Genomic DNA, 56,275 nt, shown 5'->3' on the forward strand with positions numbered 1-56,275 from the left:
CTGGTGCGCTCGGGCCGGCTCGACCTGACGCTCCTGGGCGCGTTCGAAGTGGCCGAAAACGGCGATCTGGCGAACTGGAAAATCCCCGGCAAATTCTCCCCCGGCGCGGGCGGAGCGATCGAGCTGGCGCAAAAGGCGCGGCGCGTGGCGGTGATGACCACCCACACGGACCGCAAAGGCAATCCGAAGCTTTTGAGCCGTTGCACCCTGCCCCTGACCGCCCGAGGCCGCGTGGCGCGGATCTTCACCGATCTGGCGGTGGTCGACGTGACCCTCGAGGGCTTTGTGCTCCGCGAATTGGCAGACGGGGTTTCGGTCAAAGAGGTCAGCGAGGCCACCGGTGCCAAGCTGATCCTCCCCGACACAGATATTCCACGTTTCTGAGGCAATGCACATGGAACAAGAGCTGCAAACCCGCATCCTGCACGCGGTCGATGACCTGTTCGAGCGCGAGATTTCCTTTCTCACCGAGCTGACATCGCACCCCTCGACCCGCGGCAACGAGCAAAGCGCGCAGACCTTCATGACCTCCGAGCTAAAAAGCCGTGGCCTCGAGGTCGATCAATGGCAGATCGATGTCGATGAGATCTCTCACCTGCCCGGCTTCTCTCCGGTGCTTGCCCCCTATGAGGATGCCCAGAACGTCGTCGGCACGCATCGGAGCCGGACCCGAAAGGGCCGCTCGCTGATCCTCAACGGTCATATCGACGTGGTGCCCGCTGGCCCCCTCGACATGTGGGACCGCCCGCCGTTTGAGCCGCATGTGGACAGCGGCTGGCTCTATGGTCGTGGTGGCGGCGATATGAAGGCCGGGCTCGCGTCGAACCTTTTCGCCCTTGAGGCGCTCAAACATCTCGGCCTCGCCCCGGCGGCGGATCTGTTCTACCAATCCGTGGTCGAGGAAGAATGCACCGGCAATGGCGCGCTGGCCTGTCTGGCGCGCGGCTACAGGGCCGATGCGGCACTGATCCCGGAGCCTTTCGCCGAGCAGCTGGTGACCTCGCAGATCGGCGTGATCTGGTTTCAGGTGCATCTGAAAGGCCTGCCGACCCATGTCGCCTATGCCGGCGCCGGCGCCAATGCGATCGAGGCGGCGATCCCGCTCATCGCCGCGCTCCATGAGATGGAGCACCGCTGGAACGCCGCCGAACATCGCCATCCGGATTTCGCCCATCACGACCATGCGCTCAATCTCAATGTCGGCAAGATCCAGGGCGGCGACTGGACCAGTTCCGTGCCGGCCTGGTCCACGCTCGACCTGCGCATGGCGATCTTCCCAGGACAGGATATCGAGGCCGCGAAAGCCGAGATCGAAGCCACGATCCTCGAAGCGGCGCGACAGAATGATTTCCTGAAGAATTCCCTGCCGGAGGTGGTCTATCACGGCTTCCTCGCCGAGGGATACGCGCTCTCCGAGGACAAGAGCAGCACCGCGAAAGCCGCCATCGGCGCGCTTGAGACGGCGCATCTGGCGACGACCGGCGAAGCGCTCGAGACATCGGCGATCACCGCCACCACCGATGCGCGGTTCTTCGGGCTCTATGCCGATACACCGGCGCTGGTCTATGGCCCGCGCGCCGAGGCGATCCACGGGTTCAACGAACGTGTCGAGCTCGAAAGCATCCGCCGCATCACCCAATCCACCGCCCTGTTCATCGCCGACTGGTGCGGTGTCGAAGATATTTAAGGACTTCCCATGACCAAGCGCGACGCCGTCATCGTTTCCACCGCCCGCACGCCCATCGGCAAAGCCTATCGCGGCGCCTTCAACAATCTCGAAGGTCCCGCCATGGCCGCCCATGCCGTCCGCGCCGCCGTCGCCCGCGCCGGGCTTGAAGGTGGCGAGATCGAGGAGGCGGTGTTCGGCTCGGCGCTGACCCAGGGCTCTACCGGCATCAACGTGGCGCGCCATATCGCCATTGCCTCCGGCCTTCCGGACACGGTGGCCGGCGTCACGCTCGACCGGCAATGCGCCTCGGGCCTGAACGCCATCGCCAATGCCGCGCATATGGTGATGGCCGAAGGGGTCGAAGTGGCGCTGGCCGGTGGGCTCGACAGCATCTCACTGGTCCAGAACAATCACTGGAACTCCTATCGCTACAAATCCCCCGGCGTTCCGGACAGCTATTACATGTCGATGATCGAAACGGCCGAAGTGGTGGCCGAGCGCTATGGCGTCAGCCGTGCCGCGCAGGACGCCTACGCGCTGCAAAGCCAGCAACGCACGGCAGCGGCGCAAGGGGCGGGGCTTTTTGCCGATGAGATCGTCCCGGTCGAGGCGGTGAAACTGGTCACCGACAAGGCCACAGGTGAAAGCCATGAGGAGGCGATGACGCTCAGCGCCGATGAATGCAACCGCCCCGGCACTACGCTTGACGGGCTGTCCGGGCTCAAACCGGTGATGGGGCCGGGCAAATGCGTCACGGCGGGCAATTCGAGCCAGCTCTCCGACGGAGCCTCTGCCGCGATCATCATGTCCTCCGAGGAAGCCGCGCGACGCGGCCTCACCCCGCTCGGCGCCTTCCGGGGCTTTGCCGTCGCCGGTGTGGCGCCCGAGGAGATGGGGATCGGCCCGGTGGTGGCGATCCCGCGTCTTCTGGAGCGCGCGGGGCTCACCATCGACGACATCGATCTCTGGGAGATCAACGAGGCTTTTGCCGCGCAACTTCTCTATTGTCGCGACAAGCTCGGCATCCCGGACGAAAAGCTCAACGTCAATGGTGGCGCGATTTCCATCGGCCATCCCTATGGCATGTCGGGGGCGCGCATGGCCGGACATATTTTGCTCGAGGGCAAGCGCCGCGGCGCCCGCTATGGCGTGGTCTCCATGTGCATCGGCGGCGGTCAGGGCGCGGCGGGGCTGTTCGAGATCTTCTGAGCCCTGCCCATAAAGCGCCGCCCCGAACAGCGGCTCAGCAGATCCGCGGCAGCTGTTCGCCCACCAACATATCGACGATGCGCGCGCCACCGAACAGCGTGCGCATGGTCACCAGCGGGCCTTGGCCCTTGGGTTTCGCGCGACCGATGACCACGGCGCCTTGCCCCTCGGGGACGGAGCGCATGGCGGCCAGCGCCGCCTCGGCCTCTTCTTCCGGCACGAAAAGCACCAAAGTGCCCTCATTCGCGAGATAGAGCGGGTCGAGCCCGAGGATCTCGCACATGCCCTTGACCTCGGTGCGCAGCGGCAGGGCGGTTTCCTCGATTTCCACCGCCACATCGGCACTCTCGGCGATCTCGTTAAGGGCCGATGCCAGACCGCCCCGGGTGGCGTCACGGGCGCATCTGAGCCCAGGACAGGCCGCCGCCACGGCGGCCATGAGATGGCCCAGCCCGGCGCAATCGGATTGGATGTCGGTGGAGAGCGCCATATCGCCGCGTGCCGCCAGAATCGCCGCGCCGTGATCGCCCAGCACACCATTGACGATGGCCACGTCTCCCGGCTGCACCGCCTCTGCCCTGAGATCCCGCCCCGGCGGGATCACACCGACACCTGTGGTGGTGACAAACACCTTGTCGGCAGAGCCACGCCCGACCACCTTTGTGTCGCCGGTGACGATCTTGACGCCTGCCTTCTCCGCCTCAACCTTCATCGTCGCGACGATGCGTTTCAACAGCGCGATCTCGGTGCCCTCCTCGATGATGAAGGCCGCCGAAAGCCAGAGCGGCGTGGCTCCACCGACGGCGAGATCGTTGACCGTGCCGCAGATCGCGATCTTGCCGATGTCGCCGCCGGGGAACTCCACCGGATCGACCACGAAACTGTCGGTGGTGAGCGCCAGACGCGCGCCCGGTTCGGTGAGCGCACCGGACATCAGACGGGCCTGATCCTCCATGCTTTCCGGCTCGAAGACCGAGGTAAAGACCTCCTCGATCAGATCGCGCATCGCCCGGCCGCCACCGCCATGGGCGAGCGTCACCTTGTCCCCTCTGAGTGCCATATTCCGTCTTTCTCTTCTGCCCGCCTCGGGCGTTATCGGGTCGTTACTCTGCCGGTTCGGAGGCCACCTCGGAACTCCGGGCGCCACCGTATTGGTAATAGGCGGCACAGGCGCCTTCCGAGCTGACCATCAGCGCGCCGAGCGGCATTTCGGGCGTACAGCCCTTGCCGAATTGCGGGCAACCGGTGGGTTTCAGCCGCCCGGTCATCACCTGACCACAGGCGCAGCCCTCGGGTTCCTCGACCGACCGTTCGCCTGCCGCATAGCCGATGCCGAATTTTTCCTCGGCGTCGAAGGCGCTGTATTTGTCACGGATACGAAGCCCGGATTTGTCGATCTCGCCCAGCCCCCGCCATTCGAACGAGGGGCGCATTTCATAGACATCCTCGATCGCGGCGAGGCTGACCGGGTTGCCATGTTCGGGCACGACGCGGGCATATTGGTTCTCGACCTCGGCACGGCCGTCACGAATTTGCTCCAGAACCATCAGCACGGATTGCAACAGATCGAGCGGCTCGAACCCCGCGACGACGATGGGTTTTCCGTAGTCTTCGGCAATGAAATCATAAGGATGCGTGCCGATCACCATCGACACATGCCCCGGCCCGACAAAACCGTCGAGCATCATATGCGGATCATCCAGCAGCGCCTTGATCGGCGGCGGCACGGTGATGTGATTGCAGAAGACCGAGAAATTGGTGAGATCCTCGCGCGCCGCCTGTTGGATCGACAGCGCGGTCGAAGGCGTCGTGGTCTCGAAACCCAGGCCGAAGAACACCACCTCGCGATCCGGATTGCGCCGCGCCAGTTCGAGCGCGTCCAGCGGGCTGTAGACCATGCGGATATCGGCGCCGTCGGCCTTGGCCTGAAGGAGCGATTTCTTCTGTCCCGGCACCCGCATGGCGTCGCCGAATGTGGTGAAGATCACCTCCGGCCGTTCGGCGATCTCGACGCATTCATCGACGCGCGCCATCGGCAGGACACAGACCGGGCAGCCCGGCCCGTGGATGAACTCGACCCCACCCGGGGTCAGCTTGTCCAAGCCATAGCGAAAGATCGCATGGGTGTGCCCGCCACAGATCTCCATGATATAGACCGGCTTTTCCGCCGTGGCGCCGATCTCGTCGGTGATCTCGGCAATCTTGGCCAGAAGCGCCTTGGCGGCTTTCGGGTCGCGGAATTCCTCGGCGTATTTCATGACTTCCCCCCTTTTATGCGCGCGCTTCAAGTGCTTTGGCGCCTTCGGCCATCGCTTCGAGCGTTTCCTGTGCCTCGCCCAGCCCCTTGAGCGCCTCAAGCGTCGCCGCCGCCTCGTCCTCGTCGATCAGGGCCATGGCAAAGCCGACATGAATGAGCACCCAGGCGCCGATGAGATCATGGATCTCGCCGGTCAGGACCGGGGCGATATTGACCTCGCGGCGCACCCCCGACACATCGGCCAGCGCCATGAGCCGCGCCTCATCGGTGATCTCGATAATCTGTCCCGGGATGCCCAGACACATGGTTATTCCTCCTCTTGGCTGTTCTCTTCGCCGTTCCCCGCGCTCTGTCGCTGCGGTTCGGCGATGCCGTAGCGTTCGATTTTCGCCCGGAGGCCAACGCGGGACAGGCCCAGCTCATTGGCGGCACGGCTCTTGTTCCATTTCAGACGGGTCAGCGTCTCGCGCAGGATGCGCATTTCGATCTGTTCCACCCGGTCCTTGAGCGTGCCGGTGCCGATCAGCACCTGATCCACGGCTGTCTCGCTCTCGCCCGGAACCGCGAGCGGATGCGACGGGGTAGCCTGCAGGATATGGCGCGAAATCAGCTCCGGTCCGAGAAGCACGTCCTGCGAAAAGATCAGCATGCGCACCATCTCGTTTTCCAACTCGCGCAGGTTGCCCGGCCAATCGTAATCCATCAGGAACTGGATCGCATCGTCCGAGAGCCCATGCACCGGCTTGCCATGCTCGGAAGCGGCATCGAACAGGAAGGTCTGCGCCAGGATCGCCAGATCGCCCGGTCGCGCCCGCAAGGGCGGCACGTCGAGCGTGACCTTGGCCAGAGCATAGTAAAGCTCGGCATTGAACCGCCCCTCGGCCACCTCATGGCGCAGATCGCGGTGACAGCCGATCAGCAGCCGTACCTGCGAGCGCATCATCTCATGTGCCCCCAGGGGCCGGAACGCACCATCGCGCACCGCGCGCAGGAGCAGCAGTTGCAGGCGCGGCGACAGATCCGCGATGCCGGAAATATAGAGCGTGCCGCGATCCGCCTTCTGGAACAACCCGGTCTTGTGCCCGCTCAGCCCGGGCACCGCACCACGGCGCGCGCCGAACAGTTCCATTTCCAGGATGTCATCGTCGACGGCGGTGCAATTGATCTCGAAATAGGGCCGGTCGGAGCGCAGGGAGGCGTAATGCATCGCCCGCGCGATCCGGCCCTTTCCCGTGCCCGGCTCGCCGGTGAGGATCACCGGCACGTCGAAAGAGGCAAACTGGCGCGCCTGTTCGATCACCGGGTTCATCGGCGAATTGCCGGCGCGCAGCACGGTCTCGAACCCCATGCCCTCGCGCAGCGCCTTGCGTTGTTCTTCGAGTTTGAGCTCCACCGAGCGCGACAGGTAGCGCATCTCCAGCGACATGCGATCGTGCTCGCGGGTGAGCTGGAACAGATCGGCGGCATTCTTGGCCACCATCATCAGATGTTCGGGATGCCAGGGCTTGGTCAGAAACTGATAGATCCCCGCCTCATTGATCGCCGAGATCATGTCACCGGTCTCGGTATAGCCGGTGATGATGATGCGCACCGTATCGGGCCAGCGCTCGCGCACCTCGGTGAGGAATTCCACCCCGGTCTTGCCCGGCATCCGGTGATCGCAGAAGATCACCTGGACGAATTGCTCCTCCATATGGGCGCGGGCCTCGTCGGCGCCGCGCGCGATCAGGCAATCGAACGCGTCCTCGAGCGCCATGCGCATGGCGGCGAGGCTGTGCTCCTCGTCATCGACGAGAAGGACGGTGGGCAATTGTGCAGTCATGGATGCGGCCATGGGTGCAGTCATCGGTCAGGCCCCGAGCGTCTCGGTGGGAAATGTCTCGGTGGAACGTGTCTCTGTGGGACCTGTCTCTGTGGCGGGCGTTTCGGCGGCCTGCACGCTTTGCTGCTTTGCCTTGAGCCTTTGGTCGAGCCAGTCGAGCCAGTCCTGCATGCCCTCGCCGGTGCGGGCCGAGAGGCGCAGCACCCTGATGCCGGGGTTCACCCGTCTGAGGTTGGCCTCGTAGAGATCGAGATCGACGTCGCAATGCGGCGCCAGGTCCACCTTGTTCAGGAGCGCGATTTCGGAAACGGTGAACATATCCGGGTATTTCAAAGGCTTGTCCTCGCCTTCCGTGACCGACAGGATCGCTACCTTGCAATCCTCGCCAAGATCAAACCCGGCCGGGCACACCAGATTGCCGACATTCTCGATAAAGAGATAAGACGCCGGATCGATCTCCAGATGTTCCATCGCGTGACCGACCATATGGCCGTCGAGGTGACAGCCCTTGCCGGTGTTGACCTGCACAGCCCTTGCCCCCGTCGCGCGGATGCGCTCGGCGTCATTGGCGGTCTGCTGATCGCCCTCGATCACGGCGAGCGGCGCGTCTCCGGCGCGGGCGTTCAGCATCTCGATCGTCTTGCACAGAAGCGTCGTCTTGCCGGAGCCGGGCGAAGACACGAGGTTCACCGCAAAGGCCCCGAGGTTGCCCAGCACCCGGCGATTGCCCTCGGCGTAGCGGTCGTTCTTGGCCAGAATATCGGTCTCCAGCGCGATCAGCCGCTCCTGCGACATGCCCGGCACTTCGGTACCCGCCGGGCCCTGGCCGAAATGCATGTCATCGCCATGATGGTGATGCGAATGCTGATGGTGATGGTGACCATGATCGTGGTCGTGATCGTACTCATGGGGATGATCGTGAGAATGGTCATGCCCGCGAGAATGCCCGTGAGAATGACTGTGAGAGTGGCCGTGCGCATGACCATGCGCCTCCCCCTCAACGCTCGAAGTGCCGCAGCCGCATACCGTACACATCAGGTAACCTCCAAATCCTTGATCCGCATTTCGTCCCCGCCCATCGGCATCAGCTTGCCGCCGCCGCAGAGCGGACAGTCGTCCAGCCGGTGCGCGATCTCCACCTCTTTGGCACAATCGTAACACATCGCACGCCCCGGCAGGTCGATCATCTCAAGCGCCGCGCCCTCGGCCACGGAACCCCGCATCACCACATCAAAGGCAAAGGCCATCGCGGGTTTCTCCACCCCCGCGAACCTGCCGATCTCCAACCGAACCCGCGACACAGACGAAAACCCGTTCGCCAGAGCCGCATCCTCGATCACAGACCGAACCCCTTCGCACAAGGACATCTCATGCATCAGCCTCGCGCTCCGCCCTGTTCCAAGTCCTTGTCCTGAATCAGAGAGTCGCGTTCAATTTCTGCCTCTTGGCCGTTTTCCGCAAGCCCGGCGGTCAAAAGCTGACGGCGCGTGGGGGCGCTGAGCGCTTCTTCCCCCGGCTCTTCGGCGGCTTTCACCGCCTCGGCTTCGGCCTCGGCGGTCAGCGCGTCTTCGCGGGCGGCGCGAATATCGGCGCTGCGATCGGTTTCGGCGCGATGTTCTTCCTGAAACAGCGCCTGCATCACCGCCTGCGCCACTTCGACCGCCTGGGCCTGTGTCTTGAACTCGCCCATGAGCGAGAACAGAGAACAGGCCTTGTAGCCGCCGGTCTGCTCGCGCGCATTGTGGATGAACTCATAGTCGCCCGAGGGAAAAGGCAGCACCTCCTTGTCGCCTGCGGTGAGATGCGACCAATCCTCGCCCTCGCCGGGCAATTGCACCAGATTCATGAACCACGGGCTCAGCAGCACGCCCAGGGGCCGGCCCTCATGTTCGATGAAGCCCACGGCCTGCACATGCAGGAGCTTGTTGACCATCGGCACATCGCGCATTTTCGCGTGCCAGACCTCGGTGAAATCCGCCACCAGCGCTTCGGTCTTGCGCGCCAGACGGGCGGCTTCGAGCATGGCGTCCGATCCAGGGTCCTCGGAGACCAGAAACTGCGCCTTCGGCGCGTCGCAATTGGGGCATTTCCAATCCTCGGGCAGCGCGGTGAAAGGCGTGCCCGGCAGGACCTGGCGGGTGTCGTCGCCCTCGGCGGGATCATAGGGCGTCCAGCAGATCTTGCATTCCATGATCGCCTGATCGGAAATCTTGTCATTGGCGCCCAAGTAAGACCCTTCGAACCCGGTCTGGGTGTTGGCAAAGCTCATCTGATCGCCTCCAGCACTTCGCGGATACGTTCCGAACTGTCGGCGAGATCTTCCTGTGCGGCCAAGGCCACCTCCGGCATGTCGGTGACTTCAAACGTGTCGAGAATGAGCGTGTCCATGGAGTTGAAGAATTGCACCCGCCAGACATGATTGAGCGCGGTTGCACTGACCCGGCAATTGCCATAGCCGCGCGACAGGATGTCGGTCGCCCCCTGCCCCAGCGCCGCGTCCAGCCAGTCGAGATCGGGCTCGGTATGCGGCAGCAGCGTCAGGTTGATGACATGGCTCTCGTCTCCGGGTTTGAACCCTTTCGACTTGTCCTCCAGCTCCACCAGAAGCGGCGGTGCGTTCACAACACCCAAGGGGCGTTCGGCCTTGTGCATCCGGGCCGGGCGGCGCGGCTCGAAAGCGCGATCTTGCGCAAGCTGTGGCACGGCGCCGACTTCGATCACGTCCTCATCTGCGCTCTTCAACAGCCAGACCCCGGCGAAGACGCTTTCCTGCACTGCAACGGCGGGAATGCCATGGATGCGCATGGCGACCTCGCCCTCGCCCATGGTCTCGGCAATGAGGGCGCGGTTTTTCGCGTCCAGCTCCGAGAGATCGAACCGGGCATTGGTGCCGGTTTCGGCGGCATGGGCACAGGCCTGCGACAGGCCCGCCAGAAGCGTCAGCGCCGGGCGCAGATCCTCGCTCAGCTCGACCTCGGGCGAATGCATGGAATAGGTCCGCATGTCCTGCGGCATTTCCATATATTCGAGCTCGCCATCCTCAACCGGCTGCGATCCGGGACCGAAGCCCATGGGCGGCAATTGGAAATTATTGACCATCTCTCGCGCTCCTCACACCTGTTCCGGCACAGCCATCGCAAGGATCTGTGCGAGGCGGTTCATGTAGTCGTCCCAATCGCGAACCTTGGGGATGCCGGCAAGAAAATGCCCGTCACGATAGGTCAGAAGCGACGGGGTCTTGAGCACGCCCGTGGCCTCCCTGAGCGCGGTCTCGATCCCGTCACCGACCACGGCACAGTCGAAACGGCCCTGGAATGCCAGTTTGAGTTCCGGCAGGATCACCGCCACATCTGCGGTCTCGAGATTGCGTTTCGCATCCCCTGGCACGAAGAGCACATGCGCCCCCGGACGGCTGGTGAATTCGGTCACGTCATGCATGCTGTCGAGCTGCGGCCAGCCGAATTCGCTGGTCAGCCTGTCGATCAATGGGTGGCTCATGCGGTGGTCTCCCCTTTGTCCAATGCGGCCTGCAGATGCGGTGGCAATTGCGGGTCTCGCGCCTCGAGATCGGCGAAAGCGTCACCGAGGCCACGCCCCTCCATCAGCGCCTGCAAGCCGCCGAGTGCGTTTTTGATTTTGATGGCTTCGTCTTCCGAGAGCACTTCGCGGGCGGCGCCGAGAAAGGTCAGCACCCATGTGCCCGGCGCCAGAGGCCCGGTGAGCGACAGATCGATCAACCGCTTCTCGGTGCCATCCGTGGCCGTGCCGGCGACGCCTTCGGAAAACAGGATCTGCATCGGGGTGCCGAGACACATGTCAGGCCCCCAGCGGCAGGAAACGGTCGTCGCCGATGCGGCAGGCCTCGTCTTCGGTGGGCCGGCCCTCTTCATAGGCGGAGCGCAGGATCGACGGGTCGGCGAGATCGCGGGTCTCGCTGTGCCCCTCGCGCGCCGCGATGCCGAGCCCCTGCAGTTTTTCGAGCGCCACCGCGATGGCCGGGTCGATCTGAGCCGCCACGATGTCGCGCAGGCCGCCGCCGTAATCCTCGAGCTCCTCGGGCTGACACCCGATCAGGATCAGCCGCTCCGGGCAATGGCCCATCAGCTCGGCGGTGGCCAAAACGTCCTGGAACCCGGTCTGGTGCAGGGACATCTTCTTGGCGCCCATGAAAGACGGCACATCGCCGTCCTCGACGATCTTGAGCGTGCCGGGGGCGAGCCCGTAATCCACCGCATCGAACACCAGCAGCGCGTCGATCTCTTCGAGAAACGGCAGAAGGTACAGCCCCTGTGTGCCGCCATCGAGCAACTTGACCTCGGGGCCAAAGGCATAGCGTTCGGCCAGACGCTCGACACAGCGCACGCCGAACCCCTCATCTGCCCATAGGACATTGCCGATCCCAAGGATCAGAACTTTGGCTGCCATGCGCCCCTCCTCCTTTATCTGTGCGGCCCATCCCCGGATTGCGCCGCATCGACCGTGCGGCTGCAGCAAAACTGGATGGTAAGCTTCCGATCTTTCTTTCCACTGAGAGTAGAGAGAGAGGTTTCGCATCACACGCGTTTTTCGGGATGCAATGGAATACCAACTAGTGCCCTGAAATACATGGGGTTTTCGTCAAAATGTCGCAGCTAGCGCAAACATATATGGAAGGAAGCCTTCCGATAATTTCAGAATTGGAAGGATAAAATACGGAAAAGGCGGGGAGCCCCCGCCTTCTCACTCGATTCTGACACGGTCGCGCGGCCTATTCCGGGCGGTCGTCCTTGAAGGTTCGGGTGCCGGAAATCATCGTCGAGACCATGGATTGACGCGACAGGATGTCTTCGCGGATCGCGGCATAGATGTGGATGATCATGAAGACCAGAATGAACCACATGCCGAGACGATGCACCGAATGCACGATCATCGAATTACCGAACAAGGTCAGGACCCAGCCGGCCACACCGTCGGCAAAGCTGCCCTGGCCTGCGCCTTCGGAATAGAGCGCCCAACCGGTCAGGATCATGAAGGTGAGCCCGAGCGTCATGAAGAAGAACATGGCGGTCTGCGCCAGCGGGTTGTGACCGACGTATTTCTTCGGCTCACGCTCCAGAAACGCATACCATTTCAGCTCGAAAAACACCTCTTTCCACCAGCGCTTGTTCCACACCGGAATGTAGAACAATTGCCGCGCGTGGCTGTTGCCGACAAAGGCCCAGTAGATGCGGCCGAAAAAGCCCACCGTCACGATCATCCCCGCCGCGAAATGCGCGAAGCGGATATAACCGAAGACGAACTGATGCGTGGCCTCAGCGATCTGCATCGAGGGCAGCGGCTTGCCAATGACATAGCCGGTGACGATCAGCACCGTGATCGCCAGCGCATTGACCCAGTGCCAGAGCCGCACCGGCCATTCATAGACGAAAACCGAGGTGCGGGTGCGGATGCTTTCGATATCCGCCGCCGTCGCGTCCCCGGTGAGGCGCGAGGCCTCGAGAGGCTCCGGCATCTCCGGGTTGGGCGTGTGAATGGAGGTCTCGGACATGTCTCATTCCTCCTTGCGGCGCTTGATCCATCCCTTGACGGCTTCGCCCGCCAGCCAGATCACCGCCACCGCCACGCTGGCCATGGCCAGATGCGCCAGCGAATGGCCTTCGGTGCCCGGCAGAACCGCGTGGCCCGGATGGGCCAGCGCCGGTGTTGCGAACAGGATTGCCAATGTCGTGAGTTTTTTCATGATACGCCCTCCTCTCAGCGCACTTTGACCGTGGTCAGCTCGTCGCCATCGGGCGACATCACATGGGTGGAACAGGCCAGACAGGGATCGAAACTGTGCAAGGTGCGCAGGATCTCGACCGGCTCGTCGGGGCGTTCCATCGGCGTGTTCATCAGCGAGGCTTCGAAAGCGCCGATATTGCCCTGACTGTCACGCGGCGAACCGTTCCAGGTGGTCGGGACCACGCATTGGTAATTCTCGATCCGACCATCCTTGATCTTGATCCAATGGCCCAGCGCGCCGCGCGGAGCTTCGGTCATACCAACGCCCTTGGCCTCTTTCGGCCAGGTGCTCGGGTCCCATTTCTCGACATTGGCGGTCGAGCTGTCGCCATTCTTGATGTTGGTCACCAGCTTGTCGAAGAAATGCTTCTGCAACCGGCCACAGTACTCGGACTCGAGTGCACGTGCCGCGGTGCGACCGAGCGTCGAGAACAGCGCCTCGACCGGCAGATCCATGGTCCTGAGCAGGCCGGTGACCTGATCGGTGATCTCCTCGTGACCCTTGGCATAACCGACGATGTAGCGCGCCAGCGGACCGACCTCCATGGCATTGCCGCGCCAGCGCGGCGCCTTGATCCAGCTGTATTTCGCCGCTTCGTCGAGCTCCTTGATGTCGGTCTTGGTGCCTTTGGCGTTCGGACCGAGCTCATACTTGGGTTCCGTCACACCATCCCAGGGGTGCAGCCCCATGCCGGCCTCGCCATAAGTGTACCAGGAGTGATCGACGAATTCCTGCACCTGTTCCGGGTCGCGCGGATCGACATCATGCACGGTCGAGAGATCGCCGTTGATGATGGCGCCACGCGGCAGGTGCAACTGCTCCGGCGAGAAGTCGTTGGCATTCTCCGGGATGTCGCCATAGGCAAGACAGGCCTTGGACGACAACCCGCCGCCATAGAGCCAGTTCTTGTAGAACCCACCGATGGCCACGACATCCGGCAGGTAGACGTTCTTGTTGAACTCGATGCATTTCTCGATGATCGAGGACACCATATTGAGCCGTTCCATGTTGATCGCACCGACGCCGCCGACACCATCGACGTTGATCGGGCACGGCACACCGCCCACCAGCCAGTTCGGATGCGGGTTCTTGCCGCCGAAAATGGTGTGGACCTTGACCACCTCTTTCTGAAGATCGAGCGCCTCGAGATAATGGGTCGTGGCCATGAGATCGGCCTCGGGCGGCAGTTTGTAGGCCGGATTGTCCCAATAGCCGTTCTTGAACAGGCCAAGCTGGCCGCTCTCGACGAATTTCTTCAGGCGGTTTTGCACATCGCGGAAATAGCCCGCGGAGGAGAGCGGGTGCGATGGCGAAACCGCCTGCTGCAGCTCCGACGTGGCTTTCGGATCAGCGCGCAGGGCGTTGACCGGATTCACCCAGTCGAGCGCATGCAGATGATAAAAATGCACGATGTGATCGTGGATCTGCAGGTTGAGCTGCATGATATTGCGGATCGAATTGGCGTTGTCCGGGATGGTGATGCCCAGAGCATCCTCGACCGCACGCACGGAGGTCAGCGCATGGGTGCCGGTGCAGACACCGCAGATGCGCTCGGTAAAGGCCCAGGCATCGCGCGGATCGCGGCCCTTGAGAATGACTTCGAGCCCGCGCCACATGGTGCCGGTGGAGACCGCGTTGCGAATGACGCCATTCTCGTCGACGTTCACTTCGCAGCGCATGTGACCCTCGATCCGGGTCACCGGGTCGACGACGATGCGCCGGCCGGTATTGTCGAGGTCGAAACCGTTGGGGGTCGTGTTCATGGGTTACGCCTCCTCTTTCTTGTCTTGGGTTTTTCTCTGAGCCGCCTTGAGTGCGGAGACGGCGGCATGGGCCGCAACGCCGGCACCGACGACACCCGCGGCAGCCAGACCGACCTTGTCGGCATTGGCCTCGACCCCGAATTGCGTCAGATCGGTCACCCGGTCATAGAAACTGCCCTGATCCCAAAACCCGTCTTCGGAACAGCCGATACAGCCGTGGCCCGACTGGATCGGGAAGGAGACACCCTCGTTCCAGCGCACGGTGGAACAGGCGTTATAGGTGGTCGGGCCCTTGCAGCCCATCTTGTAGAGGCAATAGCCCTTGCGCGCGTTTTCGTCGTCCCAGGTCTCGACGAACTGGCCCGCGTCGAAATGCGGACGGCGATAGCATTTGTCGTGGATGCGCTGGGAATAGAACATCGCCGGGCGGCCCTGACGATCGAGCTCCGGCAGGCGATCGAAGGTCAGCATATAGGTGATCACCCCGGTCATGACTTCGGCGATCGGCGGACAGCCCGGCACTTTGATGATCGGTTTGTCGGTGATCACCTTATGGACCGGCGTGGCCCGTGTCGGGTTGGGCTTTGCGGCCTGCACACAGCCGTAAGAGGCACAGGCGCCCCAGCTGATGATCGCCTTGGCGTGTTCGGCCGCGTGTTTGAGCTGTTCGACGAACGGCTTGCCGCCGATGATACAGAACATCCCGTCTTCGTTGAGAGGCGGGTTGCCCTCGACCGCGAGGATGTAATTGCCCTTGTATTTCTCTATCGTGTCCTGAAGCGCAGCTTCGGCCTGATGCCCGGCGGCAGCCATCAGCGTGTCGTCGTAATCGAGGCTGATCATCGACAGCACCACGTCTTTCGCCAGCGGATGCGCAGAACGAATGAAACTCTCGGAACAACAGGTGCACTCGAGCCCGTGGACCCAGATCACCGGCGTGCGCGGCTTGGTCTCCATCGCATGGGCAATCTTCGGCACGAAAGAAGGCGACAGCCCCAGCGCCGCCGCCGTCAGCGAACAATATTTCATGAAGCTCCGGCGGGTGATCCCCTGCCGGCGCATGACATCGTAGAATGTCTCGATCTGACCGTCACTCTGGCCCAAGGTGCGTTCCTCCCTGTTTGGTCTTCGGATTGCCGCGAATGCCATCGCATACAATCGCTCAAGCCTATCCAAACAGGCCGAACGCCCGCCGCCAAACCCAAGCACGAAAAACGTAACTTCGAAATTTCGACGTCTTTTCAGAGATCTAAACCGGGGGCGCGCAAAATGCCCGGTGAGTGGCTAACCGGCTTTCATCGCAACCGGTCAAAGGCTTTTCACCCTTTGCCTCGGCGCTCACAAATGCCGCGCGGCGGCAATCAGCGCCTGCCCGAGCGCCAGCCCGCCGTCATTGGCGGGGGTCTTGGTGTGGGTGAGGATGGGGGTGTTTCCCAGATGCCAAGCCATAAGCTGCAACAGCAACGCATTCTGGAAACACCCGCCAGAGAGAACAACAGCCTGCGCCTCTCCGGCCTCAACCAACCGCCGCGCCTCCTGCGCGAAGCCGAGGCTCAGCCCCGCATGTGCCATCCATGCTAACCGATCCAGTGACTGTCCGTGTTGTCGCAGACCCTGCAACTCCGCAAACATCGGCGCCGGGTCCAGCTCCCCGTCCCGCAGAGGCAAACTAAATCCGACCCCCATGTCGGGGGCTTGCGTTGCCATCGCCTCCAACCGCATCGCCGCTTCGCCTTCGAAACTCTGGCCATCGGCGCAAACCCCGAGGCAGGCGGCAACCGCATCGAACAGCCGCCCGGCGCTCGACGACATCGGGCAATTCATGCCCTTCTCCACCGCCCTGCGCGCCATCGCCAGCGGCTTGTCCGCGAAAAGCTCATCGGCCCACTCCGACAGGCCGGCCTGATCCAATCGCGCCAGCGCATTGCGCCACGGCTCTTTCGCGGCCCTGTCGCCACCGATCAGCGGCGCGGGTTTGAGCCAGGCCTTGCGGGTGAACCCGCGATAATCGCCCAAAAGCACCTCGCCGCCCCAGACCGTACCGTCCGTGCCAAGCCCGAGCCCGTCGAGCACTATGCCAGCGACCTTGCCCCCCTCCAGAGGCCAGAGATTCTCACCGAGACAGGCGGCCAGATGGGCGTGGTGGTGCTGCACCTCTTCGACCCTCTGCCCTTCCTTCTCAGCGCGCGCATAGGCGTGGAGCGTGGCGCGGAATTCCGGGTGCAGGTCGCAGGCGATCAGCTCCGGATGGTGATCGAACAGGGCGGCATAATCCGCATCAGCCTTCAGAAACGCCTCATAGGTCAGCGCCTCGTCCAATTCGCCGAGGTGATGGCCCAGGAGCGCCTGCCCGTCTTTCAACAGGCAAATCGCGCCTTTCATCTGGCCGCCATAGGCCACGACCTGCGGCGCCTCCTCGAACCCCTTGGGCAATGGCAGCGTGCCCGGCACCCGGCCCCGCGCCCGGCGCAGCACCATCGGGCCGTGTTCCGTGATCCGTTCGACCGAGTCATCGAGCCGCCGGGCGATCTCGCGATCATGCATCAGGAAGGCGTCGGCAAAGCCCGCAAGCTTGTCGCGCGCTTCGGCGTTGCCGATCACCTGCGGCTCGCCCGACAGATTGCCGGAGGTCATCACCAACGGGCCGCCCATGGCGTCGATCAACAGGTGGTGCAGCGGTGTATAGGGCAACATCCAGCCCAGCGTCGCCTGCCCCGGCGCGATGCCATGGGGCTTGGCGCCCACAGGACGGTGCATCTCCAGAAGCACGATCGGCGCGGCGGGGTCCTCGAGCAGGGCTTGCTCCTCCTCCGAGACCGCGCACCAGTGCCGGATCGTCTCGAGCGTGCCCATCAGGGCAAAGGGTTTCGCCGGCCGGTGCTTGCGCCTCCTGAGCAGGGCCACGGCCTCGGCGTTCAGCGCGTCACAGGCAAGGTGGAACCCGCCCAGCCCCTTGATCGCGACGATTTCGCCCGCGCGCAGGCGCTTTGCCGTCTCAGAGATCGGATCGCCTTCTGTTGCGGGCTCCAACCAGAGCTTCGGGCCGCACTCCGGACAGGCAATCGGCTGGGCATGAAACCGGCGATCCTCCGGGTCCTCGTATTCCGCGCGGCAGGCCGGGCACATCTCGAACGGCGCCATGGTGGTCTTGGGCCGGTCATAGGGCAGATCGGTGACGATGGTGAACCGCGGGCCGCAATGGGTGCAATTGGTGAAAGCGTAGCCATGACGGCGCATGTTCGCATCCCGAACTTCGTTCAGGCAATGATCGCATGTTGCGGCATCCGGGGTAACGCGCGTGCGCGCAGCGCCGTCTTTCGAGGCGATTATGTCGAATGTCTTCGGGGTTTTCGCCCGCTCACCGGCAATTTCGCAAAGCTCCACCGCGTCGATCCGCGCCAGCGGCGGCAATTCTGCACGAAGACGGCGCTCGAATATGTCGGTAAAACCCTCACTGCCATCAAAGAGCTGGATCAGCACCCCCTCGGCATCGTTGCGCACGGTGCCGGTGAGCCCCATGTCGCGCGCCAGATGCCAGACGAAGGGGCGAAACCCGACGCCCTGCACCTGACCGCGCACGCGGATCTCGACGCCTTTGTTCCCCTCTGCCCCCTTCTCCGCCCCCACGTCAGTGCACCGTACAGACCATGCAGGGGTCGAAGGAGCGCACGATATGCTGAACCGCGATGGGCGTGTCTTCACCCGGTTGTACCGGCGCGCCGACCAGCGCCGCTTCCACCGGTCCCGGGATGTTGCTCCGGTCGCGCGGCGAGAAATTCCAGGTTGTCGGCGCGATGATCTGGTACGAGGTGATCTCACCCCTTTCGACGCGGAACCAATGGCCAAGCGCACCACGTGCCGCCTCGACCAGCCCGACGCCCTCGCCGTCCTGTGGCAATTTCACATGGCGCATGAAAGGCTCGCGCGGGTCGATCTCGGCCAGCAGCCGTTCCATCTCCACCTGGGTGCGGGCCAGCTCCAACAGCCGACCGGCGACGCGGGCGCGCACCGATCCCTCCTTTGACAGCGCCAGAGCGAGCGGATGACCGTCGATCGCCTGCCGCGCCAGCGCCCCGGTTTCGAAACTTTCGCCCCGCAATCGCGGCGCCTTGCACCAACTATAGGCGTCCTCGCGCATATCCTCATCCGGCAGGGTCTGCCCATGGAGCGGATGGGCATCGGGGCCAAGCATCCAGGAATGCGACAGGTCCTCGATGATTCCGGCGGGTTCCAACTCACCGGCGGTGCCGTCGCGCAGAATGCCGGGGACAAAGCGCCGTCCCTCAGGGGTCGGGTAGGCGCCAAAGGAGAGGTAGCGATGCTCGCCGACGCCAGAGGTCTGTAACATCAAATTATCGGAAATTTCTAAGAACAAACCGAAATCACCGGTTTGCCACCCGTTCAATTGTTCGATTTGTGTAAGTTCTAACAGGACCTCCAGAGGCGCACCGATGACCACCTCTTCGAGATAGGCGCGAAAGGCGGCAAGATCGGCGCCGATGCGCACCTTGTCACGGGCGGTGGGCGCGCGGGTCACCCCACCCGGTTGAATGGCCAGCGTATGCGGCCATTTCCCGCCCAGAAGCCCGACGATATGCAAAAGCTGCGCCCGCGCCTCCGTCGCGCGTTTGAGGGCGCTGCCGTGCACAGCAGTGAACCGTTCTACCGTGCGTCCATGCCATGGCCGGTCGGCATAGATCGGGCGGGCAAAGTCGGGCATGAAGAACAGGTTGAAATGCATCAGATGGTCGGAAACATTTTCGACCATATGCAGGAGCTGGGCGACCCGGCTGCCATTCGGGATCATTTCGGCACCGGCAAGATCGGCCAAGGCCAGTGCGGCCGCCATGGATTGGCTGATCGAACAGATGCCACAGATCCGCGGCGTGAGGGTCAGCGCATCCATCGGCCCCTTGCCGCGCAACATGCTCTCGAAGCCGCGAAACATCGGCGAATTGGCATAGGCGGCTGTCACCCTGCCCTCGGCCACCTCGAGCCGGATTTCAAGATCGCCCTCGACCCGGTTGAACGGGCCGACGAGCAGGGTCGTCGTGTCTGTCATGCGATCAGTCATGTTTGCGGCTCTTCACGCTCGGGGGGACGATGACCCGGTCGGCCACGGCATTCTCGGCGACCCGACGCGGGGTCGCACGTTTCGACAGAGAGGCCAGCGCCATGAACCAGGCCTTCGGCATATCGGTCGGCAGGCCCACCGGGATGCCGGCGAATTTCGGCGTCTCGGTAAAGCCGTGACCGGGTTCTTCGAACTCGGGCGCGGTGCAATTGATACAGGGGTAGCCGGCGCGGGTACAGCTGCCCTCGCCGTTCCACAGCCGGATGTTGCAATCGCCAACGGCCTGGGTGCCGATACAGCCCAAGTGCTCCATCATGCAGCCCATCTGCGACAGTTCCTCGGCCGAGGCCTTGTATTCGTAGAACTCGTTCTTGGTGCAGGCATGATGCACGAGATTGTCGGCAAAGAACCGCGGCCTTGCGTATTGGTCGAGATCCTCGGGACCGAGCGCGCCCGCGGCCAGCAGCATCAGCGTCTCGGTGACCCAGTCGGGATGCACCGGACAGCCGGAAATATTGATCACCGGCAGGCCCGCCTTGTCGCGAAAGGTTGCGGGCAGCACAGCCCCCGCGTGGCTGCCCTCATATTGCAGACCGGCGGCATCCGACGGGTTGTCGCCGGCCGAGGTCACCCCGCCATAGGTGGCGCAGGTGCCGACGGCCACGACATGGCGCGCCAGAGGGGCGAGGCTTTCGACCCAGTCGAGCATGGAGCGCCCGGTGCCCGCCAGCATATGATAGCGCCCGGTGCCCCTCGGCCCGCGGGCGATCGCACCTTCGACACAGAGGATGTCGAGCTGCTGTTCACCGGCTTCGATGGCATCGAGCAGGCGACGCACTTCGGCCCCTGTCGCCTCGGACAGCGAGGGATGCCAGAGAAACTCGAGCCCCGCGCCGTGGAACAGGTCGATGAGCGACGGGCTTTCGGCGCAGAGAAGCGACATGGTGCAGCCGCCGCAGCCCGCCGATTGCAACCAGAGAATATTCACCCATTCCCTCCCAGTTTCGGGGCCTGTCTCGGAGCCCGTTTCAGCGACAGGCGAAAACAGGCGCCCTCGGCCTGATCCGGCAGATAGGTGAGCGCGCCGCCATGTTCCTCGGCGATCTTGTAAGAGATCGACAGGCCGAGCCCCGTGCCCTTGCCGACATCCTTGGTCGAGAAGAACGGATCGAAAATGGCCGCCTGCAGCTCTTCCGACACGCCCGGCCCGTTGTCGCAGACATCGAGCAGGGCGAAATCGCCCTCATAGCGCAGGGTGATGCGGATTTCCGGTGCCGCAACCCCGGTCATGGCGTCGGCGGCGTTCTGGACCAGGTTCATCACCACCTGTTGCACATGGCCGACCCGGCCCAGCGCGACACAGGGGTCTTCGCCCTCGACGGTGATTTTCATATCGCGTTTCTGGCCGCGCCGGACCCAATCGGCGCCGATCTTGGCGGTTTGCGTCAGATCGAAGGGCGCCACTTCACCAGAGCCATCCGCGGAGAGACGCCGCAGGTCCTCGACAATGTCGCGCACCCGCTCGGCGCCGTCATGCGCGCCCTCGATCGCGCTACGCAGGTTCTTGAGGTCGCGGTCGAGCCGCAGGCTCTCGCGCAGCGCGATCAGCTCATCCCGGCTGGCGCCGCCCTGCACCTGTTCGAAATAGGCCTCGAACCGGTCGAGATATTTCTGCAGGCTGTGGGTATTGGCATAGACGAAGGAAATCGGGTTGTTCAGCTCATGCGCCACGCCCGCCAGAAGCCGGCCGAGCGAGGCGAGTTTCTCGGTGCGCACCAATTGCGTCTGCGCCTGTTTCAGCTCGTCGAGGCTGCGTTCCAGCTCGCGATACGCCCGGCGCAGCTCGCCCAGAGGCCGCCCGGTCAGGATGATGCCGGAGACCCGTTTGCGCTTGTCGAGACGCGGCGCGAGCCGGATATCGACCGGGCTGGCGCCATCCACGGTCTGCAGATCGAGCTCAAGCCGGGTCTCGCCGCGCAGTTTGATCACAGCATCGATCGCCGCCAGCATGCGGTCCCGCATCTCGCCCTCGAAGAACTGATCGACGGGATGGCCGATCAAAGCCGCCTTGTCGCGCCCCAGAGCGGCGCAAAACGACTGGCTGACATCGGCGATGACGCCATCCTTGTCGGTGACCACGAGATAATCCGAGATCGACGCCATGATCGAGCCGAGAAAGCCGCGCAGGCTCACCAGCTCGGTGTTGCGCGCTTCCAATTGTTCCTGATAATCGACCAGCTCGGCATAGGTCTTGTCCACGGCATCGAGCACGTCCACCCAGGCGGTGTCGTCGAGCTCCGGCCGCGTGCCGCTCCCCAGGCTCCCAGGCAAGTCTATCACGGGATCACCATCCTTGGTCATTACCCGCTCAGCCTATGCCAAGGACCGGAGTTTGGAAAGGGTTGGCAACATCTGCGACACCGGTCTTCCGGCTGCCGCGAGGTTCACTCTCTCGTGTCATTCCAAGGGCTTGACTCTTCTGCCCGCGCCCGCCCTGATCGGCGCAACAACAGGAGTTATCATGTCCGACACCACCGCCGCCAAATTCACCGGAAAATTCGATCAGGAACTCGAGGCCCGCCTCACCCGCTACGCCGCGATTGACAGCCAGAGCGACGCGAACTCTCCGACGGCGCCCAGCACCGAGATCCAATACGACATGCTGCGGCTGTTGGAAAAGGAACTCACCGAGATGGGCGCCGCCGACGTCGAGATCACCGAGTATGGCGTGGTGCTGGCGACCATTCCAGGCAACACCGAAGGACCGACCGTCGGGCTTCTCGCTCATGTCGACACTGCGCCGCAATTCAACGCCACGGGCGTGAAACCACGGGTAATCAAGGGCTATAACGGCGGCGAGATCACATTCCCCGACAATCCGGATCTGGTGCTCTCACCCGAGGAATTCCCCTATCTGGCCGAAAAGCAGGGCCATGACATCGTCACCGCCTCGGGCACCACATTGCTGGGCGCCGATGACAAGGCGGGCGTGGCGATCATCATGAGTGCTGCCCGCCATCTGTTGCAGAACCCCGAGATCCCGCACGGGCCGATCCGCGTCGCGTTCACCCCGGATGAGGAGATCGGACGCGGGGTTGGCGAGGCCCTGCCCAAGGATCTCGGTGTGGATTTCGCCTATACGTTCGACGGCGGCGAAGTGGGCGAGATCACCTATGAGACCTTCTCGGCGGACGGAGCCGAGATCACCGTCTCCGGCGTGTCGATCCATCCGGGCAATGCCAAGGAGAAACTGGTCAACGCCATCCACCTCGCCTCGAAGATCATTCAGACCCTGCCGCAGGCCACGATGACACCGGAGACCACCGATGAGCGCGACGGGTTCATCCATGCCACCGATATGGTCGGCGGCTCGTCCGAGATGAAAATCACTCTCATCCTGCGCGATTTCGAGCGCGAGGGTCTGGAACAGAAGGGCGAGATCGTGCGTCAGGTCTGTGCCGCCGTCGCCGCCACCGAGCCGCGCGCCACAATCTCCTGCGAGATCAAACCGCAATATCGCAATATGCGCTATTGGCTCGAGGACGACATGACGCCGGTGGATCTCGCCCGCGACGCGTTGAAAAGCCTCGGGATCGAACCGAACTCGGTGCCGATCCGCGGCGGCACGGATGGCTCGCGCCTGACCGAAATGGGCGTGCCCTGCCCCAACCTGTTCACCGGCATGCAGAACCTGCACGGGCCGCAGGAATGGATTTCGGTGCAGGACATGGCGGTCGCGACAGAATTCTGTCTGGCGCTGATCGAGCGGGCGGCGAAGGGGTAAGCGGGCAAGGTTGCTTTGCGGGACGGAGGGGGCTCTCGAGCGCAGTGTCCTGTTGGCGCGAAACAAGGCGAAGCCGTCGCGCCTGCGCTTGCCCGTCCCGGCGGGCAAGCGCAATATCACTCGTGCGCAAGAGATTGAACTTTCACGGGGAGGCGAACATAAAGTGACGACCACATCGGTCGGAGCGCTCACCCACGGGCCAGCGCAGGCGCTCTGTCCCAACGTCAGAAAAGGGCTCTTTCCCGCCTCAGCTCCGCGCCTTGGTGATCCGCTCTGCCACCGTATCCATCGCCGTCACGATCGCATCGCGCCCCCCCTCTTCGCAGAACACCCGGAACATCTGTTCGTTGAGCCCGCCGGGGGTCGAATGGCCCTCGCGCAGCGCGGCAAAGCTCAGATCGGAGCCCTCCGCCGTGCGCGCCAGTGCAGCAAAGACATTGGCGAGAAAGCTGCGCGCCTCGGTCTCCGTGCCGCCCTGCGCCACGATCCAGCTGGCAACGATGTCCTGAAAGCCAAAATAGGTCCCCATCATCGAGCCGGGCACGGTATAGGCGTCGAATTCCTGGAGGCTTTGGGTGACGATCACCCCGCCCAGGGCCTCGAAAATCGCCTCCATCCGCTCGGACTGCCCGGAAAGAACCGTGATGCCCGCAAGTTCGGCCACCGGCGGCAGCGGCACTGCGCGGGTGATCAGGGCCACCTCGCCGCCCCAAGCGGTGATCTTTTCCACCGGCAGGGTGGCGATCAGGCTGCAGATCTCCTGGTCCGGGCGGAACGCGAGCTGAGAGAGCACCTGTTGTGCCACCTGCGGCAGCACCGCGAGAAACAAGAGATCGCTCTGATCGACGATCGTCTGATTGTCATTCACGACCCGCACCATCTCGTAGCGCTCGGACAGCGCCGTCGAGATCGCCTGGCTGCGCGTGGAAACCACGATCTCCTCGACCCCCAGCCGTTCTGCGATGCCGCTTTTCATCATGCCGGTGATCACCGCTTCGGAAATCACCCCTGTGCCAATAAAGCCGATCTTCATGCCCTACCCTCGCGTGTCTGCTGTCTCAGCCCAAGGGGGTAGCGCGGCCTCGGCACGATCTCAAGCCGTGCCGAGGGTTTCGCCCTGCACAGGGGGTGAGAGGCACTGAGGCAAGCGCGATCAATCGTCGGCGACGCAGAGCTGGCGCTGCGTGCCCAGCCCTTCGATCCCCAGCTCGACCACATCGCCCGCCTTCAGATAGCGCGGCGGCTTCATCCCCATGCCGACGCCCGGCGGCGTGCCGGTGGAGATGATATCGCCGGGCTCAAGCGTGAAGAAATGCGACAGATACGAAATCAGGAACGGCACCTTGTAGACCATGGTGGCCGTGCTGCCGCTCTGCATCCTTGTGCCGTTGACATCGAGCCACATCGGCAGCGCGTCAATGTCGCCCAACTCGTCCGGCGTCACCAGCCACGGCCCGGTCGGCCCGAAATTGTCACAGGATTTGCCCTTGACCCATTGGCCGGACCGCTCGGTCTGAAAGGCGCGCTCCGAGACATCATTGGCGAGACAGAAGCCCGCCACATGCTCCATCGCCTCCGCTTCGGAGACATATTTCGCCGGCCTGCCGATCACCACCGCCAGTTCGACTTCCCAATCGGTCTTCTCGGCGCCGCGCGGGATGAGGATCGGATCGTTGGGGCCGCAGATGGCCGAGGTGTATTTCGCAAAGATCAGCGGCTCGGGCGGCACATCCATGCCGCTTTCCTCGGCGTGATCGGCATAGTTGAGCCCGATGCAGATGAATTTTCCGATCTGCCCGACACAGGCGCCGAGACGCGGCTCTCCCGCAACGAGCGGCAGGCTCTCCGGATCGATGCCTTTCAGCGCTTCAAGCCGGCTCAGCATCTCGCCGCCGATATCCGGCACATGGCCCGACAGATCCCGCAAATTGCCGTCCCCATCGACCAAAGCGGGCTTTTCCGCCCCGCGGTCCCCATAACGTGCGAATTTCATCTGGCTCTCTCCTCCCGAATGACGCCCATCGGCCCTGCGCCGCCCTCCATGACTGGCGCGGGTCACCGACCCGGCCGTCATAACAGGATTTGCGGCACAGTTCAGGTCTCGATTATCGCAAAGGGCTTACTCGGCGGCCTGAACGCTGTCCTGCTTTGCCTTGAGCCTTTGGTCGAGCCAGTCGAGCCAGTCCTGCATGCCCTCACCGGTGCGGGCCGAGAGGCGCAGCACCGTGATGCCGGGGGTCACCCGTCTGAGGTTCGCCTCATAGAGATCGAGATCGACGTCGCAATGCGGCGCCAGATCGACCTTGTTCAGGAGCGCGATCTCGGAAACGGTGAACATATCCGGGTATTTCAGAGGCTTGTCCTCGCCCTCCGTCACCGACAGGATCGCCACCTTGCAATCCTCGCCCAAGTCAAACCCCGCCGGGCACACCAGATTGCCGACATTTTCAATGAACAGATAGGACGCCGGATCGATCTCCAGATGTTCCATCGCGTGACCGACCATATGGCCGTCGAGGTGACAGCCCTTGCCGGTGTTGACCTGCACGGCCCTTGCCCCCGTCGCCCGAATGCGCTCGGCGTCATTGGCGGTCTGCTGATCGCCCTCGATCACGGCGAGCGGCGTGTCTCCGGCGCGGGCGTTCAGCATCTCGATGGTCTTGCACAGAAGCGTCGTCTTGCCGGAGCCGGGCGAAGACACGAGGTTCACCGCAAAGGCGCCGAGCCTGCCCAGCACCCGGCGATTGCCCTCGGCGTAGCGGTCGTTCTTGGCCAGGATATCGGTCTCCAGCGCGATCAGCCGCTCCTGCGACATGCCCGGCACTTCGGTGCCCGCCGGGCCCTGGCCGAAATGCATGTCATCGCCATGGTGGTGATGCGCGTGATGATGGTGATGACCATGATCGTGATCGTGGAAATGCCCGTGCTCATGGGGATGATCGTGGGAATGGTCATGCCCGTGAGAATGCCCGTGAGAATGACTGTGAGAGGGGCCGTGTTCATGACCATGCGCATGCCCCTCAACGCTCGAAGTGCCGCAGCCGCATACCGTACACATCAGGTAACCTCCAAATCCTTGATCCGCATTTCGTCACCGCCCATCGGCATCAGCTTGCCGCCGCCGCAAATGGGACAATTGTCCAGCCGGTTCTCGATCTCCACCTCCTTGGCACAATCGTAGCACATCGCACGCCCCGGCAGGTCGATCATCTCAAGCGCCGCGCCCTCGGCCACGGAACCCCGCATCACCACGTCAAAGGCAAAGGCCATCGCGGGTTTCTCCACCCCCGCGAACCTGCCGATCTCGAGCCGCACCCGCGACACAGACGAAAACCCGTTCGCCAAAGCCGCCTCCTCGATCACCGACCGAACCCCTTCGCACAATGACATCTCATGCATTGCGCAGTCCTCCGAGCGCCCCGCCGCGCAGCTCGACCACGGTGCAGGGATCGAGAATATCGATCACCACCTGCGCCAGATGATGTTTGGCGGGCGGCAGGCTGGCGAGGCTTTGTTCCATGATCCCGCCCGGCGCCATCAGATGATCGGTCGGCGTGGTGCGGGTAAACTCCGCGACCTGCCCGTCGGCAATCGCGGCTTTGACCACATAGCTGCCACGCGAGGCCGGCACCATGGCGGTGCCATCGGCGAGCCGCGTCGGTGCTGGCGCCTCGCCCTTGAGACAGGCGGCAAGATCGAGCATCCGCGCCGTGGCGCGCCAGAGCGGCCCGCGGCCCTTGCGCGCCTCGACCACCTGCATCAGCGGATGGTCGAGATGGCGCCCGGCGGTGGAATTCTCACACGCCCTGCGGGACATGAGCTCTCCGGGCGCCGGCGCGGGGAGATCCGCGATGGCTTCGCCCGCCTCAAATGCCTCGTCCAAGGCTTTGAACAGCGGCGCAAATCCGTCATCCCCCGAGAGAAATTCTTCGAATTCTGTGTCACTCGCGGGCATCACCTCCGGCAAGAGCGCCGCGGCGCCCTGCGCCACCGGCAGAGGCTCTATCCCGAGCCCCCGCGGCACGATGATGCCGAGCCGCATCAGGTGATCGCGGGCGAAATCGGCACAAAGCGCGTGTTGCACATCACCGGCCAGAGGCAGATCGAGCGCCAGACGCACCGCCGCCTCCTGCGCCGAACGGCACAGGTTGAACAGCCGCGGCACGAGCATCGCCACCTCTTCGACCGGCTTGCCGATCACCAATTGTGCGATCGGCAGGTCCGGGGCGATCACGGCGTGGAGCCGCTCCGCCCCGGCAGTGTTCATGGGATCATCACGCATGGTGCTTCAAAATCCGGGCCGGTTCAGGCCACTTTGCTCATCGCCGCGAAACTCTTGATGAACGGCCCGGCCATGCGCGGGTCCTTGATCATGGCGCTGTAGTCCCCGACGGCAAACTTGAGCTTGCCGGTGGTGTAGGCCACGCCCAGAGTCATCATGTTCGGCGGTTTCTTCATCCAGGTGTCCCAATTGGCCGCGGGCATGCGGATGTCCCAATTCAGCTCCTGGCCGTCGAAAGCCCCCGAGGACACGGCCTTGCCGTTTTCCACGACGAGCAGCCCCTTAGGGGCATCATCACCGGCATAGCCATAGGCGATGTTCGAACTGAACCCGATGTCAGCGAGCGCGCCGCTCAGTTGCGGGTCAGCATTCCAGGCTTCGGCAAAGCCTTCCATCCATTCCGGGGAGAAAAGTTCACTCATTGCAATGCTCCAATATTCTGAACCACTTACACTGTAGTCCTTAGGTTTCACGACACCTTGATCTGAACCCGTTCTTCGCCATCCGGGTCCATCACATGGACGGCACAGGCAAGGCAGGGATCGAAACTGTGGATCGTGCGCAGAATCTCCAGCGGCTGATCGGGGTCGGCCATGACATGATCGTCCTCGAGCGCCGCCTCATAGGCGCCTGACTGGCCTTTCTCGTCACGCGGACCGGCGTTCCAGGTCGAGGGCACCACCGCCTGATAATTGGCGATCTTGCCATCCTCGATGACGATCCAGTGACCCAGGCCCCCGCGCGGCGCTTCCATATAGCCCACGCCCTGCGCCTTTTTCGGCCAGGTGGAGGGCTCCCAGAGCGTGTCGTTGAAGGTCTTGGTGTCGCCGGATTTGATATTGGCGATGAGCGCGTCGTACCACTCCTGCATCGCATCGACGATGACCTTGGTCTCGAGCGTTCGAGCGGCGACGCGGCCCAAGGTCGAATAGAGCCCCTCGACCGGCAGATCGAGCGTCCTGAGCGCGCCGTTGACCAGATCCCTGGTCTGATCATGGCCGGAGGCATACATCATCAAGACGCGCGCCAGCGGGCCGACCTCGACCGCGTGACCTTTCCAGCGCGGCGACTTGATCCAGCTGTAGGCGCCTTCGACGTCGAGCTGGGTATAGGGCGGTTCGGGCCCGTCGTAATTCAGCTCGGTCTCACCGGCATAGGGATGCAGACCTTTGTCCTTGCCGTCTTGGTAGTTGTACCAGCTATGGGCGACATATTCCTCGATCTGATCCGGCGCGTTCAGGTCGATGTCATGAATGGTCGAGAGATCGCGATTGAGGATCACCCCGGCGGGCACGAGATTGCCTTCCGGACCGCCCATGCCGGTGGCGGGAAAATCGCCATAGGTCATGAAATTGCCCAGCCCCTCACCCTTGGTCGCCCAGTCCTTGTAGAACGAGCCGATGGCGAGCGTGTCGGGCAGATAGACATTGTCGACGAAATCGCGAGCCAGTTTGATGATATTCGCGACCTGTTGCAGCTTCTCGGCGTTGATCGCGCTGTCGGAGTTGAGATCGATTGGCGAGGGCACGCCGCCGACCACGAAATTCGGATGCGGGTTCTTGCCGCCGAAGATCGCGTGAAGTTTGGCGACTTCGCGCTGCCATTTCAACGCTTCGAGATAATGCGCCACCGCCATGAGATTGGCCTCGGGCGGCAATTTGTACCCCGGGTGGCCCCAATAGCCATTGGCGAAGATGCCGATCTGGCCGGTCTCGACAAAACTTTTGAGCTGGGCTTTGACATCGGCGAAATAGCCGGGCGAGGACTGCGGGTGTTTCGAGATCGATTGCGCCAGTTCCGAGGTGGCTTTCGGATCGGCATCGAGCGCCGAGACCACATCCACCCAATCGAGCGCGTGCAGGTGATAGAAATGCATCACATGATCATGCACATATTGCGCCGCGATCATCAGGTTGCGGATCAATTGCGCATTGGGCGGGATCGGGTAGTCGAGCGCATCTTCCACGGCCCGGATCGAGGCCATGCCATGCACCAGCGTGCAGACGCCACAGATCCGCTGGGCAAAGGCCCAGGCGTCGCGCGGATCGCGGCCCTTGAGGATGATCTCGATGCCGCGCACCGAGGTGCCGGAGGAATAGGCCTGGGCGATCCGGTTGCCCTCCATCTGTGCTTCGATGCGCAGATGCCCTTCGATCCGTGTGATCGGATCGACAACGATACGTTCGCTCATGCCCTATCTCCCTCGGCTTTGTCTTTTTGCGGCAGATGCGCCGCGATGATGGCGGCCAGACTTTCGACCGGCATGCTGTCGCCCGCTTTCACCTTGCCCACTTCGAAATTCATCCGACACGAGCCGCAGGACACCACGAGTTCCTCGGCACCGGTGGCCTCGATCTCGCCCATCTTGATGCGATAGCCGACGCGTTTGAGCTTGTCGGCCGAAGGCAGGAGGAAGTTCCCCGCCCCGCCGCCACAGCAGAAATTATACTGCTTGTTGGACTCGGTCTCGTGCAGATCGTAGCCGCAGGCCTTGAGAATGGCGCGCGGTTCGTCGAACACGCCGCCCCAGCGCCCGACCTTGCACGGGTCGTGCAGCGCGATCGGCGTCGGGTGGTCTTTCTTTTCGAGCTTCAGGCGCCCGTCCATGACGGCGCGACCGAAATATTCGGACACGGTCATCACCTCGAATTTCACATCCCGGCCCACGGCCTCGGCGGCGCCAAAGCGCAGCGCCGGATAGGAATGGCCGCATTCCGGCACGATGACGGTCTTGACCCCGAGTTCCTCGATCGCCGCAGTGCTGTCCTTGGTCAGCTTCTTCTTGGTGGCGTCATAGCCCGAGAGCGAGCCGAAATTGGCGCCCTCATAGCCCGGGGTCTTCGAGGCCAGGGTGAAATCCACCCCCATGTGATGCAGGGTCTCGATGGCGCCGCCGGTGGCATCGGCAAACAGGTGGATGTCGAGACCGGAGGTCATCAACAGCACATCGGCGCCCTTCTTGTCGATCGGGATCTCGAAGCCGAGTTTTTGTTCGATGTCCTGAATGCGGAAATTGAACAGGTCCTCGTCGGCGCCGAATATCGTCCCGTCGGCCTCCTGCCCGTCGCGCATATAGCGCAGCTCGGCGGGCGCCAGACCCGCCGCCGCCATGGCGGAGCGATTGAGCGCGACCATGTCACCGATGTTGATCGCCGAGGGGCAGACCATATTGCAGCGGCCGCACATGGTGCAGCTGTCATAGACCAGTTCCACCTGATCGCGCAGATCGTCGGCGGTGATGTCCGGCGTCAGGAACTTATTGAGCCAGCTCATCGGGCTGAGTTCGCGCTTGTAGACCTTTTTCAGCAGATCCAGCTTGTGGATCGGCGTGTATTTCGGGTCTTCCGTACCGAGGAAGAACTGACAGGCCTGGGCGCAGGCGCCGCAATGAACGCAAGCGTCCAGTTGCACGGCGACATTGTTGTCGATGCCCTTGAGAAAGACCTCCTTGGCCCGCTCGACACGTTCCTCGTCGGTCATTTCCGGGGCCGGCTCGGCCAGTTCGCCGATCGAGGCCGCCATGCCATAGAACATGGCAAAGGCTTCTTCGCGTTCTTGTTTGGTGATGACTTCGGTCATGCTTCAACCCCCCGACGCCAGAATTTCACTCCCAGAATGTAACGGGACGGGAGCACGGTGATGACATGGAACAGTTTCGAGAACGGGAACCATACGAGCAAAAGCGCGACCGAGAGGAAGTGCAACGCCAGAAGCGTCTCATAGGCCAGTGCCGGAATATGGGTGAAGGTGGCAAAGCCCGTGACGAAAGGCAGAAGCGTCACGATCACGCTCGAATAGTCGTTGAAATTGGAGATGTAGCGCAGCATCGGGTTGGTCATCCGCCGCACCAGCAGGATCAGCAGGATGCCCAGGGTCACAGCCGCGACGGGCAGCACCACCGCATTCGGCAACGCCGGCCAGGAAAAGCCGAAGACGCCCTTGAAGAACAGCACATGGACCTGGAAGAAGAACAGGGTCAGCACGAAACCGACATGCCAGACCCAGCCCAGCAGGAACTGGAAACCGACGCGCTTGGCAAAGACCTTGGGCAACAGAAAGCGCGAGAACATGGTTTTCACACCCGCACCGGCGAGCCCGCTTTTGCGGTCTTTCGACAGCGGTCTGGAGCGCAGCATCAGCAAAAGCCCGACGGTGCGCCAGAGCATGCCGATGACGAAAATCACAGCGGCCCATTGCAGCGCCGGGCCACGCGCGAAATCAAGCAGGCTCATTGGCTCTCCTCCTCTGCCTTTGCTTCGGCCTTGGTCGGCGTCCACGCTTTCGCGGGCGCGGATTTGATCTTTTTCTGGCGGGCGCGCGCCGCGACACCGGCGGCGGCACCGACACCGACACCGACCGCACCGGCGAGCGCCACGGTCCCGGCATTGAGACGCGTGCTGGTCGACAGCGGGCTGTAGAAACTGCCGGCATCCCAGAAATTCGGTTCGGAGCAGCCGAGACAGCCATGGCCGGATTCGATCGGGAAGGATGTCCCCTCGTTCCATTTCAACACCGCGCAGGCGTTGTAGGTGGTCGGGCCCTTGCAACCGAGCTTGTAGAGGCACCAGCCCTTTTTCGCGCCTTCGTCGTCGAAGCTTTCGGCGAACTGGCCGCGCTCGTAGAAGGGCCGGCGATAACAGCGGTCGTGGATGTTCTGACCGTAGAACACCATCGGCCGGTTAAGATGATCGAGCTCCGGCAAGCTGCCGAAGGCGAGATAATGCGCCAGGACCGAGGTCATCACCGCCGGGATCGGCGGGCAGCCGGGAATATTGACGATCGGCTTGTCCTTGACCACATCGGAGACGGAGACCGCGCCGGTGGGGTTCGGATTGGCATAGGGGATGCCGCCGAAGGAGGAACATGTGCCGATGGAGATCACCGCCGCGGCACCTTCGGCAACGCGTTTGAGCGTCTCGATATTGCTTTCGCCCGCCGTGGTGGAATAGCCCATGTTGCCGGTCGGGATCGAGCCATCGACGAGCACCAGGTAATTGCCCCAGTTCTCTTTCATCGCGATCTCGCGCGCTTCTTCGGCCTGATGACCGGCGGCGGCCTGCAACGTGTGGTGATAATCGAGCGAGATGGTCTCGAAGATCATGCTCTCGATCGACGGGCTGGCCGAGCGGGTCAGCGACTCGGTACAGCCGGTGCATTCCTGAAACGACAGCCAGATCACCGAGGGGCGACGCTGCGCCTCGAGCGCCGCGGCGATGCGCGGGGCCATGGCGGGCGGCAGGGCCAGAAGCGAGGCGGTGGTCGCGCAATATCTGAGGAAGGCACGCCGTGACACGCCACGCGCCTGCATGCGTTCCCCTAAGGTGAGTTCTTTTCGGGTCATAGGGCCTCCTCCTCGCTGGACAGTTCCAATCTGGCTTTGAGACGGGTGAGAGCGCGCTGCATGTCGGGTCTTTGCGACAGCAGGATCTCCGGAATGACGGTAATCTCGATATAACGGGCGAGGACCATGTCCCCGCTGGCGTCGGAGGCGGCGCGATGGGTGACGCGCCAGACCCCGGCAAAACCGGTCTCGATGATCTCGGAGGGGCCGCCCGCATCGAGGCTCACCCTGACCTCGCCCTCGCCCAATGCGCGGTCGAATTCCTCGGTCTCGGCCTTGGTCATCGGAATGCCGCTCAGATCGAGCGTGGTCGGCTCACCTGTGTCGATCAGGCGCTGGAGGGCATGGCGGATCTCATTGAGGAGCAACACGACATTGCCGGTCTCGGGAAGATCGGGCTCCGGGGCCGCCTCGGCGCCCTGCCCCGGCTTCGGCATGAAGTCTTTCAGCTCAAGCCCGTCATTGAATCTATCATCGGACTTGCCGCCGAACTTGCCACCAAATTTGTCGCCAGATTTACCATTCACATCGCTCATGCCTCGACCTCCTCGGATGTGGCGATCCAGCCACTGACCACGCCATGCGCGATCTCGACGGCTTTCGGCAGGGCCGCCGCCACGGCGGGGCTCAACTCGAGCCCCCAGCCGATCTCGGCGGGTTCGATGGCCACGAGCGCGCGGCGCCTTGGCAGATCGCCGGTCATCCGCGCCATGTCCAGAAGATCGGTGAGCCCGACCTCATGCACGGTGAGCTTGCCGGAGCGGACGAAGTCGTCCATGTCCTGCCCCTCAAGGAGTTGCACAGCACCGGGTTCGGCCTTCAGCCGCGCCGCATCGAAGACAATCAACGCATCCGCCGCGCCGATCTCGTCGGCCAGGGTAAAGGACAGCGTGCCGGCATCCAGGAAACGCACCCCCGGCAGATCGCCGTGCAGCCGTTCGAACAGCGCCAGCGCGCCTGGCCCGGCGGCCTCATCGGTCAACAACGTGTTGCCAACGCCCATGACGAGAATAGTCACAGCTTCGTCGCGTTGGTCTGTCTGAGGGTCAGCCTTTTGCAAAGCCCGTCTCCTCCTCCTGTCGCATCAACATGTTACGATGTTTTAGGACATTCCCAAAGCGGGTCTTTGCGCTATGACAATTTTGCCAAGCCGCACAAAAGTTTGGAGCGAATTCAAACAATTAGAACATATTTTCAACAGCAACCCGTTGAAAAACAATACATTCTTTTTAATGAATTTTTCTATGCGTTTTGGGTGCCGCGCCGCAGCGCACCCGACAATCTGAAAAGTGTCCTTCCAGACTTCCATCAGTCCGGAAATTCTTCTTCCACTCTTTCATTCTCGCACAGGGACTATGACGCCAGCCAGAGCGCGTCCGGGAGACCAAGTGCGATTCTTACCCCGTTCCCGAACCGCAAAGCCGCGTCACGTAACGGCCTCCTGAGGGGCGTCAGCTTTCGCCCGAGACCGGCGGGCGCGGCGGCACGCGATCGACGAGATCGGAGAACAGATGATCCACATCGGTCTCTCCGGCCCGCACCATATCGAGCGCCTTCAATGCGTCCCGGATCTGGCCTGCATCCGCTTCGGAAATCTTTTCCCGGGCGATGCCGAGGTGAACGGTGACCCAATCGCCCGGCTCGGCCTCGGCAAGAAAGGTCATGTCGACACGATGCTGCTGCCCGTCGCGATCACAGATGGCGACATGCGCCCCGGGCTTGGAAAGGATTTTCATCGGGTAGGACAGGCACATGGCGCGCTCCTTGGATCAGACGGCGCGAGCATAGGCGAGTCGCGCGGCGGCACATTGATCTAATCCCGATCCGCACCGCGACGCAAACCCGCCCTTTCCAAGAGAGGAGCGTCAGGCGAACTCCGGACGCTCCCGTTTCATCTTGCGCACCATGGCGTCGAACAGCAGCGTGGCGAAGGCGGAATTGTCCTTGAGCCGCTGTGCATCGGCGGCGCATTTCGCCTTGATCGCCTCCGGCAGCGCGACATTCGGGCCGGGGATGGCGGCGGCGGCGCATTGGATCTCGGCGGCGCGCTGCACGGTCCACAACAGGAAGAAGGTCAGCGGAATATCCGCCTCACAGACCGCGATGCCGTGGTTGCGGAGCACGAGGACATGTTTGTCGCCGAGGCTCTCGAGCATCCGGTCGCGTTCCTCGTCATAGATGGTGATGCCTTCGAAGTCGTGATAGCCGACCCGGCCATAGAGCTGCGCGCCGTTGAAATTGTTATGATCGATCGCCGCCTCTTTCATCACGATGGCCGAGATCGGCGTGGTGTGGGTATGGGCGATACAGCCGACATCCGGACGGTGTTCGTGGATCACCCCATGCAGCGCAAACCCGGCCGGATTGGGCTTGTAAGGGCTCTCGCGCAAGAGCTTGCCATCGACCCCCACGACCAGAAGATTCTCCGGCGTCACCTCGTCGTAATGCAGCCCCATCGGGTTCACCAGATAGGCATGCTCTTCGCCGGGAAGGCGCACGGAGATGTGGTTGAAGATCAGCTCGGTCCAGCCGAGATAGCTCACCAGATGGTAGAAATCCGCCAGTTGTACCCGCAGCTCGGCTTCACTCATGCCCGCCATGGGGCTCGTTTCGGTTGTCTGTGCGATCGCGGCCGATGTGTTCATCATCTCACCCTGTTGTTGGCTGTATTTCGGAGTATATGCGGTGCCCTTTTGGGTCTATTTACAGTAATTTTCATGCATTATTCCCTCCCGTCAAGCACGAACAGGAATAAATCACAAAGGAGAGTTGCGATTTATGCGAAAGCGCCACTACAGTAATCTTACCGCTTCAAACACAGGCAGCCACAGACTGGCAGGACCAAACTGGCAGCAACAGACTGGCAGGCGCAAAGACGCACATCGCCCCTGCTCCGCCTGCAATTCCGACCAGAAAGATATCAAGAGCTCATGACCGACATCCAGACCGCCCCCCAGACCATCGCCGCCCTCACCCGCCGGATCGAAAATCTCGAAGCCGCGAACGCGGTGCGCAACGTTCAGATGCGCTACATGTTCCTCTGCGACACGCCACTGCCGGAGTACGGCGTCAAGGACGACGCCGAGCGTATCGACCGGATCATGGAGCTGTTCGCGGAAGAGGCCGTCTGGGAAGGCGTCGGCGAATATTACGACGGTCAGTTCGGCCGCGCCGAGGGCAAGGCGGCGGTGCGCAAGCATTTCGAAGGCTTCTGGGGCGGCAAACAGGACCCGGCGCTCATTCTCAACTGTCACTATGTGACCTCGGAACAGATCCACGTCGCCGAGGACGGCCAGACCGCCACCGGCCAATGGGTGCATATGCAGCCCTGGCTGTTCTCCGATGGCAAGGCGCTCCTGCGGTCTTCGCGGCTCTTCAACGCCTTCAGGAAATGCGAGGACGGTGCCTGGCGCTACACGAGAAATCGCACCGAGAATGTCTTCGTCGCGCCGCTGCCCGCCACCTGGGCCTCGGATTACCCGTCGAAATCCGTGCTGATGAAGCCCTGAGGGATCAGGCCCCGGCCATACGCACGGTCTGGAGGCGCGCCAGCGCCTTCGACACGGCCTCCGGCGGCACCGGCAACTCGGTTGCCCGGTCCAACTCGTCGATCAGCCGCGCCAGAAGCGGCATATCGCCCCCCTCGCGCCGCGCCATTTCCAACGGCGCGCGACAGATCGCATCCAGCTCCAAAGGCCTGCCAGCGCGGGCGTCCTGCAACATCGAGGTCGGGAAATCCCCGGCATCGATGAACAGATCGACCAGCCAGTCGTTGGACGGCAGCGCGTAGCCCTGGGTCCCGGCCCAGAGCCGGAATTCATCGGCCAGAGCGGTGGCGATCTCACGCAGCTCTGCGGTTTCACCGACCTCTCTGAGCGTCGCACCAGTGAGCGCGGTCAGCGGATTGGTGGCGAGATTGGCGATCAGCTTCACCAGCACTTTCTCGCGAACATCGGCGCTCAATTCGCTGCGCACCCCGCCCGCCTCCAGACAGGCGATCAGCCGGGAGAGCGCAGCCTCGTTCCCCCCGTCGCAGATCGGGCCAAGGCCGAGCGTCGGGGTATTGGACGAGATCGCCCGGCCATGATCGTCCATGCGCACGGTCATCAGCATCACCGCGCCGAGGATCTGCGCCGGCGACAAGATCGCGGCCAGTTCGCCTCGCGGATCGAGATAGGGCAGATGGCCGATCTCTCCGGGCTTGGCGTAGAACCAGAACGGCATGCCATTGGCCAGGGGGATCACCAGCGTCTCCGGGCCAATCGCGGCCTTGTTGGTCGCAACCGCTGCGGCGAGCCCTTGCGCTTTCACACAGATGAACAGCGCATCGACCGGGCGCTCCAGGATCTCACAGGCCGCGATCCGCGCCTCGATCACATCGCCACGGTCGTCGAGCTTCACCCCGGCCTCGCGCACCGCCTCGAGCCGTGCGCCGCGCGCGACAAGACAAACCTCGGCGCCGGAGCGTGACAGCAGTGCGGCCAGTGCCGTGCCAATATTGCCGGCACCGATGATGCCGATTTTCAGATCTTCAAAAGACATAGAACTCTCTTTCTCAGGTCAGCAAAAGCACCAGCGAAGGCACCAGCGTCAGCAGGCCCACCCGCAGCACATCCATCACCACGAAAGGCCCGAGCCCCTTGAAGATCGTGCCAAGACGGACATCCGGCACCACCGAGCGCAGCACGAAGGCGTTCATCCCGACGGGCGGGGTGATATAGGAAATCTCGGTCACCATGACGACGAAGATGCCGAACCAGATCAGGTCGATGCCCTGCGCCGCCGCGATCGGGTAGAACACCGGCACGGTGAGCATGATCATCGACAGGCTCTCCAACACACAGCCCAGCACCAGGTAGATCACCAGGATCACCAGGATGAAGCTTAGCCGGCTGTCGCCGAAGAGCGCGAGAAAAGCCTGAATGTCGCGGGTCATGCCGGACATGTTGACGTAATTGGTGAAGGTCAGCGCGCCAAACAGGATGAAGAACATCATCGCCGTGGTCTTCATCGTGTCATAGAGCACGATGAGCATGGAATTGAGCGAGAATTTGCGCTGCAGGATGACGAGCAAGAGCGCGCCCCCGGCCCCCATGCCGGCGCTTTCCGTGGGGGTGAAGACCCCGAGGTAAATCCCGCCCATGACGAAGGTGAACAGCGCCAGCGCGCCGGCCGTGCCCTTGAGCGCGCGGAACCGGTCGATGAGCGGCAGTTTTTCCTCCACCGGCAGGTCGATCTTGCCGAGTTTCAAGGTGATCCGCACGGCGATGGCATAGCCGATGATGCCAATCACCCCGGGGATGATGCCGGCGAGGAACAGCTTGCCGATATCCTGCTGGGTCATGATGCCGTAGAACACGAGGATGACCGAGGGCGGAATGAGAATGCCCAGGGTGCCCCCCGCCGCAATCGAGGCGGTGGAGAGCTGATCCGGGTAGCCGAACCGCCGCATCGAGGGCAGCGCGATCCGGGTCATCGTCGCCGCCGTCGCCATCGAGGAGCCGCAGACCGAGGAAAACGCGCCGCAGGCGATCACGGTCGCGGTCGCCAGCCCGCCCTTGCGATGCCGCAGCCAAGCATAGGCGGAATTGTAGAGCTCGTTGGCCACGCCCGATTGCACCACGAAATTCCCCATCATCAGGAACAGCGGCAGAACCGAAAGCGAGTAGTCCCGGCCATTGTCGAAAAACGCCGATCCGAGCAGCGAAAGCGCCGGGGTCCAGCCAATGATCGAGGCGACGCCGACGAGGCCGACACCGGCCAGCGAGAAAGAAATCGGCACGCCCAGAAGCAGCAGAACGCCGAGAATTGCCATGCCAACGGGCCAATGTTCCATTGCTCAGATCCTTCAGACAGTATGGCGCGCCACGAGGCGCTTGAGCGGCAGAAAAGCGGTGATCAACCCGCCCAGAGCGGCGCAGATGGCGCAGAAATAGCCCAGCGGCGCAATCGGAATGGCGAGATTGGTGGTCGAGCCGCCATAGCCGCCGATCTGTGCCGCATAGATCCAGAGCCGCCAGCTCACCACGAGAAGCACACCGCCGCTGAACAGCCCGGCAAGCGCCAGCCGATAAGGCTGGATGAAGCTGGGCATCTTGTCGGTCACCAGATCGACGGTGACGTGATCCTCTTTCAGCGACACGGCGCCGAGACCGAGAAAAATCGTCGCGCAGAGCAGCACTTCGGTCAGTTCCGCCGCGCCCTTGATCGGGGAATTGAACAGGTAGCGGCCGATGACGTCACAGACCGTGAGCCCCATCATCGCCGTGAGCATGACGCCGCCAAGCGCGGCCAGCGCCACGCCCGCCGGGCCGAGAAGCTTGCCCGGAGGCAGCTCTTTGCGAGCCGCCTCCTGTTGCTTTTCATCCATGAGAACAGGCTGTCTCATTCTCCGCTCTCGAGTTTGGCGATCTCGTCGCGCAGCATCTGATAGGCGGCGGGGCCATCGACACCGGTCTCGGAGACCTGGGCAATCTTGGCGTCGATCACCGGCTGCAACGCGCTCTGCCAGCTTGCCATCTGCGCCTCGGTGGCGGGGGTGACAGTAATCTCGCCCTCCATGGCGGCGAGCCCCTTGGCATCCACGTCATCCCACATCTGCCCGGCCATGCGCGACAGGGCCTCGCCGGTGACGCTGTCGATCGCCGCCTGCTGTTCCGGCGTCAGGCTGTCGAACTTGGCCTTGTTCATCACGATGTAGAACGAGGTGTTGTAGAGCCCGCCGGGGACCGAGACACCGACATCGAGCTGCGGGATCAGCTTGAAGAAGTTCACGGACTCGTAGGGGAAGAGGATACCGTCGGCAACGCCCTGAGACAGCAGCTCATAGGCCTTCGACGACGGGCCTTCGACCGGCACGGCGCCAAGGGTCGACGCGACCTCATGGACGATGCCGCCACCGACACGGAGCTTCTTGCCGTCGAGCAGATCGGGAGCCGTCGCATCGCCGTCCTTCAGAAAGATCTCGCCCGGACCATGGGTGAAGACCGCGAGCACTTTGACGCCGTCATATTCGCCGGCCTGTTTCAGCATCGAATCCCAGACCCGCCAGTAGGCGACCGAGGTCACCTCGGCGCTGTCACCGATGAACGGGATCTCGGCGATATTCGTGGTCTTGAACCGGCCCGGGTTATAGCCCTGGACGCCAAAGGTGATATCGGCCACGCCATTCACCGCGAAGTCGAAATGCGCGCCCGGCGGTCCAAGCGGCGCCGGCAGGATATTGGCGACAACCTCACCACCGGTGGCCTCCTTGATCTGTTCCGTCATCGGTACGATCACGTCGGAGACGAGCGGGTGCGAGGGCGGCAGCCAGTTCGCCACGGTGATCGTGGTTTCGGCCTGTGCCAGACCGGAGCAGAGTGCGAATGCCGCCGTCAGCCCGGCGGTCTTTTTAAGTTTCACGTTCATTTTCATATTCCCTGTTGGAACTCGTTGGTGGTATGACGCCTTGGACGAGCGTTTCTATTGTTGCGGGATATCTGAGACAAACGCCAGATATCAAATCCGTTTTTATGAATGTTGCCGCGTGGAGGACGACCGGACGCGGGCAGTTTGGGAGGAATGACATGTCCGAAGACATCCCACAGAATGACAAGGACGCGCCGGAGCATTTTCGTGATACCTGGCCCTATTTCTGGATCAACCGGGTCAATGCCTATTACACCCGCGCGCTCGAGAAACGCCTGAAACCGATCGGGGTGGATGCGCCGCGCTGGCGGGTTCTGATGTCGCTCTACGGTCAGAATTACATGTCGGTCTCCGAGATCGCGGAATTTTCCACCGTCAAACTGAACACCACGACCAAGATCGTGCAACGGCTGATCACCGACGGCCTGGTCGAGACCCGGGTCCGTCCGACCGATGGCCGGGTGACCGAGGTCTGCCTGACCGAGGCCGGCGACGCGCTGCGCGCAAAGGCGCTGGTCGAGGTGGAACGCATTCGCGATGAAAGTTTCTTCAACACCACGCCCGCCGAATTGCAGACCGTCAACGAGATCCTCGCCAAGATCAGCACGGATCTGGCACGGATGATCTGACCGCCTGAGATTTGGGCGCCGGCGCTGTTTCATCAGGCTTGCTCCGCATTCAGGTGATGATAGTCGCGACTGAACCACACCAGCCCGTGGCGGGCTTCTTCGGAGAGCCGCACGGCGACGACCTGGCAGAAGAACACCGAATGCGTCCCCTCCTCGTGGCGACCGGTGATGCGGCAATCGAAAGCGACATTGGCATCCGCCAGCATCGGTGAGCCGGTCCTGGCCGTATCCCAGTCGCCAAAGGCAAAGCGGTCGACGCCCTCGACATAGCGGGCGAAATGCGCCGAGAGCGCCTGATGCTCGGAGGCCAGGACATTGACCGCCAGAACACCGTTTTCGACAAACCTATCATGCGCATAGGCGGACTTGTTGATGCAGGTGATCAAGGTCGGCGGCGCATCGGTGACGGAACAGACCGCCGAGGCGGTGATCCCGTGTCGGCCCGCCGGGCCATCGGTGGTGATCAGGTTCACCGCCGCGCCAAGCCGACTCATGCCTTCGCGAAAATCGCGCTGGGTTTGCGTCAGTTCAACCATGGCTCAGATCTCCAGCACCAGTTTCGGCCCCTTGGCCCGGGAACAACAGGCACAGATCACGTCGCCGTCTTCGCGTTCCTCGTCGGTGAGGAACTGGTCGCGGTGATCGATCTCGCCCTCGAGCACATCGGTGAGGCAGGTGCCACAGACGCCCTCTTCGCATTTCACCTCGATCTTGATGCCCGCGCGCGCCAACGCCTTGGCGATCGTATCATCGGGACCGACCGTGATGGTCACGCCGCTCTCGGCGCATTCCACCTCGAATGTGTCGCCGGTCACGTCGACATCGGCGGAGAAATATTCGCGATGCACATTGGCGGAGGCATGCCCCGCCGCCTCGGCCGTGTCGATCACCCAATCCATAAAGCCCTGCGGGCCACAGACATAGAGATGGGTGCCGGCACCCGGCGCGGGCAGATCGCGTGTGAGATCGAGCTTTTGATCCGCGTCCTTGTCATCGAAGTGGAACACCACCCTGTCGGCGAAACCGCAGCCGTTGAGCTCGTCCAGGAACGCCGTCACCTCTTCCGAACGGGTGCAGTAATGCAGGGTGAAGTCCTTGCCCAGAGCATCCAGGCGCTTGGCCATGGCGATCATCGGCGTGATGCCGATGCCACCGCCCAAGAGCACGGTCGTTTCCGCCGTCTCGTCGAGCGGGAAGTGATTGCGCGGGCCTTCGACGGTGAAGATCGCACCTTCGGCGGCCGTCTCATGTACCTTGAGCGAACCGCCGCGACTTTGCGGGTCTTTCAGCACACCGATCTCGTAAAACCCGGTTTCCGACGGATCGGAGCAGAGCGAATATTGCCGCCAGAGATCGAGCTCCGGCAGGTAGAGATCGAGATGCGCCCCGGCCTCGAAACCGATGATGTCCCCGCCTTCGACCGGTGCAAACCGGATGCGGGAAATATCGCCGCGATCATCTATGCGGGACAAGACCCTGAGCTGTTGTGCATTAGTCATGCTCATCATTACCTCACGTAGAGCCCGCCATTGGCATCCCAGCAGGCGCCATTGACGAAACCGGCCTCGGGACTGGCGAGCATCACCACCATCCGGGCGACGAAATCCGGATCGCCGAATTGGCCGACCGGGATGTTCTTCAGGAACGCTTCGACATTGTCACCAACCACATCACGCACCATCGGCGTGTCCATCGGACCGGGTGCCACGGCGTTGCAGGTGATGCCGAAGGGCGCGAGATCGCGGGCGAAGACCTTGGTCAGGGTCAGGATCGCGCCCTTGGAGGCCGCATAATGCGCGCCCGTGGCGGTGCCGCCATTCTGCCCCGCGAGCGAGGCCATGTTGACGATCCGGCCATAGCCCCGCTCTTTGAAATGCCGGGCAAAGATCTGGCTGCCGGCGAAAGTGCCGCCAGCATTGGTCGCCATGATCTCGTTGAACGTGGCGGGATCGATCTCCATCAGCGGCTGCACCATGGTGCGGGCGGCATTGTTCACCAGCACCTCGACGGAACCATAGCGCTCGATACATTTGTCGAGCACCTCCTGAAAATCTTCGGGCTTCGAAACATCGAGCGTCGCGGTCACCGCGGTCTCGCCGGCGAGATCGAGCGCGGAGGCCAAGGCCTTGCCCTCCTCGCCCGGGTTGATGTCGGCAATCACCACGCGGTAGCCGGCCTTGTGCAGCGCGCGCACGACAGAGGCACCGAAGCCACGGGCCCCGCCCGTGACGACGGCGGTTTGGATCTTCTCAGGCAAAGGGGCCACCATCAGAACAAATAGCTGAACGAGTTCAGCATCCCGTCGGAATTCAGAAGACGGATCACCTTCTGTTGCAGCTTGAAGCCCGCGTCGGTGATCTTGAGGATATATTCGACATTGCCCGCCCAGATGCGCTGGCGACCGAATTTGTCTTCGACCAGATGCTCTGCACAGGAGACTGTGACCAGATCGCCCTCGGCGGCCTCGATGCGAAACCGCGACAGGGTGCGAACGGTCTGGGCCGGCGGCGCAGAGGAGATCGAGAAGCCCTGATGAAACCGGCCGATCCGGTCGCGTCGCATCTTGTCATTGTCATAGCACAGGTTGACGGCGTTCTTGTAATCCACCGTGTCGCCGATGGGCATGATATAGAGCCCCTCGGCCACCCACAGGTCGAGCCAGTCGTCATACTCCTTGAGATCGAGCATGGCGCTTTCGGCCCAGATGAATTCGGTGACATCGGCCAGCATGGATTTGGCGTCGATCTTGCTCATCTCGGTCATTGCGACATCATCCTTTTCCACATTTGATAGGCGGCGCGCATGCCGGTCTCGGCAGAGATATGGCCGCGCGGACCGTCGGGGCCGGCGTCTTCGTCGACCATGCCGCGATTGACCAGGATCTTGAGATCCGGCCCGCCCTTGGTGCCGCGCTGGATGCGTTCCCAGACCTCCGCGTCATCGGGAGAGCCGAAGCCCATCGGGCCCTGAAAATGTTCGTGCAGACGGATCCGTGCCTGATTGGCGACATCCGGTCCGCCATCCATGCCGATGGCGATGTGGCGGATATCGGTCTGCTCGACCGAGATCGGCGTGAGCACCCGGAAGAAGGCCAGTGAGAAGGACACATTCGGGAAGAGGTTCAGGTTGAACCCGGCCCCGCCGACGGCGCGGACGATCTTTTTCACCTGATCTTCCGGGTAGCCCTCGGCGCGGATCTCCTCGGCCAGCTCGGCAAAGCGCTCCGGGATCGGCGCATCGAGATCCTTATCGAGATCTTCAAGCTCCGGGATCATCATCATGATCGAATGGCCATTGCCCAAGTCCTCGACCCAGCCCTTGCCCTTGTCGAGAAAGTCGAACATCTCCTCGGTGGCGCCATCGAGCGTCTGCATGAAGCTCTTGTGCACGATCGGGAAATGATAGGCGTCGGTGGTGTTCTCGAGCTGCACCTTCCAGTTCATCGGCACGGTGAACTGATGCTCGCCCAGAACCTTCACCGGGAAGCCGCCGCCCTGTTTCATGAACAGGTCGATATAGCGACAGACCGCCTCGCCGAGGAAGTCCTCGAGCGGTTCGATATCTTCCTTGAACGTGGCAAAGACCATGCCGTTGTAAGATTCCGTGCGCAGCTTGAGCAGGCCATGTTGGGCCTTGTCGAAATCGTCGCCATATTGCTCCGGATAGGGCAGCGCCCGCAGGCTACCGTCGAGCCCGTAGCCCCAGCCGTGATAGGGGCATTGGAAGGACGAGGTCTTGCCCTTTTTCACTTCGCAGACGGTGGCGGCCCGGTGGCGGCAGCGGTTGACCATGCAATGGATCTTGCCCTTGCGGTCGCGCACCACGATCACCGGTTCGAGCCCGACCTGGCTCAGCTTGAACGATCCCTTGTCGGGAAATTCGCTCTCATGCGCGATCCAGACCCAGGTGTTCTTGAAAATCTTCTCCATCTCTTCGGAGAAGAGCTCCGGGTCCTCGTACATGGAGGTGGCGACCAAGGCGTTCTCGCTATCATAGAGCGCGTCGAGATCGCTGAACTTTGGCATATCGAGCGACATGTCAGCTCCTTTCATCGGGCTCGCCTCTCGGGCGGAGCCGCATCAGTTCACAGTTGCGGGATTTCGAGGGCACGGCCCATGCGCGCCTCGACCGTCATGTATTTCCACAGCCGGTCATTGCCCTCGCCCACCACGATGGTGCGCAACAGGTTGCAGGCGGCCTTGACCGCATCGCGGCTCGGAAAATCGGCCATGATGTACCAGGTGTAGGGAAAGCCCACCGAGGCGCCGACAAAGGTCTGATCGTCATCGAATGTGCCGACGATCTCGACACCTTCCATCTGGTCGATCGAGGCCATCAGCTCCTGCGTGGCTTTCCAGACCGGGCCGATCTGATCGAACGGCAGGCTGAAGAACGCCGCGTGGTTGTTGAAACACAGAAGGGTTCGGATCGGTTGGGTCTCGCTCATGTCTTTGCTCCGCTTTGGGGGATGTCTGGGGGGGGAATGTCTGGTTCAGATCTGGTTTGGCTCCAGGATAGCCCGGCGCCACCCCGTCATGGGTATCCCGGCATTGTCGGCTGATCGAAGAAGGCCGCACCCGCCGCCGACCATGTGCCCTCGCCCATAAAGGCGTGTTGCGCGACACAGGCGGCATCCACCATGCAGCGCCCGAGCGTGTGGCCGGTGGCCATGACGCCGGAACCGCCGATGACAAAGGCCAGCCGGGCCGCCTCCGCGCCGTCACGCGCCGCCTTGGTGGCGACGAGCCGCAGGCGCACTTTCATGTCGGGGGAAACATCGCCGGTGGTTTTCAACTCCTCCCAGGCGGCTTCGATCGTGTCGTAGAAGGCCGCGCGCGCGCCCATCAACAGGCCCTCGGCCCTGGCGAATTCGCTTTGCACATAGGGGCGTGCGCCGGGGTTCGGGGCGCCGGTGATCGAGGCACGTTTGCGGGCATCCTCCACGAGAAAGTCCAGCGCCTCCCGTGCTGCACCGAGCGCGACCACGGCCAGCACCTGCGCCGCCAGCGCCATCGCCGGGAAACGGAAGATCGCATCGTCCATGGTCGGCTTGCCACCTCGGATGAAGGTCCATTCGGGGTCGACCACGACATCTTCAACCACGGCGTCATGCGACCCTGTGGCGGACAGGCCGATGGTGTCCCACACCTCGTCCACCGTCACCTTGTCACGCGGCAGCACGGCAACGCGCGGCAGCGGCGTGTCATCGCCCTCGACCTTGATGCCGGTGCCGACAAGCGACGCCCCCATGATGCCGGAACACCAGGGCCAGCGGCCGTTGACCTTGAACCCGCCGTCGACCTTTTCGGCCTTTTGCGGCGGAAACATTGCGCCGGCAAACACCGTGTCCGGGTCCTGACCATAGATCGCGGCATAGGTATTCGGCGGCAGAGCGGCAAGATAGGTGGCGGAAACACCGAAGGAGGCGACCCAGCCGGTGGAGGCATCGGCGGCGGAAATGTCTTCGATCAGCCGACAGAAATCCGCAGGCGACAGCTCGTCGCCGCCGAAACGCGCCGGCACGAAGGCGCGATAGGCGCCGATGCGCTGAAGCTTTTCGACCATGTCGAGCGGCACATGCCGCAGGCTGGTGAATTCGGCGCGACGGCGGCGGATCTCTTCGAGAACGGCGAGATAGCCGGCATCATCGGCCTGCTCGAAAGCCAGTTTGGAAAGATAGGTCATTGGGTGCGGTCCTTTGACTGAAACAGCGGAATGCAGGACGTGATCCAGCGCGCGATGGCGCAGAGTTTCGCGTCCTCGCCCTTGCGGCCGACGATCTGCAACCCGATGGGCAGACCGGCATTGTTGCGCGCGGGCAATGTGAGAGCGGGGTGACCCGAGAGGTTGAAGGGCCTCTGATAGCGGGTGAGCGAAAGCACGTTTTGCGGGTCTTTCGCCGCATCGAGTGTCGGCGGCACCATGGGCAACGAGGGCGTGACCAGCGCATCATAACGGCTGAGCAGCGCATCGACCTCGGCGGTGAAACGGGTGCGGATCTCTTCCGCCTCGGCCAGCTGTGCTGCGCTCACCGTCTGCGCCTTGGCGAGACGGGCGGCGATGTCAGGGCCAAAAGGCGCGCCGCGATCAAGCATCGGCCCGAATTCCTGCGCCATCTCATGCGACATGACGACCATGCCGGCGTCAAAGGCTGCCTCGAATGAGGGCAGCAGCTCATAGGGCATATCAGGATAGGCATCCATCAGCGCATAGACCAGCGGATCGCCGACCTCGGGCGCCACGCCTTCGGATTTGATCCGCCCGAGCTTGGGCGCGTGGATTAGGGTCTCGGCCTGGAAGCTCGGATCGATCGCCGCCATGCCCCGGGTCAGCATTTCCATGTCGCGGGCGAGAATGCCCGGGCAATCGAGCGAACTGTGGCGCGGGGTCAGGCCCTTGCGGCTCACCCGTCCGAATGTGGGTTTGATGCCGAAGACGCCGCAACAGGTGGCGGGCTGACGGATCGAGCCGCCGGTGTCGGTCCCCACCGCGAAATCGCAGAGCCCGGCGGCCACGGCGACCGCGGAGCCCGAGGACGAGCCGCCCGGAATACGGTCCGGCCAGATCGGATTGACCGGCGTGCCGGTGAAACCATTCACCCCGGTCATGCCGAAAGCAAGCTCATGCATATTGGCCTTGCCCACGATCTTGCAACCTGCGTCGAGCAGTGCCCCGACGATCTCTGCATGCTCGGTTGCCGGGACAGCCCCGGCGAAAGCCGCTGAGCCACAGCCGGTGACGGTGCCCGTGATATCGATGCAATCTTTGACGGCCACACGTGGTCCATCGCCCCCGAGGTCGAGGGCCTGAACCAGCGCGGCGTTGCGGCTGGCAGGTGCGTTCATGGTCTTTCCCTGTTGTCCCGCCCGTCAGAGGATCTGTTCAGGCGAGCTGTCGTTCGTTGCGACTATTTACAGTAACTTTCACGTAAAATTCTCCCCCGTCAAGGAAAAAGAAAACCGAACCCTGCACTATTTGCGCAAGGCGTAAATTTCCTGATCCGGGAATGATTTAGGGTAACTTTACCGCAAATTTTCCCGGCATGCCCCGAGAAAGCGCGCGGAAAAAATATGCAGTTTCGGATTTCAGGCGCCCTCAAAGTGAGTCGCACGGAGAGTCATCCCGCGCAGACAAATCGAGGCAGCGCGCCCGGCGGCGCATGCCAGCGGGATGAGAAATTCCGAGTGGGTCACGGCCGGTCCGCAAAGTGGCGCGACCGGGGGTGCCTCTCTGATCTGACGCAATAGTTCAGTTCAGCGCAGCTCCGATCGGAGCGGAGCGGAGCGGCTCAGATGACCATGCAGACGGTCTTGTTCTCGAGATAATTGTCGAGCCCCTGTGCGCCGTTTTCGACGCCCCAGCCGGAGGTTTTCATGCCGCCTTTCGGCAATTCCGGCGAGAAATAGCTGTGGCAATTGACCCAGACCGTGCCCGCGCGCACCGCCGCCGAGAGCCGATGCGCCGAGGACAGGCTTTCGGTCCAGACCGACGCGGCAAGCCCGTATTCCGTGTCATTGGCCATGGCGATCACCTCATCGGCGTGATCGAACGGCGTCAGCGTGGTGACGGGGCCGAAGATCTCTTCGCGCATCAGCGCCATATCGGGCGTCACATGCGCCAGAACCGTCGGGCGGTAGAAGGCCGGATGCTCCGCATTGCCCTGCCCGCCCGCGAGAACCTCGGCGCCCTCTTGGCGCCCGGCCTCGACCATCCCCGCCACCCGCGCGGCATGGGCCGGGTTGATCAGCGGCCCGAGATCGCTCCCCGGGGCGAGCCCGTGCCCCAGACGCAGCGCGCCCGCGGCCTTGGCAAAGCCCTCGGCGAAAGCGTCATAGATTTTGCGATGCACATAGACCCGCGAGGCGGCGACACAAACCTGACCGGAATTGCCGAAGATCCCCCGCGCCACCCCCGGCACGGCCAAGGCAAGATCGGCATCCTCCAGGACGATCGCCGGGGATTTGCCGCCAAGCTCCAGGGTCAGCTTCTTGAGATTGCCCTGGGCCGATCCCAAAAGGTGCCGCCCGATCTCGGTCGAACCGGTAAAGGCGACTTTCGCCACGCCCGAATGGGTGCCGAGCGCCTCGCCCACCTCGTGTCCGAAGCCGGTCAAAAGATTGACGACCCCGGCAGGTACCCCGGCCTCTTCGAGCAACTCGCAAAGGCGCACAGCGGTCAACGAGGTCTCTTCCGCCGGTTTCAGGATCACCGTACAGCCCGCGCAAAGCGCCGGCGCCAGTTTCATCGCCGCCATCAGCAGCGGCGAATTCCACGGCACGATGGCCGCGACCACACCGACGGGTTCGCGCCTTGTGTAGGCCATCACCTGTTTGCCCTCGGGCGCATAACCGATTGAGGGGGTAATGGTCTGGCCGCCCAACTTGGTGGCATAGCCCACGTAATAGCGAAACTGCGCAATCGCGCCGTTCAGCTCGCCAAACCGCGCCGTGGCATAGGTCTTGCCCTGATCGAGACATTCGAGCTCGGCCAGCTCATCGGCATGGGCCTCGATCAGATCAGCGATCCGCCACAGGAGCGCCTGACGCGCTGCCGGCAGCATCTGCGCCCAGTCCGGCGCGGAAAGCGCGCGAGTGGCCGCCGCCACCGCCTCATCGGCCTCATCCTGACCGGCGCGCGACAGCCGCGTCAGCAAGCCCCCCGTGGCCGGGTCATGGCTGTCGAAAGTCTCTGACAACACGCGCCAGTCGCCCCCGATCCAGACCGGCTGCACCGCGCGCGCGAGAAAGGCTTTCGCGCCTTCGGTCTTGAGGGCGGGGGCGGTCACGGTGATCGTCATGTCGTTTCGTCCTTGAGCATCTTCCGCGCCAGTCTGGCCCCGCGCAGGATGGAATGATAGCCGGTACAGCGGCAAATATTGCCTTCGAGCGCCTCCTCGAGGCCCGCATCCGAGGGCGCAGGATCGCGCGACAGCAACCCGGTGAGGCTCATCATCACCCCCGGGGCGCAATAGCCGCATTGGAACCCGTTCTCGATTTCCATGGCGCGGATCAGCACGGCGCCAGCAGCCAGCGTGCCGATCCCCTCGATGGTGGTGATCTCCGAGCCCTCGATCTGCCAGCCCATCAAGAGACAGGCATTCATCGGCGCGCCATCGCAAAGCACGGTACAGGCACCACAGCGGCCGATCTCGCAACCGGCTTTGGTGCCGGTGGCGCCAATATTCTCGCGCAGCGTGGCGAGCAGCATCGCATCGGGCGCAATTTCGGCGGGCTGACCGTTGAGTGTGAACCGGATCATCGCGCCGCCTCCATCAGATCGAGGATCATCTCCGGCGGGAAAGGCGTCACCACGGGCCAGCGCCCGATCGCATCGGCCACGGCATTGGCGATCGCCGGGGTCACCGCGCCGATGCCCAGCTCCCCCGCGCCGCGCGGCCCGAACGGATCGCCGGGGTCGAGCCCCTCATGCGCCGTCACCCGCATGGTCCCCGGCACATCGCGCACACCCGGCATCATGTAAGTGTCGAAGTTCTTTGCCACCGGCCGGCCCTTCACCATCGGCATGTCTTCGGTCAGGGTGAACCCCACACCCTGCACCAGCCCGCCCTCCATCTGGCCGAGATAGGAGGCCATGTCGATCACCGGACCCGCCGCCGTGTGCATCTCGAGATCGAGGATGCGCAGCGCACCGGTGATCCGGTTGACCGCGACCCGGGCCAGGGTGGCGCCAAAGGCAAAGATGAACCGGGCATTGCCCTTGAAATAGTCGGATTTCGGGAAGGCGTAATGCGCCTGTACCGGGGCGATCTCGCCCAGTTCGGCAAAACTCAGGACCGGCTTGGGCTGATTGAGGCGCGCCTCGCCGATGCCCCCCGGTACGATGGCAAGCTCTTCGATCGGGCGGTGCAACAGCTCGGAAGCGCGTTCCAGCAGGGCGGCGGTGAACCCCGGGGCGGTCTCCTCCACCCCGCGCCAGACCACATAGCCGCCGCGCGAGGCGGTGGTCGAACCGCTGTCCGGCGCGCGCTTCGTGTCTCCGAAAATCGCCGAAACATCGTCGCGGCCACAGCCGAGCCGGGTCGAAATGGCAGCGTGCAGCGAGGCCACCATGCCCTGGCCGATCTCATCGAGACCGCAGCGGGCCTCGATCTTGCCGCCCTTGAGCGCCAGCGCGAAATCCGCCTCGTCCTCGGGGATCGTGCCCAGACCATTGCCCTGGTAATTCAGCGCCATGCCGACGCCCGCGATCTCCTCCGGCCCAATCTCCTCCGACCTCATCTCCTCTGCCCCGAACTCCTTTGGCCCGAACTCCTTTGGCCCGGTCTCGCCCCCCCGCCACAGGGGCGAGGCGCCAGCTGCGTCGAGCATCTCAATGAGCCGCTCCGAGGGGGCGACTTTCTGGCCCAGAACACCCGGACTGCCGGGCCTGCGCAGGTTCAGCCGCCGCATCGCAATCGGGTCGAGCCCGACCTTCTCGGCCAGACGGTCGATCTGGCATTCAATGGCGAAAGTCATCTGATTGGCGCCGAAGCCGCGAAACGCGCCACCGATGCCATTGTTGGTATAGGCCAGCCGCCCGCGGGCGTGGAAATTGCCAACCTCATAGGGGCCGACCACATGTTCCATCGCGGTTTCCAGAACCCCGGGCGAAAGCGAGGCATAGGCGCCGCTGTCCGAGAGCACCTCGACCTCCTGTGCCACGATCCGGCCTCGGGCATCGCAGCCGGTCTTCATCCTGAGCCACATCGGATTGCGTTTGATCCCGGCCTCGACGCTTTCCGCCCGCGACAGGTGCAGCCGGACCGGACGGCCGGATTTCTGCGCCAGAAGCGCCAGCGCCGGTTGCACCGTCAGCTCATCCTTGCCGCCGAAAGCGCCGCCGGTGGGGGACGTGATCACCCGCAGCTTGTCCTCAGGCAGGGCCAAGATGCGCGAGAGCTGCATCCGGTCGCGCGCGCCATGCTGGCCACCGACACAAACCACCAGCCCCTCGCCCTCGGGTGCGGCCCAGCCGCCTTCGGTCTCCATGAACCCGTGCATCTGGCGCGGGGTCACGTAAGTGTCTTCGACGACATGCACCGCCTCGGCCCAGCCCGCCGCGAGATCGCCCTTGTCGTGGATCACCTCGGTGACGAGGTTGCCGCGCTCATGCACGGCGGGCGACTCCTCCGCGAGCGCAGCCTCGACAGAGGTCACGACCGGCAGGTCTTCATAAATCACCTCGATCAGTGCAAGCGCCCGCGCCGCCGTCTCGGCATCGACGGCGGCGACGGCGGCCACCGGATCACCGGTATAGCGCACCTTGTCGGCACAGAGCGCCGGCTGGTCCTGAAACAGGATGCCGAACCCATTGAGCCCCTTGATGTCACGATGGGTGACCACGGCCGCAACACCGTCGAGCGCCTCGGCTTTGGCCGTGTCGATCGAGAGAATGCGGGCATGCGGCCGCCCGGCGCGCAGGATACGGCCCACCAGCATGTCGGGGGAACGTCTGTCGGTCAGATAGGTGAGCTCGCCGCGGATTTTCGCCGGCATGTCGGGCCGGGTGTGCCAGCGCGCCCCGCCGTCGGCGCGGGACAGTTCGGTCAGCTCTGGCGGTATCGTCGCCTTCGGGCGCGACACCGGGCGGATCGCATGACGTTCCGGCAGACCAAAGAGCCCGGCGCTCAGCGCCGCAGCGGCGACGCGTTTGCGGTAGCGCGCGGACCGGAAGGCACAATCCGGAGCGGAGATTGCCTGTTCGAGACGCTCTCGCAGGATATCGCGATCGACAGCCTCGGGCGTCTGACCGATCAGCCAGTCCTCGACCGTCTGCAAGCGTTGCGGCGGGGTGGCGCCACCACCGACGGCCAGCCGTACAGCGGTGATCTTGCCCCGCTCCAGCGTCATCGCCCCGGCGGAGGCGATGATCGAGGCGGTAAACGCCTGTCTGAGGCCAATCTTGCGCCATGTCTGCCGCGCCAGAGGGCGCAGGGTGAGATAGAGAACGATCCCTTTCGGCTCCGCGAGATAGTCGAGGATATTCACCTCGCCCTCGCGGGTCTCGACAGTGGCGTCGAGCGCGATCAGCGCCGGGATCAGACAGCCCTTGCCCCAGGCGAGATTGCCGCCCAATGTGGCCAGCCGCCGGATATTGGGCGCGGCGACATCGCGGCAGGCTTCGGAGAGGAGTGGCAGGCCAGCCTGGCGGATCTCCTCGAGCGGCGTCCCGGCGCCGATGCACAGCCCGTCGATCTCGCGATAGATCCCCATCGGCAGAAGATGACCGATCCGCACGTAATGCGCGGGCGCCACCGCGCCTTGGGAAAATTCGAGCTGAAAGCCGGAGCCGCCGGCGACCGGCACACCGCCCCCGGCGATCAGCGCCTCGGCCTCCGCAAGTGTCTCGGGGCGCGAGATCCTCATGCCGCCTCCGGCGTGGTGGTGCCGAAGGTAAGGCCCTTCTGCTTGAGCCATCGGCGGTAGGCGACCGAGGAACTGTCGGCCCGGGTCGGGATCTCGGCACGTGCCTCGAGCGGCAACAAGAGCGGGCGCTGGTTTTCGACGATGATCCGATCCTGCAGGAAGATCACCTGTTCAAAGCGCAAAAGCTGGGTCTGGGTGGCCTGCTGATCGGTCAGGTACATGACCGGGATGGCGCGCACGAGATCCTCTTCGATCGGATGGATGAACAGCGCAATCGCATCCTCCACCCCTTCCCGGTCGGGCACGACGCGGTAGAGCATGACCACAAAGGGCGACGGCACCCGGTAAGTGAGCTGGGCAAATTCACCATCGGGGCGGGTACTGGTCATCTGCGGCTGAAAGAATTTGCAGTTGGTGGCCCAGACCTCGTCCACCTCATGGCGGATTTCGGATTTGTAGCCCAGGACCTCGGTATGCGGTTCCGAGCCGAGAATATCGGTGTGGACAAAGGGGAAATGCGCCATATCGAGGAAATTCTCGACCACGCGCAGGCCGGAGGCCCGCATTTTCACCCAGCCGCAGGGCACGAAACGCCGGGTCGCATCTTCGCTCTCGGCAATGTCGAAAATCTCCTTGTTCGGCGTACCGAGCGTGGTCCAGAGCACCCCGAATTTCTCCCGCACCGGCAGGGCGACACCGTTGCGGGTGACGCATTTGCCCGGCCCCACGGTGATCGGATGGCCCAAGAGCTTGGTCTCTTCGGCCCGGGTGAGATCGGTGAGACTCGCTACCGCGTACCAGTCATTGAGTGCCACGGGATCCTGCGTTCCGGTCATTGATCGCTCCTTTCGCGTGCTTCACGCCTCAATCGGTCCACTCAATCGGTCCATTGCGCCGTGCCGCCGCCATTGGCATCGAGCCAGGTCTGACGGCGGGCGAAATGCCCGGGCGCGAGCCGGGTGACCCGCTCGATGATCTCGCCCATGTCGCCGGTGACCAGACGGCCCTCATCGACACAGATCTCGCCATTGACCATGGTCATGCGCACATCGCCGCCGCGCACGGCATGGACCAGATTGTGCTGCAGGTTGAACCAGCGCCCATCGGGGAAAAACGGCGTCATCCGCGGGCTCTTGCCGTCCACGGCGATGATATCGGCCTTTTTGCCCACCTCCAGCGATCCGGTGATGGCGTCGAGCCCAACCGCCTTGGCGCCCAGAGAGGTGGCCATTTCCAGAACCGACCAGCTGTCCATCGCCGCCGCGTCCAGCTCGCGCAGCTTGCCCTTGAGCGAGGCGGTTTTCATCTCTTCGAACATGTCGAAATTGTTGTTTTCCTTCTCGCCATCGGTGCCAATCCCCACGGGTACACCGGCGGCGAGCATTTCCTTGATCGGGGCGATGCCGGAAGCGAGTTTCATGTTCGACACCGGGTTATGGGCGACCGAGACATTGTAATCGGCGATCATCTCCACCTCTTCGGGCGAGAACCAGACCGCATGCGCGAACATCGCCAGCGGCGTCTCGAAGAAGCCGAGATCGCGGAACACCTCCATCGGTCTCTTGCCATAGCGCGTATCGAACTCCGCCAGTTCGATCTCCGCCTCGGAACAATGGGTGTGAAAGGGCACGCCGTGCTTTTTCGACAGGTCGATGGCGCGCTGCTGTCCCGCCGCGTCGGCGTAGAACAGATGCTCGAGCCCGACCCAGACATTGACCCGGCCCTGCGCCTTGCCATGCCAGCGTTCGATCAGCCCCTCGTTCATGTCGAGCCTGTCGAAATAATCATATTCCGGATGTTCGCCGACGTAAGGCACGGCGATCAGCCGGTTGCCCAATACATCGGCAGCCCGCGCCGAGCCGTCCATATAGCGCCACATATCGACCACGGTGGTGGTGCCGGAAAGCAGGCTCTCGGCATAGGCGAGATAGCTTGCGGCCTCGGCCTCTTCCGGCAGGAGCACCCGGTGCATCGGGTTGATATGCTGGGTCAGCCAGTCCCAGACCGGCAGGTGCTCGGCGGTGCCGCGCAGAAAGCCGGAATGGGCATGGGCGTTGATCAGCCCGGGCATCAGCACGGCGCGTCCGAAATCCTTGACCGGCACATCCGGATGGGCGGCGATCACCTCCGCCTTTGGCCCGATCATCGCGATCTCGTCGCCCTTGACCAGAATGGCCCCGTCGCAGAGGGTCTCGCGCTCCGGATTCATGGTCACGATGGCTTCGGCGCTCAGGATCAAATCGCTCATGCATCCTCCAGGATGAATTGGGCCGCCCGCTCGCCGATCATGGTGACCGGCGCATGGGTGTGACAGGCGGGAATTTCGGGAATGACGGAGGCATCCGCGACCCAGAGGCCGCGAATGCCTTTGACGCCCAACCTCGGGGACACGGGGGCGTCATCATCGGCACCCATCTGGACGGTGCCGCAACAGTGGAAGAAGGTCGAGCACGACCGCCGCACGAAGGTCTCGATGTCATCAGTGCTCCGCGGCGCGATATGGTCCTTGAAAAACGGCTGAAACCCGTCGGAGCCGACCATCTCCATCAGGAATTCGACCCCTTGGATCAGTGCTGTCAGGTCGCGCGGATCGGACAGGAGATTGGGCTGAATGTCGAGCGCTGCGGCCGGATCGGCCGAGGTGAGACGGATCTCTCCTCGGGAATGGGACCGCATCACGCCGAGACCGATGGCAAAGACATCGTCGCCCTCAAGATCGTACTGCTCCCAGAGCGCGGGCACCGCGGAACGGCCCTGAACCGGAAAGGCCAGCAGATCGGCCTGCGGCAGCTCAGCTTTGGATTTCCAGATCGTCAGCGTACCACCGCCATTGCCCTTCATCGGACCCAAGGGGGTGGAAGCCCGGAAATTCAGCGCCCGGAGCAAAGGGTGGTCCTGAAGGTTCTGGC

The 56,275-nt window shown here is 63.2% G+C and carries 56 protein-coding genes and 1 pseudogene (2 of these 57 only partly in view); 6 read left to right on the top strand and 51 right to left on the bottom strand.

What is annotated here, in order from left to right; all coding sequences use genetic code 11:
* The 3 genes in view from BM151_RS06680 to BM151_RS06690 are tightly spaced (at most 10 nt apart) and all read left to right on the top strand, a layout consistent with a single transcriptional unit that may run on beyond the window.
* A protein-coding gene (locus tag BM151_RS06680; protein ID WP_218151332.1) for a 3-oxoacid CoA-transferase subunit B crosses the window boundary here: on the top strand, positions 1–384 show its 3' portion. Its footprint begins 267 nt before the window's first position; 384 of the gene's 651 nt are visible here — the last part of the coding sequence; its start codon lies beyond the left edge, outside the window; the stop codon is at positions 382–384.
* Between the two features lie 10 nt (positions 385–394).
* Complete coding sequence (locus tag BM151_RS06685) at positions 395–1,687, top strand: ArgE/DapE family deacylase (RefSeq protein WP_090059385.1); 1,293 nt, start codon at positions 395–397, stop codon at positions 1,685–1,687.
* A gap of 9 nt (positions 1,688–1,696) precedes the next feature.
* The gene (locus BM151_RS06690) at positions 1,697–2,878 is read left to right on the top strand and encodes an acetyl-CoA C-acyltransferase (protein ID WP_090059387.1); all 1,182 of its coding nucleotides are present in this window, start codon (positions 1,697–1,699) and stop codon (positions 2,876–2,878) included.
* Between the two features lie 34 nt (positions 2,879–2,912).
* Here BM151_RS06690 and hypE read toward each other — a convergent pair whose 3' ends face one another.
* The 19 genes and pseudogenes from hypE to BM151_RS06790 all read right to left on the bottom strand — a co-directional run bounded on the left by hypE (position 2,913) and on the right by BM151_RS06790 (position 21,916).
* Entirely contained in the window at positions 2,913–3,938 is a 1,026-nt protein-coding gene (gene hypE, locus BM151_RS06695; RefSeq protein ID WP_090059388.1) for a hydrogenase expression/formation protein HypE, read from the bottom strand.
* A gap of 43 nt (positions 3,939–3,981) precedes the next feature.
* Positions 3,982–5,136, bottom strand: coding sequence for a hydrogenase formation protein HypD (hypD, locus tag BM151_RS06700; RefSeq protein WP_090059390.1), 1,155 nt, complete (start codon positions 5,134–5,136; stop codon positions 3,982–3,984).
* A gap of 13 nt (positions 5,137–5,149) precedes the next feature.
* The gene (hypC, locus tag BM151_RS06705) at positions 5,150–5,440 is read right to left on the bottom strand and encodes a HypC/HybG/HupF family hydrogenase formation chaperone (RefSeq protein ID WP_090059392.1); all 291 of its coding nucleotides are present in this window, start codon (positions 5,438–5,440) and stop codon (positions 5,150–5,152) included.
* A 2-nt stretch (positions 5,441–5,442) separates the two neighbouring features.
* Positions 5,443–6,957: a sigma-54-dependent transcriptional regulator gene (locus BM151_RS06710; protein WP_090060094.1), complete on the bottom strand. Its 1,515-nt coding sequence runs from the start codon at positions 6,955–6,957 to the stop codon at positions 5,443–5,445.
* A gap of 126 nt (positions 6,958–7,083) precedes the next feature.
* Positions 7,084–7,992 (bottom strand): annotated as a pseudogene (gene hypB, locus BM151_RS06715) (hydrogenase nickel incorporation protein HypB); the annotation flags it as partial.
* Positions 7,992–8,333 (bottom strand): hydrogenase maturation nickel metallochaperone HypA, encoded by a 342-nt coding sequence (gene hypA, locus BM151_RS06725; protein WP_090059396.1) that lies wholly within the window; start codon positions 8,331–8,333, stop codon positions 7,992–7,994. The pseudogene hypB (BM151_RS06715) and the gene hypA (BM151_RS06725), both read right to left, overlap by 1 nt.
* A complete protein-coding gene (gene hybE / locus BM151_RS06730) occupies positions 8,333–9,226 on the bottom strand; it encodes a [NiFe]-hydrogenase assembly chaperone HybE (protein WP_090059397.1) in 894 nt (297 codons plus the stop codon). The genes hypA (BM151_RS06725) and hybE overlap by 1 nt, the downstream gene beginning before the upstream one ends.
* Positions 9,223–10,056 carry a hydrogenase expression/formation protein gene (locus BM151_RS06735; RefSeq protein WP_090059399.1) on the bottom strand — a complete coding sequence of 278 codons (834 nt, stop codon included), beginning with the start codon at positions 10,054–10,056 and terminating at the stop codon, positions 9,223–9,225. The genes hybE and BM151_RS06735 overlap by 4 nt, the downstream gene beginning before the upstream one ends.
* 12 nt (positions 10,057–10,068) lie before the next feature.
* The gene (locus tag BM151_RS06740) at positions 10,069–10,455 is read right to left on the bottom strand and encodes a thioredoxin domain-containing protein (protein WP_090059400.1); all 387 of its coding nucleotides are present in this window, start codon (positions 10,453–10,455) and stop codon (positions 10,069–10,071) included.
* Positions 10,452–10,772 carry a HypC/HybG/HupF family hydrogenase formation chaperone gene (locus tag BM151_RS06745; RefSeq protein WP_090059402.1) on the bottom strand — a complete coding sequence of 107 codons (321 nt, stop codon included), beginning with the start codon at positions 10,770–10,772 and terminating at the stop codon, positions 10,452–10,454. The genes BM151_RS06740 and BM151_RS06745 overlap by 4 nt, the downstream gene beginning before the upstream one ends.
* Before the next feature lies 1 nt (position 10,773).
* Positions 10,774–11,382, bottom strand: coding sequence for a HyaD/HybD family hydrogenase maturation endopeptidase (locus BM151_RS06750; RefSeq protein ID WP_090059403.1), 609 nt, complete (start codon positions 11,380–11,382; stop codon positions 10,774–10,776).
* A gap of 322 nt (positions 11,383–11,704) precedes the next feature.
* On the bottom strand, positions 11,705–12,484 hold the full coding sequence (gene cybH / locus BM151_RS06755) for a Ni/Fe-hydrogenase, b-type cytochrome subunit (RefSeq protein ID WP_090059405.1): 780 nt from the start codon (positions 12,482–12,484) through the stop codon (positions 11,705–11,707).
* 3 nt (positions 12,485–12,487) lie between these two features.
* Positions 12,488–12,676, bottom strand: coding sequence for a hypothetical protein (locus tag BM151_RS06760; RefSeq protein ID WP_090059406.1), 189 nt, complete (start codon positions 12,674–12,676; stop codon positions 12,488–12,490).
* A gap of 14 nt (positions 12,677–12,690) precedes the next feature.
* A complete protein-coding gene (locus BM151_RS06765) occupies positions 12,691–14,481 on the bottom strand; it encodes a nickel-dependent hydrogenase large subunit (RefSeq protein WP_090059407.1) in 1,791 nt (596 codons plus the stop codon).
* A 3-nt stretch (positions 14,482–14,484) separates the two neighbouring features.
* On the bottom strand, positions 14,485–15,585 hold the full coding sequence (locus tag BM151_RS06770) for a hydrogenase small subunit (protein ID WP_281245291.1): 1,101 nt from the start codon (positions 15,583–15,585) through the stop codon (positions 14,485–14,487).
* A gap of 234 nt (positions 15,586–15,819) precedes the next feature.
* A complete protein-coding gene (gene hypF / locus BM151_RS06775; RefSeq protein ID WP_245781130.1) occupies positions 15,820–18,108 on the bottom strand; it encodes a carbamoyltransferase HypF in 2,289 nt (762 codons plus the stop codon).
* Position 18,109: 1 nt separating this feature from the next.
* Entirely contained in the window at positions 18,110–19,555 is a 1,446-nt protein-coding gene (locus tag BM151_RS06780) for a nickel-dependent hydrogenase large subunit (protein ID WP_090059409.1), read from the bottom strand.
* On the bottom strand, positions 19,548–20,543 hold the full coding sequence (locus BM151_RS06785; protein ID WP_090059411.1) for an NADH-quinone oxidoreductase subunit B family protein: 996 nt from the start codon (positions 20,541–20,543) through the stop codon (positions 19,548–19,550). The genes BM151_RS06780 and BM151_RS06785 overlap by 8 nt, the downstream gene beginning before the upstream one ends.
* Positions 20,540–21,916 (bottom strand): sensor histidine kinase, encoded by a 1,377-nt coding sequence (locus tag BM151_RS06790; RefSeq protein ID WP_090059412.1) that lies wholly within the window; start codon positions 21,914–21,916, stop codon positions 20,540–20,542. Before BM151_RS06790 ends, BM151_RS06785 begins: the two co-directional genes overlap by 4 nt.
* A 160-nt stretch (positions 21,917–22,076) precedes the next feature.
* On the opposite strand from BM151_RS06790, the gene pepT reads away from it, so the two are divergent.
* Positions 22,077–23,339, top strand: coding sequence for a peptidase T (gene pepT / locus BM151_RS06795; RefSeq protein ID WP_090059414.1), 1,263 nt, complete (start codon positions 22,077–22,079; stop codon positions 23,337–23,339).
* 247 nt (positions 23,340–23,586) lie between these two features.
* Here pepT and BM151_RS06800 read toward each other — a convergent pair whose 3' ends face one another.
* The 14 genes from BM151_RS06800 to BM151_RS06870 form a co-directional block, all read right to left on the bottom strand.
* On the bottom strand, positions 23,587–24,372 hold the full coding sequence (locus tag BM151_RS06800) for a pyrroline-5-carboxylate reductase (protein WP_090059415.1): 786 nt from the start codon (positions 24,370–24,372) through the stop codon (positions 23,587–23,589).
* A gap of 120 nt (positions 24,373–24,492) precedes the next feature.
* Entirely contained in the window at positions 24,493–25,332 is an 840-nt protein-coding gene (locus BM151_RS06805) for a fumarylacetoacetate hydrolase family protein (RefSeq protein WP_090059417.1), read from the bottom strand.
* Positions 25,333–25,458: 126 nt separating this feature from the next.
* Positions 25,459–26,397, bottom strand: coding sequence for a hydrogenase nickel incorporation protein HypB (gene hypB / locus BM151_RS06810; protein WP_090059418.1), 939 nt, complete (start codon positions 26,395–26,397; stop codon positions 25,459–25,461).
* Positions 26,397–26,738 (bottom strand): hydrogenase maturation nickel metallochaperone HypA, encoded by a 342-nt coding sequence (gene hypA / locus BM151_RS06815; RefSeq protein WP_090059420.1) that lies wholly within the window; start codon positions 26,736–26,738, stop codon positions 26,397–26,399. The genes hypB (BM151_RS06810) and hypA (BM151_RS06815) overlap by 1 nt, the downstream gene beginning before the upstream one ends.
* A complete protein-coding gene (locus BM151_RS06820) occupies positions 26,731–27,621 on the bottom strand; it encodes a hypothetical protein (RefSeq protein ID WP_090059421.1) in 891 nt (296 codons plus the stop codon). The genes hypA (BM151_RS06815) and BM151_RS06820 overlap by 8 nt, the downstream gene beginning before the upstream one ends.
* Before the next feature lie 23 nt (positions 27,622–27,644).
* Positions 27,645–28,043, bottom strand: a complete 399-nt coding sequence (locus BM151_RS06825; protein ID WP_090059423.1) for an SCP-2 sterol transfer family protein — start codon at positions 28,041–28,043, stop codon at positions 27,645–27,647.
* 47 nt (positions 28,044–28,090) lie between these two features.
* Complete coding sequence (locus BM151_RS06830; RefSeq protein ID WP_090059425.1) at positions 28,091–29,812, bottom strand: nickel-dependent hydrogenase large subunit; 1,722 nt, start codon at positions 29,810–29,812, stop codon at positions 28,091–28,093.
* Complete coding sequence (locus BM151_RS06835) at positions 29,809–31,200, bottom strand: (Fe-S)-binding protein (RefSeq protein WP_090059427.1); 1,392 nt, start codon at positions 31,198–31,200, stop codon at positions 29,809–29,811. The genes BM151_RS06830 and BM151_RS06835 overlap by 4 nt, the downstream gene beginning before the upstream one ends.
* Positions 31,197–31,853, bottom strand: a complete 657-nt coding sequence (locus tag BM151_RS06840; protein ID WP_090059428.1) for a hypothetical protein — start codon at positions 31,851–31,853, stop codon at positions 31,197–31,199. The genes BM151_RS06835 and BM151_RS06840 overlap by 4 nt, the downstream gene beginning before the upstream one ends.
* A complete protein-coding gene (locus tag BM151_RS06845) occupies positions 31,850–32,962 on the bottom strand; it encodes a hydrogenase small subunit (protein ID WP_090059430.1) in 1,113 nt (370 codons plus the stop codon). Before BM151_RS06845 ends, BM151_RS06840 begins: the two co-directional genes overlap by 4 nt.
* Entirely contained in the window at positions 32,959–33,498 is a 540-nt protein-coding gene (locus BM151_RS06850) for a hydrogenase expression/formation protein (RefSeq protein WP_218151333.1), read from the bottom strand. The genes BM151_RS06845 and BM151_RS06850 overlap by 4 nt, the downstream gene beginning before the upstream one ends.
* On the bottom strand, positions 33,495–33,980 hold the full coding sequence (locus BM151_RS06855) for a HyaD/HybD family hydrogenase maturation endopeptidase (protein WP_218151334.1): 486 nt from the start codon (positions 33,978–33,980) through the stop codon (positions 33,495–33,497). The genes BM151_RS06850 and BM151_RS06855 overlap by 4 nt, the downstream gene beginning before the upstream one ends.
* Positions 33,981–34,413: 433 nt before the next feature.
* Complete coding sequence (locus tag BM151_RS06865) at positions 34,414–34,716, bottom strand: HypC/HybG/HupF family hydrogenase formation chaperone (RefSeq protein ID WP_090059435.1); 303 nt, start codon at positions 34,714–34,716, stop codon at positions 34,414–34,416.
* 111 nt (positions 34,717–34,827) lie between these two features.
* On the bottom strand, positions 34,828–35,562 hold the full coding sequence (locus tag BM151_RS06870) for a class II aldolase/adducin family protein (protein ID WP_090060101.1): 735 nt from the start codon (positions 35,560–35,562) through the stop codon (positions 34,828–34,830).
* A gap of 330 nt (positions 35,563–35,892) precedes the next feature.
* Here BM151_RS06870 and BM151_RS06875 point away from each other — a divergent pair, with 330 nt between their 5' ends.
* On the top strand, positions 35,893–36,471 hold the full coding sequence (locus BM151_RS06875; RefSeq protein WP_090059436.1) for a nuclear transport factor 2 family protein: 579 nt from the start codon (positions 35,893–35,895) through the stop codon (positions 36,469–36,471).
* 4 nt (positions 36,472–36,475) lie between these two features.
* Here the strand turns inward: BM151_RS06875 and BM151_RS06880 are convergent, their stop codons facing one another.
* From BM151_RS06880 to BM151_RS06895, 4 genes are read right to left on the bottom strand one after another with little or no spacing between them, the layout of a single operon-like run.
* Positions 36,476–37,504 carry a ketopantoate reductase family protein gene (locus BM151_RS06880; RefSeq protein WP_090059438.1) on the bottom strand — a complete coding sequence of 343 codons (1,029 nt, stop codon included), beginning with the start codon at positions 37,502–37,504 and terminating at the stop codon, positions 36,476–36,478.
* Positions 37,505–37,517: 13 nt separating this feature from the next.
* A complete protein-coding gene (locus BM151_RS06885; RefSeq protein WP_090059439.1) occupies positions 37,518–38,798 on the bottom strand; it encodes a TRAP transporter large permease in 1,281 nt (426 codons plus the stop codon).
* A gap of 12 nt (positions 38,799–38,810) precedes the next feature.
* Entirely contained in the window at positions 38,811–39,350 is a 540-nt protein-coding gene (locus BM151_RS06890; RefSeq protein ID WP_245781132.1) for a TRAP transporter small permease, read from the bottom strand.
* Entirely contained in the window at positions 39,347–40,372 is a 1,026-nt protein-coding gene (locus tag BM151_RS06895) for a TRAP transporter substrate-binding protein (RefSeq protein ID WP_090059442.1), read from the bottom strand. Before BM151_RS06895 ends, BM151_RS06890 begins: the two co-directional genes overlap by 4 nt.
* Before the next feature lie 158 nt (positions 40,373–40,530).
* On the opposite strand from BM151_RS06895, the gene BM151_RS06900 reads away from it, so the two are divergent.
* Positions 40,531–41,001 carry a MarR family winged helix-turn-helix transcriptional regulator gene (locus BM151_RS06900; RefSeq protein ID WP_090059444.1) on the top strand — a complete coding sequence of 157 codons (471 nt, stop codon included), beginning with the start codon at positions 40,531–40,533 and terminating at the stop codon, positions 40,999–41,001.
* 32 nt (positions 41,002–41,033) lie between these two features.
* Here BM151_RS06900 and BM151_RS06905 read toward each other — a convergent pair whose 3' ends face one another.
* From BM151_RS06905 to BM151_RS06970, 14 genes are all read right to left on the bottom strand, one after another.
* A complete protein-coding gene (locus BM151_RS06905) occupies positions 41,034–41,537 on the bottom strand; it encodes a flavin reductase (protein WP_090059445.1) in 504 nt (167 codons plus the stop codon).
* Positions 41,538–41,540: 3 nt separating this feature from the next.
* A complete protein-coding gene (locus BM151_RS06910; RefSeq protein WP_245781133.1) occupies positions 41,541–42,506 on the bottom strand; it encodes a PDR/VanB family oxidoreductase in 966 nt (321 codons plus the stop codon).
* Between the two features lie 2 nt (positions 42,507–42,508).
* Positions 42,509–43,267: an SDR family NAD(P)-dependent oxidoreductase gene (locus BM151_RS06915; RefSeq protein WP_245781153.1), complete on the bottom strand. Its 759-nt coding sequence runs from the start codon at positions 43,265–43,267 to the stop codon at positions 42,509–42,511.
* Between the two features lie 2 nt (positions 43,268–43,269).
* Positions 43,270–43,764 (bottom strand): aromatic-ring-hydroxylating dioxygenase subunit beta, encoded by a 495-nt coding sequence (locus tag BM151_RS06920; RefSeq protein WP_090059450.1) that lies wholly within the window; start codon positions 43,762–43,764, stop codon positions 43,270–43,272.
* Positions 43,761–45,038: an aromatic ring-hydroxylating dioxygenase subunit alpha gene (locus tag BM151_RS06925; RefSeq protein WP_090059451.1), complete on the bottom strand. Its 1,278-nt coding sequence runs from the start codon at positions 45,036–45,038 to the stop codon at positions 43,761–43,763. The genes BM151_RS06920 and BM151_RS06925 overlap by 4 nt, the downstream gene beginning before the upstream one ends.
* A 47-nt stretch (positions 45,039–45,085) precedes the next feature.
* The gene (locus tag BM151_RS06930; RefSeq protein WP_090059453.1) at positions 45,086–45,448 is read right to left on the bottom strand and encodes a hypothetical protein; all 363 of its coding nucleotides are present in this window, start codon (positions 45,446–45,448) and stop codon (positions 45,086–45,088) included.
* A gap of 86 nt (positions 45,449–45,534) precedes the next feature.
* Positions 45,535–46,686 carry an acyl-CoA dehydrogenase family protein gene (locus tag BM151_RS06935; protein ID WP_090059455.1) on the bottom strand — a complete coding sequence of 384 codons (1,152 nt, stop codon included), beginning with the start codon at positions 46,684–46,686 and terminating at the stop codon, positions 45,535–45,537.
* Entirely contained in the window at positions 46,683–47,846 is a 1,164-nt protein-coding gene (locus tag BM151_RS06940) for an amidase (RefSeq protein WP_090059456.1), read from the bottom strand. The genes BM151_RS06935 and BM151_RS06940 overlap by 4 nt, the downstream gene beginning before the upstream one ends.
* Positions 47,847–48,289: 443 nt before the next feature.
* Positions 48,290–49,798 (bottom strand): aldehyde dehydrogenase family protein, encoded by a 1,509-nt coding sequence (locus tag BM151_RS06945; RefSeq protein ID WP_090059458.1) that lies wholly within the window; start codon positions 49,796–49,798, stop codon positions 48,290–48,292.
* Positions 49,795–50,259 carry a (2Fe-2S)-binding protein gene (locus BM151_RS06950; RefSeq protein ID WP_090059459.1) on the bottom strand — a complete coding sequence of 155 codons (465 nt, stop codon included), beginning with the start codon at positions 50,257–50,259 and terminating at the stop codon, positions 49,795–49,797. Before BM151_RS06950 ends, BM151_RS06945 begins: the two co-directional genes overlap by 4 nt.
* The gene (locus BM151_RS06955) at positions 50,256–53,366 is read right to left on the bottom strand and encodes a molybdopterin cofactor-binding domain-containing protein (RefSeq protein WP_090059461.1); all 3,111 of its coding nucleotides are present in this window, start codon (positions 53,364–53,366) and stop codon (positions 50,256–50,258) included. The genes BM151_RS06950 and BM151_RS06955 overlap by 4 nt, the downstream gene beginning before the upstream one ends.
* A complete protein-coding gene (locus BM151_RS06960) occupies positions 53,363–54,202 on the bottom strand; it encodes an aromatic ring-hydroxylating oxygenase subunit alpha (protein WP_090059462.1) in 840 nt (279 codons plus the stop codon). Before BM151_RS06960 ends, BM151_RS06955 begins: the two co-directional genes overlap by 4 nt.
* A gap of 41 nt (positions 54,203–54,243) precedes the next feature.
* Entirely contained in the window at positions 54,244–55,614 is a 1,371-nt protein-coding gene (locus BM151_RS06965) for an amidohydrolase family protein (RefSeq protein ID WP_090059464.1), read from the bottom strand.
* Positions 55,611–56,275: the final stretch of a GMC family oxidoreductase gene (locus BM151_RS06970; RefSeq protein WP_177213052.1), read on the bottom strand. It continues 859 nt past the right edge of the window; only the last 665 of its 1,524 coding nucleotides appear in the window; its start codon lies beyond the right edge, outside the window; the stop codon is at positions 55,611–55,613. The genes BM151_RS06965 and BM151_RS06970 overlap by 4 nt, the downstream gene beginning before the upstream one ends.

This window comes from Celeribacter neptunius, assembly GCF_900113955.1.
Lineage (GTDB): Bacteria > Pseudomonadota > Alphaproteobacteria > Rhodobacterales > Rhodobacteraceae > Celeribacter > Celeribacter neptunius.

What these genes read in the sequence shown, in the direction of transcription:
- BM151_RS06830 (WP_090059425.1), bottom strand. Translation starts at nt 29,812, where the DNA reads ATGAGCGAACGTATCGTTGTCGATCCGATCACACGGATCGAAGGGCAT.
- BM151_RS06850 (WP_218151333.1), bottom strand. Translation starts at nt 33,498, where the DNA reads ATGAGCGATGTGAATGGTAAATCTGGCGACAAATTTGGTGGCAAGTTC.
- BM151_RS06885 (WP_090059439.1), bottom strand. Translation starts at nt 38,798, where the DNA reads ATGGAACATTGGCCCGTTGGCATGGCAATTCTCGGCGTTCTGCTGCTT.
- hypA (WP_090059420.1), bottom strand. Translation starts at nt 26,738, where the DNA reads ATGCATGAGATGTCATTGTGCGAAGGGGTTCGGTCGGTGATCGAGGAG.
- BM151_RS06790 (WP_090059412.1), bottom strand. Translation starts at nt 21,916, where the DNA reads ATGACCAAGGATGGTGATCCCGTGATAGACTTGCCTGGGAGCCTGGGG.
- BM151_RS06925 (WP_090059451.1), bottom strand. Translation starts at nt 45,038, where the DNA reads ATGTCGCTCGATATGCCAAAGTTCAGCGATCTCGACGCGCTCTATGAT.
- BM151_RS06800 (WP_090059415.1), bottom strand. Translation starts at nt 24,372, where the DNA reads ATGAAGATCGGCTTTATTGGCACAGGGGTGATTTCCGAAGCGGTGATC.
- BM151_RS06880 (WP_090059438.1), bottom strand. Translation starts at nt 37,504, where the DNA reads ATGTCTTTTGAAGATCTGAAAATCGGCATCATCGGTGCCGGCAATATT.
- BM151_RS06905 (WP_090059445.1), bottom strand. Translation starts at nt 41,537, where the DNA reads ATGGTTGAACTGACGCAAACCCAGCGCGATTTTCGCGAAGGCATGAGT.
- BM151_RS06935 (WP_090059455.1), bottom strand. Translation starts at nt 46,686, where the DNA reads ATGACCTATCTTTCCAAACTGGCTTTCGAGCAGGCCGATGATGCCGGC.
- BM151_RS06685 (WP_090059385.1), top strand. Translation starts at nt 395, where the DNA reads ATGGAACAAGAGCTGCAAACCCGCATCCTGCACGCGGTCGATGACCTG.
- hypB (WP_090059418.1), bottom strand. Translation starts at nt 26,397, where the DNA reads ATGTGTACGGTATGCGGCTGCGGCACTTCGAGCGTTGAGGGGCATGCG.
- BM151_RS06710 (WP_090060094.1), bottom strand. Translation starts at nt 6,957, where the DNA reads ATGACTGCACAATTGCCCACCGTCCTTCTCGTCGATGACGAGGAGCAC.
- hypC (WP_090059392.1), bottom strand. Translation starts at nt 5,440, where the DNA reads ATGTGTCTGGGCATCCCGGGACAGATTATCGAGATCACCGATGAGGCG.
- BM151_RS06955 (WP_090059461.1), bottom strand. Translation starts at nt 53,366, where the DNA reads ATGAGGATCTCGCGCCCCGAGACACTTGCGGAGGCCGAGGCGCTGATC.
- BM151_RS06930 (WP_090059453.1), bottom strand. Translation starts at nt 45,448, where the DNA reads ATGAGCGAGACCCAACCGATCCGAACCCTTCTGTGTTTCAACAACCAC.
- cybH (WP_090059405.1), bottom strand. Translation starts at nt 12,484, where the DNA reads ATGTCCGAGACCTCCATTCACACGCCCAACCCGGAGATGCCGGAGCCT.
- BM151_RS06750 (WP_090059403.1), bottom strand. Translation starts at nt 11,382, where the DNA reads ATGGCAGCCAAAGTTCTGATCCTTGGGATCGGCAATGTCCTATGGGCA.
- BM151_RS06960 (WP_090059462.1), bottom strand. Translation starts at nt 54,202, where the DNA reads ATGACCGGAACGCAGGATCCCGTGGCACTCAATGACTGGTACGCGGTA.
- BM151_RS06805 (WP_090059417.1), bottom strand. Translation starts at nt 25,332, where the DNA reads ATGAAATTCGCACGTTATGGGGACCGCGGGGCGGAAAAGCCCGCTTTG.
- pepT (WP_090059414.1), top strand. Translation starts at nt 22,077, where the DNA reads ATGTCCGACACCACCGCCGCCAAATTCACCGGAAAATTCGATCAGGAA.
- BM151_RS06740 (WP_090059400.1), bottom strand. Translation starts at nt 10,455, where the DNA reads ATGAGCCACCCATTGATCGACAGGCTGACCAGCGAATTCGGCTGGCCG.
- BM151_RS06895 (WP_090059442.1), bottom strand. Translation starts at nt 40,372, where the DNA reads ATGAACGTGAAACTTAAAAAGACCGCCGGGCTGACGGCGGCATTCGCA.
- hypA (WP_090059396.1), bottom strand. Translation starts at nt 8,333, where the DNA reads ATGCATGAGATGTCCTTGTGCGAAGGGGTTCGGTCTGTGATCGAGGAT.
- BM151_RS06820 (WP_090059421.1), bottom strand. Translation starts at nt 27,621, where the DNA reads ATGCGTGATGATCCCATGAACACTGCCGGGGCGGAGCGGCTCCACGCC.
- BM151_RS06825 (WP_090059423.1), bottom strand. Translation starts at nt 28,043, where the DNA reads ATGAGTGAACTTTTCTCCCCGGAATGGATGGAAGGCTTTGCCGAAGCC.
- BM151_RS06890 (WP_245781132.1), bottom strand. Translation starts at nt 39,350, where the DNA reads ATGAGACAGCCTGTTCTCATGGATGAAAAGCAACAGGAGGCGGCTCGC.
- BM151_RS06945 (WP_090059458.1), bottom strand. Translation starts at nt 49,798, where the DNA reads ATGACGATCACCGTGACCGCCCCCGCCCTCAAGACCGAAGGCGCGAAA.
- BM151_RS06875 (WP_090059436.1), top strand. Translation starts at nt 35,893, where the DNA reads ATGACCGACATCCAGACCGCCCCCCAGACCATCGCCGCCCTCACCCGC.
- BM151_RS06865 (WP_090059435.1), bottom strand. Translation starts at nt 34,716, where the DNA reads ATGTGCCTGTCCTACCCGATGAAAATCCTTTCCAAGCCCGGGGCGCAT.
- hypD (WP_090059390.1), bottom strand. Translation starts at nt 5,136, where the DNA reads ATGAAATACGCCGAGGAATTCCGCGACCCGAAAGCCGCCAAGGCGCTT.
- BM151_RS06845 (WP_090059430.1), bottom strand. Translation starts at nt 32,962, where the DNA reads ATGACCCGAAAAGAACTCACCTTAGGGGAACGCATGCAGGCGCGTGGC.
- BM151_RS06965 (WP_090059464.1), bottom strand. Translation starts at nt 55,614, where the DNA reads ATGAGCGATTTGATCCTGAGCGCCGAAGCCATCGTGACCATGAATCCG.
- BM151_RS06690 (WP_090059387.1), top strand. Translation starts at nt 1,697, where the DNA reads ATGACCAAGCGCGACGCCGTCATCGTTTCCACCGCCCGCACGCCCATC.
- BM151_RS06910 (WP_245781133.1), bottom strand. Translation starts at nt 42,506, where the DNA reads ATGAGCATGACTAATGCACAACAGCTCAGGGTCTTGTCCCGCATAGAT.
- BM151_RS06950 (WP_090059459.1), bottom strand. Translation starts at nt 50,259, where the DNA reads ATGATCCGGTTCACACTCAACGGTCAGCCCGCCGAAATTGCGCCCGAT.
- BM151_RS06745 (WP_090059402.1), bottom strand. Translation starts at nt 10,772, where the DNA reads ATGTGTCTCGGCACCCCGATGCAGATCCTGTTTTCCGAAGGCGTCGCC.
- BM151_RS06840 (WP_090059428.1), bottom strand. Translation starts at nt 31,853, where the DNA reads ATGAGCCTGCTTGATTTCGCGCGTGGCCCGGCGCTGCAATGGGCCGCT.
- BM151_RS06735 (WP_090059399.1), bottom strand. Translation starts at nt 10,056, where the DNA reads ATGGTCAATAATTTCCAATTGCCGCCCATGGGCTTCGGTCCCGGATCG.
- hypE (WP_090059388.1), bottom strand. Translation starts at nt 3,938, where the DNA reads ATGGCACTCAGAGGGGACAAGGTGACGCTCGCCCATGGCGGTGGCGGC.
- BM151_RS06780 (WP_090059409.1), bottom strand. Translation starts at nt 19,555, where the DNA reads ATGACTGATCGCATGACAGACACGACGACCCTGCTCGTCGGCCCGTTC.
- hybE (WP_090059397.1), bottom strand. Translation starts at nt 9,226, where the DNA reads ATGAGCTTTGCCAACACCCAGACCGGGTTCGAAGGGTCTTACTTGGGC.
- BM151_RS06760 (WP_090059406.1), bottom strand. Translation starts at nt 12,676, where the DNA reads ATGAAAAAACTCACGACATTGGCAATCCTGTTCGCAACACCGGCGCTG.
- BM151_RS06765 (WP_090059407.1), bottom strand. Translation starts at nt 14,481, where the DNA reads ATGAACACGACCCCCAACGGTTTCGACCTCGACAATACCGGCCGGCGC.
- BM151_RS06870 (WP_090060101.1), bottom strand. Translation starts at nt 35,562, where the DNA reads ATGGCGGGCATGAGTGAAGCCGAGCTGCGGGTACAACTGGCGGATTTC.
- BM151_RS06940 (WP_090059456.1), bottom strand. Translation starts at nt 47,846, where the DNA reads ATGAACGCACCTGCCAGCCGCAACGCCGCGCTGGTTCAGGCCCTCGAC.
- BM151_RS06920 (WP_090059450.1), bottom strand. Translation starts at nt 43,764, where the DNA reads ATGACCGAGATGAGCAAGATCGACGCCAAATCCATGCTGGCCGATGTC.
- BM151_RS06835 (WP_090059427.1), bottom strand. Translation starts at nt 31,200, where the DNA reads ATGACCGAAGTCATCACCAAACAAGAACGCGAAGAAGCCTTTGCCATG.
- BM151_RS06900 (WP_090059444.1), top strand. Translation starts at nt 40,531, where the DNA reads ATGTCCGAAGACATCCCACAGAATGACAAGGACGCGCCGGAGCATTTT.